Source organism: Pseudomonas helleri, from assembly GCF_001043025.1.
Classification (GTDB): domain Bacteria; phylum Pseudomonadota; class Gammaproteobacteria; order Pseudomonadales; family Pseudomonadaceae; genus Aquipseudomonas; species Aquipseudomonas helleri.
Window position 1 is genome coordinate 1 of sequence record NZ_JYLD01000002.1, and the last position, 57,671, is coordinate 57,671.

Consider the following 57,671-nt stretch of genomic DNA (forward strand, 5'->3'; position numbering starts at 1 on the left):
TCGGTTGGCACGTACTGATTGGTCGTCGTATTCTTTTTCATGGACTCGCCCTCGCTGTCGTTGGCTTCTAATAGAATGCCACCGTGGCGCACAGACGCCTCGGCTTGGGCGAGTCCATGTAATTACAGATGGCAGATTTGTAAAGCAGGCACGTACCTTGCATTTACCCTGAAAAGCCCGCCCGGCCTGGTTCGGCGGCGATTGAATGGGGTAAATATCACATTGAACATTCTCGATCTCGATCACAGCCTGACCGCTCAAGCGCCTATTGCGCAGCGATTGGCCGATGGCCGCGCAACCCGCCTCGATTTACTGGCCCTGGGCCCAAAATTGCGTCTCTGGTCAACCGAGCGCAATTACCAGCGTTTCGTCAAACAGCTGCAGCAACGCCCAAAACCCCGTGCCAACACGCCAGAAATCTTCTTTGTCGGCTCCGGTGACTATCACCATCTCACCCCGGCCCTGCTGGCTGATCTGAGCGAGCCGGTGACGCTGATTCACTTCGATAACCACCCCGACTGGGTCCGCTTTGCGCCCCGCCGCCATTGCGGGTCGTGGGTCAATCGCGCACTGAAGCTGCCGACTATCAAACGCATCGTCACCCTCGGCCCGTGCAGCGATGACCTGGAGAATCCGCAGCTCAAGGGCGGAAACCTCGGGGCCGTACAACGGGGCGACTTGCAGCTCTTCCCCTGGCAACACGCGCCCACCAAAGTCTGGGGGCGGATCGGTGATGCCGCAGGCCATGAACAACGGGAAAACCTCCTGCACTGGCGCAACCTGGCCGATCAGGACTGGCCAACTTTTATCGAACAACTGATTGAGGGCCTGCCGACAGACGCCATTTGGATCACCATCGACAAAGACGTGCTGGCCAGTGAAGACGCGGCCACCAATTGGGACCAGGGCGGCATGCGTTTGAGCCACTTGTTGCACGCCATCCGCGCCCTGGCCGCGAGCAAGCGTGTGCTGGGCATTGATGTGTGCGGCGAGTTTGCCAAAGCCCCGCACAGCAACGTGCTCAAACGCTGGGAGGCCAAGTCCGATCAACCGCCGCCAGAGCGCTGGAGTGACACTGACCTCTTGCGCAACTCAACCACTAACGACGCGCTGATTGCGCTGTTTGAGGAGTTGTTCCCGTGACGCTGATTGTGATTTTGCTGGTGGCGTTTTCTATCGTCCTCGATGTTATCGGCCAATTGTGTTTCAAGGTCGGCCTCGACCGTTTGCCTGAGCTCGAAGGCGGTTTTCGCCTCAATGCGTTTTGGGGCCAGGTGTTTAACGCGCCCCTGCTGTGGGCCGGGATCGGCGCCTATGTCATCGAGTTTTTTGTCTGGCTCGAAGCGCTGTCACGAGCACCGCTGAGCCTGTTGTTCCCCGCCGCTGCGCTGGCGTATTGCGGCGTGGTGTTCGCCGGCAAAGTGTTTTTGGGTGAACACGTCAGCCGTCGGCGCTGGATGGGAACCCTGGTGATCACCCTTGGCGTGATGCTGGTCTGCATCGCCGGAGCGTAAGGAGCTAATGCGTGGAAAAGACTGAACCGATGAACACAACAACCGACGGCTGGCTGCATGGCCGCTTGGGCACCGTGGTGCTGTGGGCGCTGCTGATCATTCTCGAAAGCGGCGGGCAAATCGCTACCAAAGTCGGCGGCGACCAACTAGGCCAGATGGATTTCACCCTGCAATGGTTGCAGGCGGTCATGACCAACCCGGGGGTTTGGGTGGCGATAGCCTGCTATATCGGGGCCTTTTTTGTGTGGATGCTGATTCTGCGGCGCAGCAGCCTGTCGCTGGCCTTCCCGCTGAGTTCGCTGGTGTTTGTGGGGGTTTTACTGGGGTCGTGGCTGGGGCTGGGAGAACACATCAGCCTGCTGCACTGGGCGGGCGTGGCGGTGATTATTGTCGGCATTGCCTTACTTGCCGATGGTGAACCAGAAGATTGACTGTAGTCGCTGCCGAGGCACGAAGGCTGCGATGGGCTGCGATAGGTTGCGACAGGTTGCGAAGCGACCTCCAGACGGCGGTCCTGCGGCCCGCATCGCAGCCTTCGTGCCTAGTCAGCGACTACAGGTGTTTAAAACTTGTAGCTCACCGCTGTTTGTACCGTGCCCTGGTTCACATCGCCTATTTCTTTGACGATGCTGCTGTCGGCCGCCGAGCCGACCAGGCGTATCCAGCTCGCGCTGGCCACCAGCGACCAATGCTGCGCCAGCGGGAATTCAAAGTTCTGGGTCAGGGTGACGTTCTGGAAACCGCCACTGGCGTTGTACCGCGCAATGCCCGACGCCTGGGCCTCACTGGCATTGACCCCAAAGAAGGTCGACATCTGCCGGCCATCGGCAAAGTGCGCTGACAATTGGCTGCTGCCAATAATCCCGAAGCCCAGCGGATAACCCAACTCGCCACCCACCTGGCCCAATACGCCGCCCTGCCCGCCAGCGGCGCCTACCGCCTGGCCCACTTGCACATATAGACGCCAAAAGTCAGCCGGGCTGTATTGCACAAAGCCGCCCAGTTGCGCCATGTCGGACACATCGCGCAAGCCGCGCAGCGAACCGTTGGCATTACGCCCCGGCAAATAGTTGATGAATGGCCCCGCCGTCCAGCCATTGGCGTTGAGCGCGTTCCAGGTCAGGCCGTCGTCGGTATCCAGGCTGAAATCACCCCAATCCACGTCGAAATACGGCAACGGCACTGTCTGGTAGCGGCTGCCGCTCGGGTCGTAGGGCTGATAGCCCACCCCTACGCCTGCTTCACCACTCGGGCCATCGGCCGCGTGCGCACCGGCGCTTAGCAGAGTGAACAGCACAAAAGCAGACAAAGGCGTTTTCATAAAACGGGTTCCATAGAAATTCATGCGCGCATCAATCGCTTTTTTGGCCAATCGACGCAAGCACTGATGTTGTTTGTAGCGAGCTACAAAAATTGTAGCTCCACAACGTCAATTTGCTCGCACCCGCCTCCAAGGCCCGCGCCAGCTGGGCTTTGGCAAGTTGGCACAGTCGATGCAATTGCCTGTTCATGCGCAAACAGCGCCTCTCCTCAACAGGACAATGCAGATGATGCAATGGCATATCGTGTGTGATTTCGACGGGACCATTACCCGCACCGACGTCATCGACAACATTCTTCAACGCTTCGCTGACCCTAGCTGGGAGACGATCGAAGAACAATGGGTGCAAGGTGAAATCGGTTCGCGTGAATGCCTGAGCCGCCAGCTGTCGCTGGTCAAAGCCTCGCCAGCCGAATTGCTGGCTTACTTCGATACGGTGGAGATTGACCCGGACTTCCCGGACTTCGTCGATCACGTCATCGGCCTCGGCGCCACCCTGGAAGTGGTCAGCGACGGCATCGAGCAAGGCATCGCGCGCATCCTGGCACGCAATTACGTGACCCTGCTGCCGATCCTCGCCAATCGCTTGCGTCAGGTTGACCAGAACAGCTGGCGCATTGACTTCCCTTACTCCAGCGACGCCTGCCGCGCCGCCTCGGGCAACTGCAAATGCAAGTCCACGCCCAGCGGCAAGCGCGTGCTGGTGATTGGCGATGGCCGTTCCGACATGTGCGTGGCCTCGTCCGCCGACTTCGTGTTTGCCAAAGACAGCCTGGCCGAGCACTGCGAGCGCAACGGCATCCCGTACGCACGCTTCGACTCTTTCTCTGAACTCCCGGCCTTGCTCGCCAAATTGCCAAGCAACGCCGCTAACGCCCCTCATTATTCTCGTGACCAGCAGGAACTCTTCAATCATGTCTGATATTCGAATCGCTACCGCTGAAGACCAGATTCTTCTGGAAAAAGAAGCCAAGTACTGCTCGTATGGCGATACCGTTCACTACATCGAGCCACCACGTATTTTCAGCCGCTGCGAAGGCTCCTACGTTTGGGACACCGAAGACCAGGCTTACCTCGACCTGCAAATGTGGTACTCGGCGGTTAACTTCGGTTACGCCAACCCACGCCTGAACAACGCGCTGAAACAACAGATCGACACCCTGCCGCAGATCGCCAGCCAATACCTGCACAAAGGCAAGATCGAACTGTCGGAACGCATCGCAGTCGACGCCAAAAACAAGTTCGGCCTCGACGGTCGCGTGCACTTCAACGTCGGCGGTTCGCAGTCCATCGAAGACTCCCTCAAAGTGGTGCGTAACGCCAGCAACGGCAAAAGCCTGATGTTCGCCTTCGAAGGCGGCTACCACGGCCGTACCCTGGGCGCGTCCTCGATCACCTCGAGCTACCGCTACCGTCGCCGCTACGGTCACTTCGGTGAGCGTGCCAACTTCATCCCGTTCCCGTATCACTTCCGCGGCCCTAAAGGCATGACCAAAGAAGAATACGGCAGCCACTGCGTGCAGCAATTCGCCCGTCTGTTCGAAACGGAATACAACGGCGTGTGGGACCCGAAAGTCGGTCAAAGTGAATACGCAGCGTTCTACGTCGAGCCGATCCAGGGCACCGGCGGCTACGTGATTCCGCCGATGAACTTCTATAGCGAACTCAAGCAAGTGCTCGATCAGCACGGCATCTTGATGGTGGTCGACGAAATCCAGATGGGCTTCTGGCGTACCGGCAAGCTGTGGTCGATCGAACACTTTGACGTCAAACCAGACGTGATCGTCTTCGGCAAGGCGCTGACCAACGGCCTCAACCCGCTGGGCGGCATCTGGGCCCGTGAAGAGCTGATCAACCCGAAGGTATTCCCGCCAGGTTCGACTCACTCTACCTTCGCGTCCAACCCGCTGGGCACCGCCGTAGGCCTGGAAATGTTCAAAATGACCAGCGAAGTCGATTACGGCGCGATGGTCATGGCCAAGGGCAAATACTTCCTGGAAGGCCTGCAAGAGCTGCAAAAACGCTACCCGATCATCGGCGATGTCGACGGTCTGGGCCTGGCCCTGCGCTGCGAAATCTGCGGTCCGGACGGCTTCACGCCAGACAAGGCAACCCTGGACTACATGGTTGAAGAAGGCATGAAGGGCGACATCGAAATCGACGGCAAGCGTCTGGGTCTGATTCTGGACGTGGGCGGCTACTACAAAAACGTCATCACCCTGGCACCGTCGCTGGAAATCAGCTACGAAGAAATCGACCTGGGCCTGGCCCTGCTCGACCGCCTGCTGCACCGGGCGATGAAACGGTGAACGCGTCAGAGATCGATCTGGGCGAAGGCGACGCCGGTTTCGTTCTCGGCACAGGTGAGGTCGGGATCCTGTTGATCCACGGCCTCACCGGCACCCCGACGGAACTCCGTCGGGTGGCCCAGGGCCTGGCCAAAGACGGTACGTGCACGGTGTACGTTCCGACCCTGGCCGGGCACTGCGGTGACAACAGCGACCTGCAAGCCACCGGCTGGCAAGACTGGTACGAAGGCGTGCGCAAAACCTTCGCCGGCATTCGCCAACGTCACCAGCAGGTGTTCGTCGGCGGCTTGTCGATGGGCGCCGTAATGTCGATGTACGTGGCCTCCGAGCACCCCGGCCAGGTCGCCGGTTTGCTGATGTATTCCACCACCTTGCGTTACGACGGCTGGAGCATCAACAAGCTGGCATTCCTGACCCCGCTGCTGATGGCGATTCCGGGCGGTGTGCACCTGTGCAGCTTTGAAGAAAAGCCGCCTTACGGCATCAAGAACGAGCGCTTGCGGGCGATTGTCGAGCGCCAGATGAAAGCCGGCGAAAGCAGCAATGCCGGGTTGTTGACGATGGAAGGCGTGACCGTGCGCGAACTGCACCGGATGAACGCTGTGGTGAAGAAACGCATGCCGTCGATCACCACGCCTGCACTAGTGCTGCACTCCATCGAAGACGACATCACCAGCCGCTGGAACGCCGATTACGTGGAGCGCCACTTGGGCGGCCAGGTAACCAAAGTGTTGCTCGACAACTGCTACCACATGATCACCGTCGACCTGCAATACCGCCGAGTGATCGAGTTGAGTGCCGCCTTCGTAAAAAAGAACAGCAACGTGACAACGCAACCGATTGAGTATTTGCAACAAGCCTGACCCCAAGGACGTCTCATGATTACTGCCCACGCCTTTTCATCACTCCAGGCCATCGAGCGCGAGGCCTGGAATGACTGTTTCCCAGGTGCTCTGGAGGATTGGGACTACATCATGGCGGTCGAAAAAGCCGGCATCGAGGGCTTCGAATGGCGTTACCTGACGCTGTTCGAAGGCTCGACCTTGATTGCAGCAGCCACCGCATTCACCACCAGCTATCGGCTTGACACCACGGTTCAAGGCATCGGTAAACGCTTTACCGAGCAATTGAATCGCGTGATGCCCGGGTTGATGCACTTACACCTGTACGCCATCGGTTCGCCGGTGACAGAACAATGCAGCGCGGGCACGGCCAGCCACATTGCCGCCTCCGAACGCCCCGCCCTGCTCGCCCGACTCCTTAAGCTGGCCCACAGCGACGCCGCCCAACTGGGCATCGGCCTGATTGCCGTCAAAGACGTGCCCAGCCACGACAATGACTGGGCGCACAGCTGCAAGGCGGCGGGTTTTCAATCCATGCCCAGCCTACCCAGCGCCATGCTCCCGGTGCCCTATGGCTCGGTCGACAGCTACCTCGGCTCTCTGGGTAAATCGACGCGCAAAGACATGCGCCGCAAGCTGCGGGCGCCAGAACCACGGGTGGAATGGCGCAACAATATCGACGACGTCTTGCCCGAGGTCATGCGCCTGTACGAAGCCACCCTCGAACGCAGTGATTTGCAATTTGAACGCTTACCGCCCGCCTATTTCACCGGTATTCTCGAGCAACTGGGTGACCGGGCGCTGTGCGTGCTGTATTGGGTCGACGAACATCTGGTCGCCTTCAACCTGGTGCTGATTGACGAGCATCGGTTGATCGACAAGTTTTTTGGTCATGACCTCACGCTTAGCCGCGAGTACAACTTGTATTTCAGGAGTTGGGTGGTGAATGTCGACTACTGTATTCGCAACAACATTGCCTTATATGAATGTGGTCAGGCAGGCTATGCCAGCAAGATTCGCCTGGGTTGCACGTTTCAGAACAACACCCTGTTCTTTCGCCATCGCAACCGCTTGATCAATGGCGTGCTCAAACTGGTCAAACTGTTCATCCGCCCTGACCGCCACGACCCTGCTCTGGCTGCCGCGATAAGCGAGACATAATGCCCATCACGCCTGAATCTTCGCGCAAACCCCAGCCCTTCAAGGTCTCGCGCTGGACGGTGCAGCGCAAATTGGTACTGGCTTTTTGGCTGGTCAGCGTCGTACCGACCATGATTGCCGCAGAATTGGCCGCCACCACCCTGTCACAGATTTTCGACAGTAACGTGCGGGTCTGGCTGCAGGAATCGACCAAAATCGTCAAAGACGAAATCAGCGAGATCCTTCAGGACAACGCCCGCGTCGCCAAGTTGTTCCAGCAATACACCCACCCGCCGTCTTCCAACAAAGCCATTCGCCACGACAAACTCACCGCCGACATTGCCGACGCGATGGGCATTGATGTAGTGGCACTGATTCGCAGCAGCGACCATAAAGTGGTGTTCAGCACCGCCAGCGACAACATCGTCGACCAGATCAGCCTGGCCCCCAACGCCGTCTTGCAGACCATCAATGTCGGCGGCGTGCCGACCGGCACCGTGGTGTCGACGTTTCCTACCGTTCAAGACGGCGAGGACTACCAACTGCTGGTGGCGACCTTCATGGACAGCAGCTTCCTGACCAGCGTGGCCGATGTGCATTCCCTCGACCTGCGCCTGTACCTGTCCAATGCCAATGGCTTCGCCGAGATTTTCTCCAGCCAGCATTTTGATGAACACAAACCCATGCTCTCCCACAGCATCGAGAAGACGCTGCGCGAGACCAAGCTCCCCAGCGAGCAATTCACCAGCCGCTACAGCGGTCTGTACTGGCCCATCCTTAACGACAACGGCGAGTTGCAAGGGGTGATCTACAGCGGCCTGCTGCGCCACTCCAGCCTCGTCGGGCTGGTCAATCAGACCAACCTGTTTACGCTGATTTTTCTGCTCGGCTCGCTGCTGTCACTGACCGTCGGCTGGCTGGTGTCAGAACGCCTGACACGCCCGCTACGGGCTTTGTCCGAAGGCGTACGCGCAGTGACGGCGGGGGATTACAACCAGCGCGTCGCAGTGTCGGGACACGATGAACTGGCCGAGTTGAGCAGCACCTTCAACCACATGACTGCGCGCCTGGGCGAGTTACAACACCTCGAAGGCCAATTGCGTCGGCGTGACCGCCTGCATGCCCTGGGCGAAGTGGCCATGGGCCTGGCACACGAAATCCGCAACCCGCTGGGCATCATTAAAACCGCCACCCAGTTGCTGCACCGCCGGGCCGACCTGGGCGAGACCGACAAGCGCCACCTGGAATACGTGGTCAGTGAGGTCACGCGCATCAACGAACTGATCACCGAGTTCCTCGACTTCGCCAAACCCAGCGCCCCGGTGCGCTCGCAGCAACTGGCGCGGCCCTTGGTCGAAGACATTCTGGGCTTCTGCGAGCCCGAGCTGAAAAGCCACAACGTTAAAGCCCAGATCGATGATCAGGCCCCCGGTGCGACCCTGTATGCCGACGCCCGACAGTTGAAGCAGGCGTGCCTGAATTTAATCATCAATGCCATCGACGCCATGCCGGACGGTGGCTACCTGACCTTGCGCATTGCGCAGGATGACAACGGCGATACCGTATTGAGCATTATCGATACGGGCCAAGGCATTGAAGCTGACATGATCGAACGCATTTTCACCCCATTTGTTACCACCAAAGCTTCGGGCACCGGCTTGGGCTTGCCCAAAGTGTTTTCGATCCTGGAAAACCATGACGGCCGTGTTGAATGCCTCAGCGAAAAAGACGCTGGCACCACCTTCAACTTGTATATTCCGGCCCACGGAGGGGATGAGTCATGAGCCATAACGTACTGGTAGTCGACGATGAGCCAAAACTCTGTGACCTGCTCAGCTCGGCGCTGACCCAGAACGATGTTCACGTGTTCACCGCTGGCAACGGCCTGCAAGCCCTGGCCATTCTTGAGCAGGAAGACATTGACCTGGTGATCAGCGACTGGCGCATGCCCGGCATGGACGGCCCACAGTTACTGGCCGAGGTCAAAGTGCGCTACCCGCAATTGCCGGTGATCGTGATGACCGCCTACAGCACGGTGAAAAACGCCGTGCAATCGATGCGTAACGGTGCCTACGACTACATCGCCAAACCCTTCGACATCGACGAGCTCGACATCACTGTCAGCAAAGCCCTTCAATTTCGCGACATCGTGCGTGATAACGCCCGCATGCGCGCCGAACTCGATGAACACCAGCACATAGACAGCCTGGTGGGTGAAAGCCCGAGTTTTCGTCGTGTCCTGCAGGCCATCGACTCGGTACGCGACAGCAGCGCCACCATCTTGCTGACCGGCGAAAGCGGCACCGGCAAAGAAATGGTCGCCCGCGCCATCCACCGACATGGCAGCCGGGCAGACAAGCCCTTTGTCGCGGTCAACTGTGCGGCCATTCCTGAAGGGCTGCTGGAAAGCGAGATGTTTGGCCATCGCAAAGGCGCCTTTACGGGCGCGGTTGCCGATCGCGTCGGGCGCTTTATGCAGGCCGACAAAGGCACGTTGTTTCTCGATGAAGTAGGCGACATGCCGCTGGCCTTGCAGGCCAAGATTTTGCGCGCGTTGCAAGAACGGGTGATTGAGCCCGTAGGCGACCCGCGAGAACGTAAAGTGGACGTGCGGGTGATTGCCGCCACCAACAAAAACCTGCTGGAAGCCGTGGCCAACAAAGAGTTTCGCGAAGACTTGTACTACCGCCTGAACGTCTTCCCCATCCCGCTGCCCGCCTTGCGCGAACGCGTTGAAGACATCGGCCCGCTGGCGCGGCACTTTGCCCACAACCTGGGCGCTACCGCAGGTAAACGAATCACCGGTTTTAGCCCGAGCGCCTTGCAGGCAATGACGCAATACAACTGGCCAGGGAACATTCGCGAACTGCAAAACTGCGTTGAACGCGCCACCATCGTGGCCCAGAGCAGCACCATCGAAGACAGCGATTTACCGCCTTATCTGTTCAGTGCCCAGCCGCTGCAGAACAGCAGTTTGCTGACCCCTGAAGTCTGCGTCCCACCTGATCTGGAAGCCGCCCTGGCCGAGGTTGAAAAGGCCTACATCCTGGCCGCCTTGCAACAGGCCCAAGGCGTTCAGGCGGCGGCCGCACAATTGATCGGGATTTCAGAGCGCAGCTTTTGGTATCGCCTGAAAAAACTCGATATACATGTCGACAAGATTGCCAGGTGATACTCACCTGGCCTCTCGGGGCACGTTTAGCGAATGGTGTAATTGATATGCAAAATAATGTCATTCAAGCTCATTAACATGGCCTGCTGGTTGGGGGTATTGGCCTGCTCAGCAGCGTTCGGAAACATCAGAGAAAACGCCGCGTCTTTCACCGGTATGCCTTCAAACGGCAAATACTTCCCATCGTTGAAATCCAACTGGAACAGGCCGTTGTCATTCAGACCATGGGAAATCGCCATCGCCGTGCAACCGTCCGCTATCGGTTCATTGCCCGAGTAACTCAATAAAGCTTGCACGTCTTGATACGGCCCCAGAAGTGCGGGTAGCGAGACACTCAACGCCTTGAGCAAACGCCTCGCCCCCAGCCTGTCCGGATAATCGTTCGCGATATTCATGTCTTTGAGATCAAAGGTCAGGATCAGCCCCTCATCTTTCAACGTCACAGTCACCTTGGACGGTTCTTCATGACGGCGTGCGAGCGTAGAGGCCTTTTGCGTCAATGCTGTTTGAATGTCTGTAATCAGACTCGGGGACAGCGACAGCAACGAGACCGTTTTGCGCACCTCCAATGCCCGACGATCCCACTGCAGGTATGTGTTCTCCATCTGTTGCAAACTCAGAAGAAGACTCTCCCCGGCCAGCAACCCCTGATACAGATCGTTCCAGTTACCTGGGCGCAGATAGTTGCGCAAATCACTCGTTTCCCAGCGCAGGCTGGCTTGCGCCTGAGTACACAGTGCAGATACCGAGTCGTAAAGCTGGTAGTAAAGCGTGGCCAACCGCGCAGCCTGCCAATTAAACAGAGCTTGACCGGTGAAGCGGGTGGTCATTACTTCCAGTACCGCAGCACTGTAGGCCTGCTCCAGCTCAGTCTGCTGTTGCTGTTTAAGGGTCATGTTTTTTTGTTGGTTCAAGGCCGCGATCTGGTCCGTGAGTTGTTCCACTTCACGCCGCGCCTGATCACGCTGCAAATCCCAGTCTTGACGCCTGCGGCGGTATTGCTCGGATATATCTATTTTCCCGGCGATGCCTTCCATTATGTTGGCCGTAATTCTAAGCGCGTCGCTGGAAGCATCAACGACGCTGCCTAACTTGCCCCATCCCGCCCCGCCCATAGCAAAACCAATACCACCCCCCGCCATGGCCATTGTTGGGAGCGTATTCAATCCTCCACCCACTAGCCGCAATACTCCTGCAGCGCTGTCGATATAGCCTGCGTCGCTGCGCAAGTCCATGGACTGCTGCTCTCGCGAGGAGATATTTTCCTGGTACAGCGCCTCGTAATGCTGCTGACGGGCCAAATGGCTGGCCTGGCTTTTCTTCATCCCCTCCAGGGTCTGGTCGAGCGAGGCCAGATTGGCACGATGTACTTCACGCAAAATGGCCAGCAGCCCGCCCTGCTGAGTTTGCTGCATAACACTTAACGCATCGGCGTCGCGGCGCTCGAGGACACTTTGCAGGTTGGCACCGAACTGGATGACCTGTTGTACGCCAGTACGAGCACGCTCCACTATCACTGGAAAGCGTTGCGGCCACAGCAGTGGTGTAACTTGCGCCTCCTGGCTACCTGCACCGTCCCCCGCCAGCCGTGCCATTTGCAGCGCGCGCGGATCAGTGGGTAACTCGAATAGTTTCAGTGACAGCGGATGCCCGTCGATGGACAGGTTATGGCGCAGGTTGTAAAGCCGCCCTTCAAAACGATCCCAGTAAGCCAGCACGGCGGCATCAACCGGGGCCCGAAACGGCCCGTTGACCACTGTAATCTGCGGCACGGATGCAGGGGCCAGATGCGGTAATTGCTGCTCGACCAATTGTTCCAACTGCAGTAATCGAAGATTGTCAGCACTGCTGGCCTCGTTCAGTGTCGGTGCGTCCCACGCCAGAGCTAACGGCAGCGTCGGGCGCGGGCCGAGCATTTGCAGGGCTTGCACGTACCACATGCGGGCCTCACTGAGGCTGTCGCGGGTTTGCTGGCGATACAACTGGTCGCCGCGCGCGGACAGCAGTTCCAATGTGCGCAGGTAAACGGCCAGCTTGTAGTGCATAGGGTCAGCGGCAGCAATGACATCAGGGTCATCGGTATCAGCTGGGGACGAAGGGTTCCAGGCGGTGTCTTCCTGCAACGGGCGCACATTCCAGTAGCGCGGCTGCGTACCATTCATCTGCAAGTTGCCATCGGCATCGCGATAACCTGCCGGATCGAAGATGCGCTTAAACCAACGCTCGGCCTCATCGAAACGCTGTTCAGACAATAGTCGGTTGGCAATCAACAGTGGGGCATGAAAGAACACTTCCCATGTGTAGAGCCCTACACCCCCAATAAAAGTGAGTGGGCGGGTAATCGTGTTGCCAGCGTAATCCTCTGGATCGATCAAAAGCTGCTGCAGGTCCCATGACAACAGCGCGTCCACGCCATCGAGCATTTTTTGTTCCATTAACGGACCGGCGAGTGTTGTTAAGGTGAACTCCTTATGTTGACCGGGCATGGTGTACAACATTTGAGTACGGCCTGTGTTCAGGCGGGAAGTTGAGATCCACAGGCTCTCATTGGGGACGATGTTGTTGAAGGTTGCCGGGGCACTATCATTCACTCGTGACAACTCAACATCGTACGCCATGGTATTGAGATGCAGCTTTACGCTAAACAACCTGTCTGTCGCAAAATCATCAAATAAAACATCAGTGTGAGCCGCAGCCCTTCCGTTATGACTTCTCCCTTCAAAAAACTTAGAACCGAAAACACTACTATTAGAATAAAAAATCTCAACAGCAAGTTTAACGCCAAACGGATAATTTACCACTACACCCATATCAATTGTCAACTTACCATATACAGACTTTAGAAATACTAAATCAGAAACTTTAAATCCTACCCCTGCATTATCAAAATAATCACGATAAAAATTACTCTCCACTTTATATTCGGTTGCCTCCGTGGCTGCCGTATAACTAATTGGCTGCCGCACCGGGAAGATATGGCTATAGGGTTCATGTATAAGCTCATGTATAAACCCCAAGTTATCCATTACACCTAACGACTCAACCGGTTGTAACGTTTTATTGTAGCGAGCAACATCAAGCCCCTTGGGAACATCAAAAAAAACACCCAACGACGGCGCCACACCTGGCCTGACATCACGCAATTCAACCGCAAAAACGCCGAGGGCGTTATTGGTGAGTGGGTAGTTACGCAACTTCCATTGCCCGCTGGGAAGCAAGGTCGCGACTTGCAGCTCCCGAATATTGATTAGTTGAGTTTCAAGAGCGTCGCCTGTATCGGTAAGTTCGCTCCTGCTCGCATATTCATGCACACACAGCACATGCAGGCGACTATCAAAATATACAATCGACGGTACAGTGTCCGGCAATGGTTGTAATGGCGCATCAATCTTCAGCCATTCTGTCCATGCTCCGGCATTGCGCACTCTAGAGTCTTCACCGTAATCGGTTGCATCCACACGTCGCCAGTAATACTCCCCGGTCGTACCGGGAATGCTGCCGCAAAAATACGCGGCCCCCTGCTTTCCAGCCGGTTCGACCTGATACCCACTGTCATAACGAATATCCAGCACATTGCGCAGGCCGCTCACGTATTGCGTAAACGCCTGTTCAACGCGTTCTTCGGTAACACGGCCCTGATTGATCGCTGACTCCAGCTCCACAAACAACTGGGTTTTGTTGTAGCGCAATTCAGGGTCAATATAGCTGGCGGGGTAATGTAATAACCGCTGTAATCCGGCCCAGTTGGCGTAGCGTTTGTTATAGGCGTTCCAACGGCTGAAATAGCCGTTGTGGCGTGAAGCCTCTTGCATGGCCTGCGCGTCAGTATCAGGCTCCAACTGTTCCTGGCAACGGTGTAAATACAACTGGACACTGGCCACCGCTTCGGCAATACGACTGGTCTTGATAAGACCGGACACTTGCGTATCCAGCAGCAGGTACTCATAAAGATCATCTGCGCTGACAATTTTTTCAGCCAACTCACCAAGACCACGATCAGGAATCACACGCTGGATGTAATACGCCACCAAAGCATCGCGCCGGGATTCGTTCAGGCCAGCTAACAAAGTCTCGTTCATGCTGTTTCTCCCGTGCTAACCATGCGCTGCTGCGATGATCAAGTCGGCAATGTGTTCAAGGGTTGGCTGTAATGTGCCTGAGCCAGTCAATGTCTCAATCAGGGAAAGATTGGTGGGGGATACATTGAGTTTTGTGCTCAATTGCATACGACGCAGCAAGGGCAATAACGCTGTAAAACTGCACGGAATGTGTTCGCCCATCAGCGCCCTGGTTTGTGCCAGTTGCCAACCGTGCAGGTCGCTGAGCAATTGCGCGGCGCCGTCGACCGTTAAATCCGGGTCACCCTCGGCCGCGCGCTTCAGGAATTCACGCGCTTCGGCCACCGGACGAATCAATTGCAGTTGCCAGCGACGATAGCGCGACAACAGCAGCAGAAAACTCAGCGTTAACGTGGGCATCGTGTCTTGGCCTGTCAGCACCGAAGGCCTGACCGGCTCAACGCTGGGCATCAGCAGCGCCAAGTCCTGCTCGCCCAACTGAGCCCAATAGCAGACTTGGGCGAACTGCCTCGCCAAACAGGCGTACTGAACTATTTTGTCAGTACTGAATTTACTGTCTTGGCAAAATGCCTGGATATCAGCCCAAAAATTTAATAGGTCATATTCCAACAAATTTGGGTTCATCATCCCGGCGACGGCGTCGACCCACATCAGCAGGGTCGCTGTGACATTGGGCTTCAAGCCAAACTCTGCTGCGAAATGGCGCGCCAGTTGAGCCTTTATTGACGCGTCCTCTGTAAACCGTCGCTCAGGCGTGACCACTTCACGACCAGTCAGCGTGCTGTAAATATTATCGATAAAGGATTTCAGTTCATGAGTGAGCTGCACCGGATAGCGATTACTTGTCATCGCGACCAATGACGCGGGCTCCAATTGCTCGGCACTCATCCAGTCGACCAGATAACCCGTGCGGATCAAGACACCGAGAGCAACGGCGCCAGGCCTTGGTTGAGCCAGCGCTTTAGCAATAGCATTGGGGCTGCCCATTAAGTCCCAAAGATACAAAGCCTCGAGCACACTCAGACCAAATAATCGTGGAATCGCAACCAGCCGATACAGCGCTGAGATGTGCTCTAACTGCAGCACTGGTAATACCGCCCCGGTAATACCTGGCAAGTAACCCGCCAGCAAAACAAGCGCACCGTCATCAATCTGCAGGCCTTGGCACAGCGCTGCGCGCACCTTCATAGAGGTGGCGTCTGGCGTTTCAGACGTACCACTGAAGGAAATATTGATTTTCCCGATCAAGTCAGCCTGACCAAACAGGGAACGATAAAACGATAACGTGCCCGTGGCATGGAAGGTGTTGATCACACCCAGGCAGGCGGCAAAACCATTCACCGTCATGCCATACCGCTTGCGCAGTGGCATATAGACTGCGAGTGCCTGCAGCGTCTGCGTCAATGGGTGAGCCGTTATATCTTCGTTGGCCTGACTGATCAGCCAGTCCAGTTCTGCGAACGACAATACCTTCAGATGTCGCTGCAGCCGAACCAGGCGATTGAGACGTTCGAAAGCACGGCCATTACGGTTGTACAAACCACTGTTTGAGGGGCTGTTTATTGGCGCAGGCACTTCCTGACCGAGCGCTGCGCCGACGTACCAATAGAAGGGTTTGGCTGCGGCCGGATCACCGTCGTCCCAGCCATTGATATAGCGTGCACCGTAGGTTTGAGGTGGGACAATAATGACCTGCTTACTCACCATGATCGTAATCGGTTCACGTCGTTGTTCAGGGTCACTTTCCAAGAGCAGCGTGGTCTCATCCTCATAATAAGGCCCCGCCCCTAATCCCTCTAAAATAGTGTCTTCAGGCAGTTTAAGGGCCTTTTGAAAATCCGATGCGAAACGCATGCTAGTAATACTAGGGCGACCAAAGTATCTGGCCACACTTGCGTCAGATGTATTGCGCTGTTCAGTCAGTATGTTGACTAACTCCGGGGACATTCCCAACGCATCACGCGCATAAGCAACAGGCATTCTCGTTGCCCAGCTCAACAGTTCAAGATCCCGGTTTAACGCCGCGCCCTCGAAATCCCCCAATACCGACCAAATATCCACGGGGCTATTTTTACGGGCTGCCAGCCCCTGAAAAATTCTTTCGCTGGCATGGTTATAAGGCAGATTCATCGGATAAACCGTCGTACGCAGTAATTCGTCAGCATCACCTTCTACACCGGCATCGAGCACTTCCAGGGTCAGAGCCAGCGTCGAGATTTCTTCATGCAAATTGGCGTCGTTCAGGGTCAGCGAGCCCAGATCAGGGCGCCGATTATCTAACTGCAGGCCATGCGCAACAGGGTGCAGCGGCTTGGCGGCACGATACAGATCAGTCAGATAACTGGCCGGGGAAAACAACGAACCTACCGAGTCAGGGTGAGCAAACTCAGTGCCACTGGCCGGCTCGAACCAATCTTCATAGTTGCCGCCACCACCGAGTGAACGCTGCATCAAGGTACGGTTGTAATGCACACCCAACTTGCTCAAGCCTCGCATGGCAGGCTCGCTCCGCGCGCACAATTGAGCATAGAGCCGCGTCAGAGAGGCCGCCCGGCTTTGCGCTTGCTCATAAAAATCTACTGCTTGGTGATGTTGCAACCCCAGCGCGGGTTGTTGCAGCAAGTGAGCAACAACCTGGGTACGACCACGACGAACCACCTCAAACACGGAAGTAAAACCTAGCCGGGTGAGCTGTTGGTTGAACGCTTGCAACGCGTCACGAGCCACAGCACTGCGTTCCGGAATGGGCGCCGCTTGGACAGTGTCGTTTGTCTTGATTTTTTTAGACTTTTGCGGCGTGCTTGTGGCCTTCTTTCCTTTGTTAGCTGACTTTTTGTCTGTGTCTTTTTTTGTAGTGGGTTTTTCGGACGACTTTTTCCCAACCATCACTAACATTCCCAATTGGCGGCTTAATTAACCCCCGTAGGCTTTACCTCTGCTATTCGTAGAGGTGGCAGCACATAAATCGGAGGCAGGCTCTGCTGAGAGTGATTAAGCAATGCACAAAGGGGCTTGCCTACTGTAAGAAATGACAGTACTGCATACCACTTATCAGAAACCCTGGGGAAGGTGTACGGGCACTAGTGGGGACCCGATCGGCATACCGCTCCACCCCGTCAGTCATGCGTCTTATCGACACCCACGGCAACATGAGACAAACTCAACGCTTTCGTGTTGATCATCAAGTTTACTCATGGAGTCACCGTGCTGGAAATTCGTCACCTCAAAACCCTGCACGCTTTACGCGAGTCCGACAGCCTGGTTGAAGCGGCCGAGCGCTTGCACCTGACTCAATCTGCGCTGTCTCATCAATTCAAAGAATTGGAAGAGCGCATGGGCATGCCGCTCTTTGTGCGCAAGACCAAACCCGTGCGTTTCACCAGCAGCGGGTTGCGTCTGCTGCAACTGGCTGACGCCATGCTGCCATTGCTGCGTGCGGCTGAACGCGATATCACACGGCTGGTGGGCGGCACAGCCGGGCGCTTGCACATGGCGATTGAATGCCACAGTTGCTTCCAGTGGCTGATGCCCACCATCGACCAGTTCCGCGATGCCTGGCCTGAAGTTGAACTCGACCTGGCGTCGGGCTTTGCTTTCGCGCCTCTGCCAGCGTTGGCACGGGGTGATCTGGACCTGGTGGTGACGTCAGACCCGCAAGAAATCGCCGGGCTGACTTACGTGCCGCTGTTTACCTACGAAGCCATGCTGGCGGTGGCCAACCAACATCCGCTGGCCAGCAAACCGTTTATCGTGCCTGAAGACCTGAGCACAGAAATCCTCATCACCTACCCGGTGGAGCGTGACCGCCTCGACATCTTCACCCGCTTCCTGGAGCCTGCGGATATTGAACCGGCACACGTGCGGACTTCTGAACTGACGGTGATGATGATGCAGTTGGTGGCCAGTGGCCGAGGCGTGTGCGGGATGCCGCATTGGGCGCTGCATGAATACAGCTCACGGGGCTATGTGCAGGCCAAGCGCCTGGGTGAGAAAGGCTTGTTCGCCACGCTGTATGCCGCTGTGCGCACCGACATGCTGGATGCGCCCTACATGCGCGACTTCTTGCTGACCGCAAAAGACACGTCGTTCTCGACGCTGGATGGCGTGAGCGCGGTGAAATAAAGCACCGCCACCGCCTGTAGGAGCGAGCTTGCCTCGCGATCTTTTGATCTTGATCTAAGAGCCCCCTCACCACGCCTCTCCCGAAGGAGAGGGAACCGATTGGGGGATGCTGAAGATACTCGCTGTCCTGTTTGATGCGCGACAGCGCGGCGTCGAAGACGCGGCGGCCCCCTCGCTCCTGCCGTTATTCCTCCGGCGTCGTCAGACGCCGCATATGCACGCGGTCGTAATAGTCTTCGCCAACCCGAATCGCGCTGTCTTCCAGCCCCGATTGCTCAAACCCGCAACGCCGATACAGTGCCAGCGCCGCCGTGCTGTTGGCACTCACGGTCAATTCAACCACTTTGATATCAGGTTCTTGTTCGGCCAGCGACAGCACGGCCTGCACCAGTTGCTCGCCCACTCCCTGCTCGCGAAAGGCGTGGGGTACGTACAGGCCAAACAACGTGGCCTTGTGCTGCGCGTCTTCCCAGGGCTCAAATGCCAACCCGACAATGCCCACCAGTTGCGCGTCAATAAAAGCACCAAACAGGGCGCTTAACTCGTCATCCAATTGCCCTTCCCACCAGCTCAGCGGCAATTCCTCACGATCAGCAATACCAGACACAAAGGCCTCAGGGTGCAGCGAGTACGCCTCCAGCATCAACTGGCGATAAGCCTTGGCGTAGGAGGGATCAAGCAGTTCAATAGCCATTACGGTGGGTCCCAATCAAACGGTTTTACGTTGTTCCAACAGCAGCCTGATCGCCAGCCCCGCCAATACAAAACCCATCACAAAACGTTGCGCGATCAGCCACGTGGGGTTGCGCGCAAACCACACGGCGATACCGGAAGCGAACAAAGCGATCAGCAGGTTAACGCTGAAGCTGACCGTGATTTGAGTAAAGCCCAGCACCAGGCTCTGGATAAACACCGAGCCATGCTCAGGGGTGATGAACTGCGGGAATATCGAGAGGTAAAACATCGCCACCTTGGGGTTCAGCACACTGGTCATAAACCCCATCAGCATCAGCTTTGGTGTTGAATCCGGCGCCAAGTCACGCGCTTCGAACGGCGAGCGCGCACCAGGTTTCAAGGCTTGCCAGGCCATCCACAACAGGTACAGCGCGCCTGCCCATTTCAACGCTTCATAAGCCATCGGCACGGCCAGAAAAACGGCTGTCAGCCCCGCTGCCGCAGCAAACATATGCACGAAGAAACCGGCCACTACACCGACCAGAGAAGTGATCCCTGCTTTACGCCCCTGACAGATCGAACGTGAAATCAGGTAAATCATGTTCGGCCCTGGCGTCAGCACCATCAGCAAACAGGCCGCAGCAAAAATCAGCAGATCATGAGCAGGAATCATGGGCAGTCCTTGGGTGTGATATCAGGCCATCGATTGGCGATAAAACGGCAGGATCAAGTCACGTGTCAAGGGTGCCAGAATCAGGTCGCCATCGGTTACCGGATCAATCCAGCGCACCTCCTCAATCTCGGCGGCCGGGCTGACCGGCTCGTCGATGGTGACCTGGAACAACTCGGCCTCCACGGTATATCCCGGCTCGTTGACCGCAGGCGCCGAAAAGTTACCCAGGTATACGGCGTCCGAGGGCTCAATGATCAGGCCAAGCTCCTCGTGCAGCTCACGGGCCAAGGCCTCGGCAGGCTGCTCGCCTGCATCAATCTTGCCGCCAGGTTGCATGAAAGCCTGAGTGCCGCGCTTGCGTACGAGCAAGGTCTGGCCATTGGGCTCGATCAACAAAGCAGCAGCAATACGGATGGTTTTGGACATGAAAAAAGACGCCTTGAACACAAAGGCGGCAAGGATCACACGAGTCTCAAGTCGACCACAACCCGTGCATTATCGAGCGCTGTAGTCAACACACTGGACCGCTCCCTGAATGATTGCAGTGTTGTTTTCGTCAGGCGCAATGGACTACTTTCTCGACTTCTCTTTCAATCTGCGCCCCTTTTGCAATTTCAGCGGTGCGCAGGTCGTAAGCTGTTTGCAGATTCAGCCAAAATTGCGCCGACGTGTCCAAGGCGATAGCCAAGCGCAACGCCACATCTGCGCTAATGCCACGACGCATCAATACAATTTCATTCACTGTCGGTGCAGAAACCCGTAAGGCTCGTGCCAGTGCAGCGGCTGTCAGGCCAAGCGGATCCAGATACTCCTCCTTGAGAATCTCTCCGGGATGTATGGGCCGCATGCCGTTTTTAAACATGATTCACCTCAGTGGTAGTCCACAATTTCGACATTTTCCGCGCCGTTGGGGCCCCAAAAAAAACAGATCCGATACTGACCGTTGATTCGAATACTGTATTGGCCTTCTCTATCCCCATACAGTGGCTCTAACCTGTTTCCAGGTGGCGAGCGCAAATCGGCGAGTTCAAGGGCAGCGTCCAGCATGATCAGTTTTCGCTCAACCACCGAAGCTATTGCGACCCACCGTCGGGTTCGGCCGGTCTCAAAAAAGATTCTGGTGTCTGCGCATCTGAAGCTTTTTATCATAATTTAACGCTTAACGTTATTCGTTAATAATCACTGTACTCTTAATCCCTCAACACCCGATGTACGAAAAGTCGACCAGCGACAGACGGCCCGCATAAATAGCAGCCATAAAAAAGGGCCGCCTCATTATCTGAAGCGGCCCTGAGGTAAATCAGCTGGCCTGATTACGCTTCGGCTTTTTTGCCTGAGCCAAAGGTGGCGAAGCGTTTGTTGAACCCGGCGATCCGACCTTCGGACTGGGTCTTGCGCTGCTGGCCGGTGTATACCGGGTGGGAAGCGCTGGATACGTCAAGGGCCACGTAAGGGTAGGTGTTGCCGTCGCTGTGGGTGTGGCTGCGATCGGTGTCGACCGTGGAGCCAATCAGAAAGAAAACGTCAGCGGCGGTGTCGTGAAACAGTACGGTGCGGTAGTCGGGATGGATACCAGGTCTCATAAAGCCTCCGGGGCGTCTGGGTGTTTTTGATGTGTTATACAGTAACACAAGAAAAACACCCAAACGAGAACCGATTGCAATAAGGTTAGACCCAAGGCTTATCAGGACGCTTCCTGGAAATCCATTTCCGGCGGTTGTTTAGTGAAGCCACGGGTCAGGAAGCCCAGGTAGATACAGCCAATCACCAGCCAGGTCAGGCCCAGGTAGATAGCCAGATGGTCAAGGCTGATCATCAACCACAGGTCTGCCAGCAGGCCGATGGTCGGGAACACCAGAAACAGCACAACTTCACGCAGACCACGGTTTTTGCCGCCGATCCAGTAGTGGAAGATCACCGACAGGTTCACCAGGGTGAACGCCAGGAACGCGCCGAAGTTGATGAACGATGTCGAGGTGGTCACGTCCAGTTTCAGCGCCAGCAAGGCAACCACAGCGCACAGCAGAATGCTGTTCACCGGCGTGCCGTATTTGGCGTGCAGGGTGCCGAAGAACGACTTGGGCAATACACCGTCACGGCCCATCGCAAACAGCAGGCGCGAGCCACTGGCCTGAGCCGACAGGCCCGAGGCAAATTGGCCGACGATCAAACCAATCATGAAGATCGACACAAACAGGTCGCCACCAATATTGCGGGCGATCTCGTAGGCCGCCGAGTCGACGTCCGCGAACTGGAACGATGGGTGAGCGATCTGCACGAAGTACGACACGCCAACAAAGATCAGCCCGCCGATCAAGGTGATCAGCATGATTGCCCGTGGAATGGTGCGACGTGCGTCGCGGGTTTCTTCAGTGAGGGTACTCACCGCATCAAAGCCCAGGAACGAATAGCAGGCGATGGCCGCACCGCTCATGATCAACGGCATTTGCATCTGGCCATTGAAGAACGGTTCGATGGTCCACAACGGCTTGCTGGCGTCACCGCCGATGTAATGCACACACAACGCCACAAACGCGATCAGCACCAGCGCTTGTACCAGCATCAGCAAGGCGTTGACACCGTTGGCCAACTTAAGGCCGACGATGTTGATCAGGCTGGTAATGCCGATAAAGGCCAAGACCCAAATCCACTGCGGCACCGCAGGGAACGCCGAGTGCAGGTACGCAGCGCCGATCAGCCAGATGGCCATGGGCAAGAACAGGTAGTCGAGCAGCACCGCCCAACCGGCGATAAAGCCAAGCTTGGGGCTGATGGCCTTGCGCACGTAGGTGTAAGCGGAACCGGCCACCGGAAAGGCCGAAGCCATACGCCCGTAACTCATGGCGGTGAAGAACATCGCCACCAGGGCAGCCAGGTACGCGGCCGGCACCATGCCGCCGGTGGATTGCGCCAGAATGCCGAACGTGCCGAGCACGATGATCGGTGTCATATAGGCGATGCCAAACAGCACCACCGACCCTAGCGACAGGGTGCGTTGCAAACGAGCCATGGGTGAATCTCCGCGCGATTATTGGTTTTATGGCAGAACTGAAAGTCGGTGAAGCTGTTTTTTTTTATGGTCGAGCATTCCCGCGCACCGCGCAGGAAGGTCGCCTTGGACGCTCCGCGTCCCAATTACGCAGGGATCAACAGCTCCCGTGTCCCGTCAGCGCGCTCGATTACCTCACCCGGTAATTTCAAGCGCTGGTCGTCCAGGTAGCGGTAGTCCTTGCGAGCCGCTTTCAATTGCGCCAGATCCAGCTCTACGCGGAATTGGCCTTCTTCACGCCCTGCTTCAAACAGCAGCGTGCCGAATGGGTCCACCAGGGCGCTACCGCCCGCAAACAGCAGCCCGCCATCGCCCTCTTCCACCCGGTTGACCATCAGCGCGAACGCCTGGTTTTCCTGGGCGCGGGCCATGATTGAGGTGCGGTGCGTCGGACCGTACGGGTCCATGTTGCCGTTGGTGACGATGAGCAGTTCGGTGCCCAGTTGCGCCAGGGCACGGGCGCTCTCCGGGAACTCGATGTCGTAGCAGATCAGCAGGCCGACGCGCACGCCGTTCCACACGCAGGTGCTGTAGCGGTCGCCAGCGTTGAATACGCCACGGTCCGAGGCCCACAGGTGGGTCTTGCGATAACGCAAGGCCACGCCTTCGGGGGTGATCATCAGCGTGGTGTTGTAGAATTTGCCGTCGTCGTTTTCGGCCATACCGATGACCACGGCAATATTGCGCGCTTTGGCGGCCTGAATAATGGCCTGCACAGTCGGGCCGTCGATCGATTCGGCAACCGCTGCTACTGTTTCGGCAGAGGGGAAACCCATCAGGTGCGTTTCCGGGAACACGATCAACTGTGTGTCAGCCGCGCACGCTGCAATGGACGCAAGGGCCCGTTCAAGGTTGTAGGCGGTGCCGTTGTCACGGCCTGCCAATTGAGCAAATTCGACCTTCATGGGTATTCCCGTTCTTTTGTAAGTGTTCTCGTTGGCGCAGTATGCTTAGCCACAACCTGCCAGGGAATCACGCGGCGGGGGTAACCCGATAGGGGTAGATTGATGACCATGTCACTTGAAGACATCGCCTGGCACCGTTCAGTTGGGCAAATGATAGACGCTCTGGACCAGACCAACTTTTGGACTCAACTCGTACGTCTGCTGGAGCACTATGTGCCGTTTGACAGTTGGGTGGTGCTGCTGTTCAGCAGTGAGCACAAACCGCTGGTGTTCGCCGAGTGCCCGGGGCAGGACGGCAGCCCGGACCAGTTGTTTCAGGACTACCTCAACGGTCTGTACCTGCTTGACCCGTTCTATATTGCCAGCCGCGAACACTCGCGCACCGGCCTGCTGCGCCTGGCCGAAGTGGCGCCGGAGCATTTCGAACTCACCGAGTACTACCAGCGCTACTTTCGCCTGAACGTGGTGGCCGATGAAATCCAGTTCAACAGCCACCAGCCCGACGGCCGTACCTTGTGCCTGTCATTGGGCTCGCGTCAGCGTTTTGACCGCGAACAGATCGCCCTGCTGTCGCTGATCCAGCCCTGGGTGCTGAGCCTGCTGCGCCAGCGTCTGCCCTACGAACTCAAGCAAGTGAGTACGCCCGAGCCGCCAGAGCTCAACGACGAATGGGGCACGCACCTGACCGCCCGCGAACTGGACGTAGGCCGCTTGATGCTCAGCGGCTGCTCCAGCAAAGAGATCGCCCGCAAGCTGGATATCTCGGTAGAAACCGTCAAAGTTCACAAGAAGCACATCTACCGAAAGCTGGGCATCAAGTCGCAATCGGAGCTGTTCTCGATCTTTTTGCAGGCTCAAAAGGACCAGAGCGCTCCCCAGACAACCTAAACTCAGGGCTCTTCAGCCCGGCCGCAGAGCCCTTAGTCCTTGTCCGGGCTTTACCGACAGGCGCAGAATGCCTGACCGACCTGAGCGTCAAATCCAAGGAAAACCGTATGAGCCTGTCGTTACTAAGCCGTTACGCCTTCTTTGCCTTCTGTGTCATTTTCACCCTCGCCAGCCTTCCTTTTATGCATCACGAGTGGCTGTGGCCCTTCACTGCGGTGACGTTGGCCCTGAGCCTGCTGGGCATTTTCGATTTGCTCCAGGGCCCCCACGCGGTGCGTCGCAACTACCCGATTCTGGGCAATATTCGTTATCTGGTTGAAGCCATTCGCCCGGAAATCCGTCAGTACCTGTTGGAGTCCGACAGTGACGCGCTGCCCTTTTCACGGGCGCAGCGCTCGTTGGTGTATTCGCGGGCCAAGAATGAAACGGCTGACAAACCGTTCGGCACGCTGATTGATGTGTACGAACCGGGCTTTGAATTTATCGGCCACTCCATGCGCCCCGCGCCATTGACCGACCCCAGTAGCTTTCGCATCACCATCGGCGGCCCGCAGTGCACCCAGCCGTATTCAGCCTCGATTTTTAATATCTCGGCCATGAGCTTTGGCTCGTTGAGCGCCAATGCGATTCGCGCCCTGAACAAAGGCGCCAAACTCGGCAACTTTGCCCATGACACCGGCGAAGGCAGCATCAGCGCTTACCACCGCGAAAACGGCGGCGACCTGACCTGGGAACTGGGCAGCGGCTACTTTGGCTGCCGCACTTCGGATGGCCGCTTCGACCCGGAGCGCTTTGCCGCCCAGGCGCAAACCCCGCAAGTGCGCATGATCGAAATCAAAATGAGCCAAGGCGCCAAGCCAGGCCACGGCGGCATTTTGCCCAAGCACAAGGTCACCCCGGAAATTGCCGAAACCCGTGGCGTGCCAATGGGCGAAGACTGCATCTCGCCGTCACGCCACAGCGCCTTTTCAACGCCCATCGAAATGATGCACTTCATCGCGCAACTGCGTGAGTTGTCGGGCGGCAAACCGGTGGGCTTCAAGTTCTGCCTGGGCCACCCGTGGGAGTTCATGGGGATCTGCAAGGCCATGCTCGAAACCGGCATCTTGCCTGACTTCATCGTGATTGACGGCAAGGAAGGCGGTACCGGCGCCGCCCCCGTAGAGTTCACCGACCACATCGGCGCACCGATGCGCGAAGGCTTGCTGTTTGTGCACAACACCCTGGTCGGCCTCAACTTGCGCGACAAGATCAAGCTCGGGGCCAGCGGCAAAATCGTCAGCGCCTACGATATTGCCAGCGTGCTGGCCATTGGCGCGGACTGGGCCAACTCGGCACGCGGCTTTATGTTCGCGATTGGCTGCATTCAGTCGCAGAGCTGCCACACCAACAAATGCCCGACCGGCGTTGCCACCCAAGACCCGCTTCGCCAGCGCGCCCTGGTGGTGCCCGACAAAGCTCAGCGGGTGTTCCAGTTCCACACCAACACCCTCAAGGCGCTGGCCGAAATGCTTGCGGCGGCGGGCCTTGAGCACCCCGCACAACTGAATGCCAAGCATTTGGTACGACGCATCTCGCGCACAGAAATCAAGCTGTTCTCACAGTTGCACGTATTCCTCAAACCCGGCGAGTTGCTGACCGGAGAGGCCAATGGCGAGTTCTACTCGCGCATGTGGCAAATGGCCCGGGCGGACAGTTTTGAACCTGACGTGATCGCCGCTGCGTGATCATAAGCCTCTTCCCGAACATCATCAGTTTTGATGTTCGGGAAAAGCCCCAACACAACGGCAAAGCAATAAGGCATTACATAGTTAACAACAACACTTGAATACTTGTTTAACTGACCGCCCTCACCATCAGTTATTTAACCTATTAATAGCCACAACATTGTTTCTAGACTGGCATGACTTTCCCTACTGCGGATATTACTCATGTCGACTGTTCCGTTAACCAACACTTCATTAAAACCGCCTGATTTAAAAGACTTGGGCATTCATCACGACCTGATCAAAGCCAAGGCCCAATCAGCAATCAATAACTTTCATGCTTCATTGCTTCCAGCCCTGCACAATCAAGCCTATCCACCCGTGCCCGGTTACAACCTCCTGAGTGCTGAACAGCAACAAGGTCTTCGCGAACATCAGGCACTGTCTCGTACTAACCTGATCAATCTTCGCCAGTACCTGGACGACATCAGCAGTGTCGAGGCCTTTGCCGAACCCCTTTTGCAGGACGCCTTGCTGAAAGCGTTCGGGATTGCCTGTGATGTCAGAAAAAACGTAATCACTCTCACGACGCTCAATACCTACACAAAGGAGATTGAGAGCCGGGCCACGCAGACGCTCTTGCAGGCCGCCCTGCACAACTTTTTGCCTGAGCAGGCCGAAGCAGGCGGCATTCCGTGGGGCTCACATCTCTGGGATTACAAGTCCACGCGCTCCAGCGACCCGGCGCCAAAACTGCTTGAGATTGACCCCGTAGCCTTCGCCCATTTATGCCGGGAACTGGATATCGGCAAACGTTACCAGGAACATCTGGCCGCCATTGTCAGCCCGCCGCAGGCCCGGGACAAACTCGCGATCGCCTCTGTCTTTAGCGCCCATGAGCGCAGCACGCTGTTATTGCAGGCCGATGTGGCCTTGATGAATAAACATATCAAGCCCGAGACCCACGCCACTTTAATGCGCTTTGGTGCGGGAGATGAACGGGCCTTGTATGGCAGCCTGCCCATTACTTGCAACTATATGAAACTGGATGAGGTGCAGTTCTCATCCATGATTCTTTTTCACGGCGACCCGCTTGAACAAGAACAACGCTGTATTGTTTATATCCCCGGCGACCCGATCAGTTGCTTGAAAGAGTACGACAACTTAAGAGCCGCCCACGCCGACTTGATGATTAAATTGCAGGATGCCACTTACCGTGAGTTCTTTATTCACCTGGCCCCTCAATCACAGAAACTTGCACTGACCAAACGTTTTAATAACCGTTTTGCAAAAGGCGGCAGAGACCCGTTGGGCATGACCCAACAGCCTGTCTCCGGCAATCTTTTTGAGCATTTATATACCCGCAAGACCCTGCAAATGATGGCGGATGCGCGGTTCCTCGCGGTGCCGACCGATGACATCAATCGCATCGCCTTACTGGAGCGCCTGGAGCACTACCTGGACGTCAGCCTGAACGTGCTGAACGTTGCCGCATTCTTTGTGCCGGGGCTGGGAGAGGTCATGGCCGTGGTATTTGCAGCGCAGATCATGAACGACGTTTACCACGGCATTGAGGCCTGGGAGCAAGATGACAAGGACCTCGCCTGGGCCTACACCAAAGGCGTGCTGATCAATCTGGCAACTGCCGCGGCCATCGGCAAATTAGCCTCGGATTTCGCCCGCCCGTTGCCGGTAAAACCCGTCCCGCTGATTGAGGAACTGGCGGTCTTTAGCCAAGAAGAGGGCCAAACCAAGCTCTGGAAACCCGATATCACCCCCTTCGAACATGACATCAGCCTGCCCCCGGCGCTTAAACCCGATGCGAAGGGCCTGTATTACCACATGAGCCGCTATTACCTGAAACTGGAAGACAAGCACTACAGCGTCGAAAAGACCGGCAAACAGACGTATCGACTGCTTCATCCAACGGAGCCAACAACCTACGGGCCCGAACTGTCGCATAACAACTATGGTGCCTGGAAACACGCGGCAGAAGAGCTTGCCGACTGGGATGAAAACACCTTGTTCAGGCGCTTGCACCCCACCTTGAGCACTGTTGACAGTGAAACGGTTGAACAGATGCTGCATGCCTGCGGTGTCGACGACGCTGAACTGCGTCAGGTGCACGTCGACCAAAGCCCGCCTCCGGCACTGCTCAATGACAGCATCACACGCTTGGCCATCGACCAGGACCTGCAACGTTTTATCCAGCGGATGCAGGCGGGAGATCAAACGGCCGATCCACAGATTCAGCTCCAACTGCTGGTTGAGGAGGATATGTGGCCTCCCACCAAAGCCCTGCGTTTTATTGATATCCAGGGCAAAACCATCAGCGAGTACGGCAACAACCTGACCAAAAAACTGCCCATCATCCAAGTCCTCGACAGCCAGTTGCGCCGAGGTGAGATGTTGAAAGTCGTGCTCGAATCCCTGGCTCCCGAAGAAGTGACCGCGCTGGTGGGGCTCAGTACTGAGCAGGGTGAGATTGGCAGCAGCTTGACGGAAAAGGCTGAAGCCTTGCACAAACGCCTGACCCGGCGAGCCAGGCAACGGACTGACAAACTCTTTGCGTCGCGCTACACGTCGCCGCCCATGCCCGACTCCCCTGCTGCGCGGCAATTGCTCAAGCGCTTCCCCACCCTCCCCGGCCCGGTCGTCGATGAGCTGTTGGCCTCTGCCACGCAAGCCGAGTTTGAAGTACTCGACAAGCAAATACGGGTGCCCGTGCGCATTGCCCAGGAAGCTAACCTTTACGCTCAGGAGCTGCGCCTGACCCGGGCCTTTGAAGGTCTTTACCTTGAATACCTGAACAATGCCGACACGCAAAAGCTGCTTTTGCACAGCCTTGCGGACATGCCGGGATGGTCGAAAGACGTGCGCATCGAAGTGCGTGACGGCGAGTTTTCAGGCCCGTTGCTCGACCATGTGGGCGCAGCCGATGCACCGATCCGTAAAGTGCTGGTCAAGGAAGGCAGCCAGTATCAAACCTACGACGCCAACCACCTTAGCCTGCATGGCCTGGATGACCTCTATGCCAGCGTGTTGCATGCCCTGCCCGATGCGCAACGCCGAACGTTGGGGTTTCCCCATCCGGCTCAGGGCCCGGCCCTCAAGGCAGCGCTTGCGCAGCGCGCGCCCATGAGCCGCAACGCCCTGCGGGACGTATTGCAAATACCCCGCACCCGAGAACCCTCACCGATGCGACTGGCAAAAGGACGCCCCGTCGATTCATTCCCTCAGCCGGCCGCCGCGCGCTGCGCCCGCACACCGTTCGCCTGCTTCAGATCAACCCCGCGGCGAGTCAGAAGCCTGATAACCGAGTTGTACCCAACCCATACAGCCGAGGCGGTTGAAGAGTTTTTGGGGCTTGAAGACCTCTACAGTCGCGAAGGTTTGCAGCGCCTTGAGGCCTTGAAGACAGAGTTTAGAACGCTGGTCAAAGACCTCGAAAACTGGAAAGCCAAACCGCCGGAACTGGCTCAGGTCAGCCGCCACCATGTACGCCTGGTGAACCCCGTAGATAAACAGCGGGTCATCAACAAGTTGATCAAATGCTGGCAACGAAGAATCACTCAGCCCCTGGCCGGTATTGAAACGTCACTGGGTGAAACGCTGAACATAGAAGGAATCCATCTCGGGACGTTCCCCGAACTCACTGCAGACTTCAGCCATGTCAAACAACTGCAGTTCAAGAACTTTTACCTGCAACCCGATATCAATGGACTTCTGAGGCAGTTCTCCGGTTTGACATCACTCACACTGAACTCAACGCACTTGGTTGAAATACCTTCAAGCATTTTCGACTTGGCCTCATTGACCCATCTGAACCTGGGCGGCAACAGCATTACCCTGTCCGTTGAAGAGGCCGGCAAGCTCAGCGAAATGACCCAACTGAACGTGCTGGACCTTAACAACAACCCACTGGGTGAAGTGCCCGACTTCACCCACATGAATCAATTGCAGCAACTGAACCTTAGAAACACTCGCCTCAGCACATGGCCCTCGGGCATCGAAACGCTGCAGGAACTGACGAATCTTGATCTTCGCGAGAACAACCTGACCGCTTTACCGCAGAGTTATTTCCAGTTGTCTCGGGAACGTTTGCGCAGCACCTATGTTCATGGCAACCCCCTGCCCGCCGCCACGCTTGAAGCAGTGTTGGCTTACCGAGAACAACTGGGTTTGCGCTTTGAAGCGCGCGTGCATGCGCGAGGCGCTGAGCCACATCCGGCAGACGTCTGGCTGGATAACACGCAGCATTCCGAGCAACGCCTGGACCAACTCGAACTCTGGTCAGCCGTGCAGGCCGAGCCCGGCAATCGGGATTTTTTCAGGGTGATTCATGACCTGTCGGAATCACCGGACTTCCGCTTTGCACGCGAACAACTAACCCAACGAGTGTGGCGTGTCATCGCGGCGGCCGCTGAAGACACTTCGCTCAGGCACGAATTTTTTGGCGGCGCGGTTGAGCATCAAACCTGCATTGACCGCGTCCAGACGGTATTCAGCCGATTTGGCTACAAGGTGCTGCTGCATGAGATCGGTCTATTGCAAGGCGTCGCCAAAGAGACCGAACTGCTGAAGTTGATCAAGGGGCGCACACGCCTGCTGCAACTGGATGACATTGCCCAAACCCAAATCGACCTCCAGACCAGCGCCTACAACACAGCCCGCGAGGAAGCTCGGCTCTCAACGGGACAGATCGCAGAACTCAAACCTGATCCGCTCGAAGTGCAATTGATCTATCAGGTCGACCTCGGCGACCGCCTGGAACTGCCTTGGCAGCCTTCGCATATGAAGTTTCGCACCCTGGCGAAAATCACTCCCGCGCAAATTGAAGAGGCCTTTAACCTGGTCATTAACCAGGAAAAAATCCCCGGCTACCTGCCGAAAAAAATGCTCGAGGAAGAGCCCTGGGTGGATTACCTGACTGAGCACTACGGCGCAGAGATTGAGGCTGAGCGTGAGCCGCACATACAGCGCATCAAAGACATCGATCAGTTGCAGGAGCTACAGGAACAATGTGCCGAAAAGCAGGCCGAAGGCGACAGCGATGCCCTTCAAACGCTGACTCATGACTTGAAAGCCCTGGCGCAAAAGCTGGGGGTGGATGAGCAAAAGGTGTTTACCAAAGCGCCAATGCTCGACGAGGATTACTACGCGTTACAACTCAAAGCCCGCGCTGAACTCGACGAAGTGCTGGTCAAACTCACGCAAACCCTCCTGGATAAAAAACAACCGTCGATCATCCTCGACGAATAAAACTGAGCGGTCGTGACAATCAGTAATACCCGCACTTTGCATTTATCGCCCAATAGCCTCACCCTGCGCGCCGCCGATGTGCGGCGTGCAATTTCTGTTACGCGCGTCAGTCTTTATTAACTTCTGTTTGAGAATTTGCCGTGATGATTAACGGACGCGACCACCGCATCGATTTTTTTCGCGGGCTGGCGCTGATCTTTATTTTTTGGGACCACATCCCGCACAACCCGCTGGCTGAACTGACCGTGCGTAATTTCGGTTTCAGTGATGCGGCGGAGATTTTTGTATTTCTGGCCGGTTATGCCGCCGTGCTGGCCTACGGCAAGATTGCCCGGCGTGATGGCTTGTTGATCGCCAGCGTAAAGATCTGGCGCCGCGCCTGGGTGCTGTATGTGGTGCATATCTTCTTGCTTGCCGTGTTGATGGGCATCGTCTTTTTTGCCAACAGCCACGTTGAAACCCGTGATCTGGTGCAAGAAATGGGCTTGCAGTACTTCTTGAGCAACCCGCAGCAGGCGCTCACCGATGAGTTGCTGCTGCGCTTTAAACCCAACCTGATGGACCCGCTGCCGCTGTACATCGTGCTGCTGATTGGCTTGCCGCTGGTCCTGCCGATGCTGCTGCGCAAGGCGCGCTACGTGGTGGGTGTTTCGCTGGCGCTGTACTTGATAGCGCCGTACTGGAACTTCGCCTCACAAGAAGGCGGCGTGTGGTTTTTCAACCCGATTGCCTGGCAGTTCCTGTTTATTCTCGGCGGCGCGCTGGCGCTGTATGGCCAGGACAACCCTGCGGTGGATCATCGACCGTTAAGCCAGCAACCGTTGTTTCTGGGCGCGGTGGTTTACCTGCTGGTCACCGGGTTGGTGGCGGTGTCATGGAAATGGCCGCACCTGCACGACGCAGTCATGCCCGTGGCGTTGGGCGAGTGGGTGTACCCCATCAGCAAGACCAACTTGTCCCCTCTGCGCTTACTGCACTTTCTGGCCTTGGTGTATGTGGTGGCCAAAATCGTGCCCCACGGCGAATGGCTGAACCAGTGGCTCGTCCGGCAAGTCTGCCGCATGGGTCGTTATTCGCTGGAAGTGTTCTGCCTGGGCGTGATCCTCGCCCCGCTGGCAGACATGTTCAATGCGCTGGGCGGCGACGGCTGGGCAGTGCAGGTGTTCAGCGCCCTGATGGGCGTAGGCCTGATGGCCGTGCTGGCCCAGTGGCTGGACTGGAACAAGCGGCTGGGGATGCCGCCTAAGGCATGACGTGTACCTCGCGATCTTTTGGTCTTTAAAAGATCGCGAGGCGTGCTCGCTTTTACAGGCAGCGTTTTAAGCAGACCTTAATGAGCAGAAGAAGCCACTGCGGTCTGATCTTTTGGCGACAGCTTGAACACGTAGAACAACACCGTCAGCAAGATCAGGAACGCCGGGCCTACAAACAGGGCCACGCGGGTTTCTTCAAAGTAGGCCATCAGCCCGACCACCATCAGCAGGAACGCCAGTGCCGCAAACGAGCTGTAAGGGTACAGCCACATGCGGTACTTGAGTGCGGCCGCCTCTTCACGGCTGAGGTTTTTGCGGAAACGCAGTTGCGCCAGCAAGATCATCAACCAGGTCCAGATCGCACCGAAGGTCGCAATCGCCGTCACCCACACAAACACCTTCTCTGGCGCCAGGTAGTTGAGCACCACGCCCAGCAGCAACATGGCAATCGACAGCAGCAGCGCGTTGCGCGGTACGCCGTTTTGCGAGGTGGTGGCGAAGTTGGCCGGGGCCTGACCGTTTTGCGCCAGGCTGTAAAGCATGCGGCCGGTGCTGAAAATGCCGCCATTGCAAGAAGACAACGCCGCGGTGATCACCACAAAGTTAATGATGCCGGCTGCGGTTTTGATGCCCAGGCGCTCGAACGTCATGACGAACGGGCTGCCTTGGGTGCCGATTTCGTTCCACGGGTAGATCGACAGGATGACGAACAGTGCGCCCACGTAGAACAGCAGAATGCGCCAGAACACCGAGCCAATCGCGCTCGGGATGGTCTTTTGCGGGTTGCGAGCTTCACCGGCGGTCAGGCCGATCATTTCGACGCCCAGGTAGGCAAACATCACCATTTGCAGCGACATCAGCACGCCCTGAATCCCGTTCGGCATAAAGCCGCCCTGGGTCCAGAGGTTGGAGATGCCCAGCGCTACGCCGTCATTGCCGAAACCGAAGGCAATGATGCCGATGCCGCCGATCACCATCGCGATGATGGTGACGATCTTGATCAAGGCAAACCAGAACTCGAACTCACCGAACGCCTTAACCGCGATCAGGTTGATCGAACCCATGCTCAGCAGTGCCGCGAGGGCCCAGATCCAGCGCGGTACATCCGGAAACCAGATGCCCATGTACACCGCCACGGCGGTGATTTCGGCAACGCACGTCACCAGCCACAGGAACCAGTAGTTCCAGCCGGTCAAAAAGCCCGCCAATGGGCCGAGGTAGTCTTGCGCATAGCGGCTGAAAGAGCCGGCTACCGGGTTGTGCACGGCCATTTCGCCCAGTGCACGCATGATCACCAGAATGGCCAGGCCACCCAGGATGTAAGACAGCATGATGGCCGGACCGGCCATTTCGATCGCTTTGGCCGAGCCCAGGAACAGGCCTACGCCGATACAGGCGCCAAGCGCCATCAAGCGGATATGGCGTTCGCCCAGTTCGCGTTTGAGCGGGCCGCCCTGCGCGGTTTCACCGTGGGGCTGGTGGTTGCCGACTGGCATAAAAGTACAACCTCATAATTGTTATTGGATGTGCATCACTAGAGCGTTCCAAGAGCCCGGCCGGTTGCCTGACTCCCCTTACAAAGGCCTCTAACCTCGTGGGTCGGACGTTCAAAAGGGAAATGCCCTACTGAGATCGGCGGCGAGTATTGCACAGGGTTGGTGCACAGTCATTCCCCTACCTAGGGCGTATTTACCCTGAGCAAGGGCTCTATCCCGTCACTTTGCGCGACTGTAAAAACCTGTAGCCGCTGCCGAAGGCTGCGATGGGCAGCGTAGCGGCCCCATTTTCATCTGTACCACTCCTCACCAAGATGAGAACAATTACCGTTCGTCAATTCTATTTGCACAATCTTAAGATATATCTTAAGTTGCTTCGCACACACAGAGGACGAAGACAATGAGAGAGCACCACCACCCCCATCACCGTGAACACAATGTCGGTCAAGACGGTTTTGAAAAACGTGCCGGTCAACGCGGCGGCCGAGGCCCGCGGGTATTTGCCCCCGGCGATCTGAAATTACTGCTGCTGGCCCTGGTGGCCGAGCAGCCTTGCCATGGCTACGACCTGATCCGCCAGATCGAAGGCATGTTCGATGGCGCCTACAGCCCGAGCCCGGGCGTGATCTACCCGACCCTGACCTTTCTGGAAGAAAGCGAGCTGATTGAAGGCGACGCCGAGGGCGGGAAAAAACGCTACAGCGTGACCGACGCCGGTCGCCAGTCCCTGCTCGATCAAGCCATTGCGCTGGACGGTGTGCGCATGCGCATCGACGTCAGCAAGCGCTCGCTGCGCGGCCATGACCGGCCTGCCGAAATTCACGAGGCGGTGCACAACCTGCGCCATGCCTTGCAGATGCACCACGGCCGCTGGAACCCGGCAGAAATTGCCCGGGTACGCGACCTGCTCAACAACACCGCCAAAGCCATCGTCGATGGCCCTGTTACTGCCCAGCCTGCGCAGGAGAACGCTGAATGAATACCGCTAATCCCCAAACCATTCACCGCGTCATGCATGAAATCAAACGTCGCAAGTTAGAGGTGCTGCGCGTGGTCGACCTGACCCCGCGCATGCGCCGCATCACGGTGGGCGGCCCCGAGTTGGCCGGTTTTATCAGCCTGGGCAGCGACGACCACGTAAAGCTGTTTTTCCCGCAGACCGCCGAAGAACAAAGCGCTCTGGAGAACGTGGAACTGAGCGGCGGGATCAAAAACAAAGTCATGCCGCCCATGCGCGACTACACCCCGCGCCGCTACGACCTGGACGCGCTTGAGCTGGATCTGGATTTTGTCTTGCACGGCGACGGCCCTGCCTCCACCTGGGCCGCGCAAGCCCAATCGGGCCAGTTCCTGCACATCGGCGGCCCACGCGGCTCGATGATCGTGCCGGATATCTTCGACAGCTACCTGCTGATCGGCGATGAAACCGCCTTGCCGGCCATAGCTCGCCGTCTCGAAGAGCTACCGGCCAATCGCCGCGCGCTGGTGGTGGTTGAGATTGAAAACGCGCAGGAGCAACAGCCGCTGAACAGCGCTGCATCGGTTGAAGTGATTTGGGTGCACCGCGATGCGCCAGCAGAAGACCTGCTGAGCACCGTCGAACACCTGAAGGTTCCAGCAGGCGAGCTGTACACCTGGGTTGCGACTGAAAGCGCACTGTCACGCAAAGTGCGTCGCATTTTGCTCGACACCCACGGCCTCAACGATGAATTCGTTAAAGCCGTCGGTTACTGGCGCCTGGACGACAGCCCGCAAGAGTAATCCCTTACATTCCCTGTGTAGGAGCGAGCTTGCCTCGCGATCTTTTAAACGATCAAAAGATCGCGAGACAAGCTCGCTCCTACAGAGGTTTGGCGGTTGATCGGCCGCGCCAGCGGTCAATCGCCACCATCAGCAGCGCCACCACCACAAACCCCGCCAAAATCCCCAACGCGTTCACAAACGTCTGCGCATACCCCAGTTTGTTGACATCAATAAACGGGTACGGGTACATGCCCAGCGTATGCCCGCGCCACAACAAATAGGCAAAGTACACAATCGGGTACAACGCCCACACCGCGATGTGGCTCAGGCGCAATGTGCCTTTGGGCACGCAAAACCACCAGTACAAGGTGAACAGCACGGGCATGACGTCGTGCAACAGTTCATTGGCCAGCCAGTGCAGCCCCTGCGGTTGCCAAAGGTTGCGCAGCAACAAGCTGTAGGCGGCGCCCACCACGATGATGCTCACAGCAATCCCGCTACTGACCCACGGCTGCAAGAAAAACCTCCGGCCCCTGGAGTCCTGCGCAAGAGCGGCGTAAGTCAGCACAGTGGCGGTCAGGGTATTGGTCAGCACCGTGAAAAAGCTGAAGTAATTGACCAGCCCGCCCAGCACGCTAGCGCCGGATGTCCAGCGGGCAATCAGCACCAGGTCGAGCTGAATCGCCAACCCGCTCCAGCCCAGAATGGCCATTAATGCTAACCAGCGGTGAGTGTGCGCTGCACGCATACGCCGATCAGAGCTCGCGCTTGGTGCGGGCGTATTTCACATAGAGCTTCTCGACCTTCTCACGGGCCCACGGCGTTTTACGCAGAAACGTCAGGCTCGACTTGATGCTCGGATCGCTTTTGAAGCAGCGAATATCAATGCGCTCGGCCAGCCCTTCCCACTCGTAATGCGCCACCAGCGCAATCAGGATCTGTTCCAGCGTGACGCCGTGCAGGGGGTTGTTGTTGGGTTCAGTCATGCCGAGCCTTTTTAAGCAGAAGTAGGAAAGCCGCGCACCTTAGCTCAGGGGCCAGTCATTTGGAACACGGTGAGTTTAGCCGGGCCTGCGCCCTTGCAGAAAAAGTTCCGCTTGGCGCGACCAAATGCGATGTTATATTGTAACGATACAGTCGTTACCCAGAGCGCTCAGCGCCACGCGTTTCATCACCCTTACCAAGGAATCTGCAATGTCCTCCCCTGCTTTGCCACGCTCACTGCGCCGTCTGCGTTTGACGCCGCTCGCCACGGCCCTACTTATCGCCTCCCCCGCCTATGCACTGGAGCTGCAACCCCAAGTCATCACTGGTAACCCGCTGGGCAGCAGCCAATTGGCTTCTCCCACCACGGTATTAGAAGGCGACGACCTGACGCTGCAGCAACAAGGCAGCCTGGGTGAAACCCTCAACAAGCAACCGGGTGTGTCGTCGTCTTACTTCGGACCGGGCGCCAGCCGACCGATCATTCGCGGCCTGGACGGCGACCGGATTCGCATTTTGCGCAATGGCGTGGGCGCGCTGGACGCCTCGTCGCTGTCCTACGACCACGCCGTGCCACTGGACCCGGTCAACGTTGAGCGCATTGAAATCGTCCGTGGCCCGGCCGCCCTGCTCTACGGCGGCAACGCCATCGGTGGCGTGGTCAACACCTTCGACAACCGCATCCCCACCGAAGCCATCAACGGCATTCAGGGTGCAGGCGAATTGCGCTATGGCGGCGCCGACACCACGCGCAGCAGCGCAGGCAAGCTGGAAGCCGGTAACGGCACGTTTGCCCTGCACCTGGACGCCAACGCACGTCAGTTCAATGACCTGAAAATCCCCGGTTACGCCCGCGATCGCCACGCCCCGGAAGGCGAAGATGACAGCGATCAAAAGAAAGGCCGCCTGAGCAATAGCAGTGGCCGACAGGACGGCGGCGCGGTTGGCGGTTCCTACACATGGGATGACGGCTACGCGGGCATCTCTTACAGCAACTACGACTCCAATTACGGTTCCCCTGCCGAAGACGACGTGCGCATCCGCATGAAGCAGGATCACTACGCCTTCGCCTCGGAGATCCGCAACCTGCAAGGCCCGTTCAGCTCGCTCAAACTGAACGCCGGCTACACCGATTACGAACACCGTGAAATCGAAGGCGGCGAAGTCGGCACCACCTTCAAGAACAAAGGCTACGAAGCACGTGTTGAAGCGCGTCATGTGCCGATCGGCCCGCTGAACGGGGTAATTGGCGCGCAGGTCAACCGCAACGAATTCTCGGCCCTCGGCGAAGAGGCCTTCGTACCGCAGACCGACACCACCACCGGCGCGCTGTTTATTCTTGAAGAGCTGCAAGCCACCGAGCGACTCAAACTCAGCCTCGGCGGGCGCCTGGAACACACCGTGGTGGACCCGAATGCCAAGGGCAATGAGCGCTTCGAAGCGGCCGACAACTCCAAGCGCTTCACCGCGGGCAGCCTGTCTTCAGGCGCGGTGTTCACCCTGACACCGATCTGGTCGCTGGCCGCAACGCTGGGCTACACCGAGCGCGCGCCGACTTTCTACGAGCTGTATGCCAACGGCGCCCACGTTGCCACCGGCACTTACGAGTTGGGCAACCCGAACCTGTCAAAAGAAAAAGCCGTGTCCAGCGACCTGGCCCTGCGCTTTGACAATGGCACCCACAACGGCAGCGTTGGCGTGTTCTACAGCCACTTCTCCAACTACATCGGCCTGCTCGGCACGGGCCGCACCCTGAACGACGAAGGCGAGCCAGACGCCAGCGGTATTCCGGAATACACCTACTCCGGCGTGCGCGCACGTTTCGTAGGGTTCGAAGCCAAGGATCACTGGAAGCTTGGCGAAAGCGCCTACGGCAAATTTGCACTGGAACTGTCGGGCGATTACACCCGCGCCACCAACCTCGACACCGGCGAAGCGTTGCCCCGTATTGCGCCGTTGCGCCTGAGCAGTGGTTTGCTGTGGGAACTCAATCGCTGGCAGGCACGGGTCGATGTTGAACACGCCAGCAACCAGGGCCGCGTACCGGACAACGAGTCAGGCACCAACGGCTACACCACCCTGGGTGCCAGCGCCGGTTACAACTTTACGGTAGGTCGCAGCCAGTGGCTGGCCTTCGTCAAAGGCGACAACCTGACCGACCAGACCGTGCGTTATGCCAGCTCGATCCTGCGTGATATCGCCCCGGCACCGGGCCGCAGTGTTGAAGTAGGCCTGCGCACGACGTTCTAAGTCATAACCCTGCCGTTGTAGGAGCGAGCTTGCCTCGCGATCTTTTGATCTTCAAAAGCAAAAGCTCGCGAGGCAAGCTCGCTCCTACAGTTTTTTTCAAATGCCCTTCCCTACCTCATTTCCCTCAAACACCGTCGAACGTGAGGCAAAAAGCCCCTGAGACGAACGGTCGCAGGCGACTGTTACCAAATCCGAAATGATCCATGTCAATTAAAGTGCTGTTTCTAAACGTTTCGTCGCTTTATCATTTCCGCATCAAGGGCTGAAACGTTTCACGCCAGCCCTTACATTCTGAAAGTGTGAGTCCTGCCTGCAAAGACAGCGCTACCCACGTCACCGCCCGACCAAAAAGACCTTCATCTCGACCTATGTCCACATTTCTGACTTTGCGCAAAGACAGCGCGCTATTCCCTATGGCCGGGCAAAAAGCCCTGACCCTGATCGGCGGCATTACTGCCCTGGGTTTCGCCAGCTTCGTTCAGGCCGCACCGGCGTTCGACAGCGATTCAAAATGGATGTTCGGCGATTGGGACGGCTCTCGTACCGCACTGGAAAAGCAAGGCTATAGCTTCTCGCTCGACTACGTGGGCGAAGTCGGCTCCAACCTGCACGGCGGCTACGACCATGACCGCACCGCGCGTTACAGCGATCAGTTCGGCCTGGGCACGCACCTGGATTTGCAAAAAATCCTGGGCTGGCACGACGCTGAATTCCAGCTGACGATTACCCAGCGCGATGGCAACAATATCAGCAATGACCGGATCAACGACCCGCGCGTCGGCGGCTTCACCTCGGCCCAGGAAGTCTGGGGCCGTGGCCAGACCACACGCCTGACGCAGATGTGGTACCAGCAAAAATTCTTCGACCAGAAGCTCGACATCAAGGCCGGTCGCTTCGGTCAGGGCGAAGACTTCAACAGCTTCCCTTGCGACTTCCAGAACCTCGCGTTCTGCGGCTCGCAGGTCGGTAACTGGGCCGGCAGCATCTGGTACAACTGGCCGGTCAGCCAATGGGCGCTGCGCATCAAATACCACCTCACGCCCGAGCTGTATGCACAGGTCGGCGCCTATGAGCAAAACCCGTCCAACCTGGATCGCGGTAACGGTTTCAAGCTCAGCGGCAGCGGTACGCAAGGCGCGGTGTTGCCGGTTGAACTGGTGTGGACACCGACACTTAATGGCCTGCCGGGCGAATACCGCGCGGGTTATTACTACAGCAGCGCCAAAGCCACCGACGTCTACAAAGATGCCAACGGCCAACCAGCAGTCTTGAGCGGCGAAGCCTATCGCAGCAGTTCGAGCAAGCACGGCCTGTGGTTGGGCGTGCAACAGCAACTCACCAGCCGCGCCAGTGATCAATCCCGTGGCTTGAAGGTGTTTGCCAACGCCACCCTGCATGACAAAAAAACCAACGCCATCGACAACTATGTCCAGGCAGGCGTTGTGTACAAAGGCGTATTCGATGCACGCCCCAAAGACGACATCGGCTTTGCCATGGCCCGCGTTCACGTCAACCCGGCCTACCGCAAAAACGCCGAAGCGACCAACCAGGCTCGCGGCGTTTACGACGCCAGCAATCTGGACTACTTGCCACCTCAGCACACTGAGTACAGCGCCGAGTTGTATTACGGCGTGCACGTTACCGACTGGCTGACGGTGCGACCTAATCTGCAATACATCCGCCATCCGGGCGGTGTTTACACCGTGGATAACGCCCTGATCGGCGGTTTGAAAATTCAAAGTTCGTTCTGACGAACGGGCTGCAAGACAGCAGCGGCACACTTGAGGTGTGCCGCTTGCCGCTAAATCCTACCTTCAACGGAGAACCTCACTATGAGCACTGATGGTGCTTTGAGTAGAAGCCGCTTGCTGCCGACATTGCTCGGTATCCTGCTGGTGTTAATGGGCCTGGCCATGTTGGTCGGGGGTATCAAGCTGGTGACACTCGGCGGATCGACGTACTACCTGCTGGCCGGTATCGGCTTCGGGCTGTCGGGCGCCCTGCTGATCGCCGGGCGCCGTGCGGCGCTGGCGTTGTACGCACTGGTTCTGTTCGCCAGCACCGTCTGGGCGCTGATCGAAGTCGGTCTGGACTGGTGGCAACTGGTGCCGCGTCTGGCCCTGTGGTTCGCCATCGGCATCGTTCTGCTGCTGCCATGGTTGCGTCGCCCGCTGTTGCGCGGCCAGTCGGCACCGGTAGCAACCGGCGCGCTGAGCATCGCCGTGGTCCTGGCAGGTGTGGCTGCACTGGCAAGCCAGTTCACCAACCCTGGCGAGATCAAGGGCGAGCTGGGTCGTGACGCCGTTCCGGGCATGGCCAACACCGCACCCGACATGCCTGAAGGTGACTGGCAGTCCTATGGCCGTAGCGGCTATGGCGATCGTTACTCGCCACTGAAACAAATCACCCCGCAAAACGCCCACAGCCTGGTGCCTGCCTGGACCATGCGTACTGGCGACATGCCAGGGCCGAATGACCCGGGTGAAACCACCGCTGAAAACACCCCGCTGAAAGTTAACGGCATGCTCTATGTGTGCACGCCGCATAGCCAGGTGATTGCGCTTGATCCGGACAGCGGCAAGGAAATCTGGCGCTACGATCCGAAGATCAGCACGCAAAATGCTGCCAACTTCAAAGGCTGGGCACACATGACGTGCCGTGGCGTGAGCTATCACGACGAAAACGCCTACGCCAAAGCCAGCACTGAACAAAGCGCTGCCGAGCCGGCTGCAGCCACGTCGAGCAACTCTTGCCCGCGTCGTCTGTTCTTGCCAACCGCCGACACCCGCCTGATCGCCCTCAATGCCGACACCGGTAAAGTCTGCGAAGACTTCGGTGACCACGGCTCGGTCGACCTGCGCCACAACATCGGCAGCTTTGCACCCGGCGGTTACTACTCCACATCGCCACCTGCGGTCACCAAAGACCTGGTAGTGATTGGCGGCCACGTGACCGACAACGTCTCCACTGACGAGCCATCCGGCGTGATCCGTGCGTACGACGTACGTACCGGCAAGCTGGTCTGGAACTGGGACAGCGGCAACCCGGACGACACCACGCCGATTGCTGAAGGCCAAACCTACACCCGCAACTCGCCTAACATGTGGTCGATGTTCGCGGTCGATGAAAACCTCGGCATGCTTTACCTGCCGATGGGCAACCAGATGCCTGACCAATATGGTGGCGACCGTACCGAAGACTCCGAGCGTTACAGCGCTGGCGTGACGGCACTGGACATCACCACCGGTAAGGTTCGCTGGTACCGTCAGTTCACTCACCATGACCTGTGGGACATGGACGTGGGCGGTCAGCCGACCCTTATGGACCTGAAGACTGCTGACGGCGTGAAACCGGCGCTGCTGGCGTCGACCAAGCAAGGCAGCATCTACGTTGTTGACCGTCGTAATGGCGAAGACATCGTGCCGATCCGCGAAATCCCGGCGCCGGGCGGTGCTGTCGCAGGTGACCACACCGCGCCGACCCAACCGCGTTCGGACCTGAACATGATCCCGCCGCAACTGACCGAGCGTGACATGTGGGGCGTGACCCCGTTTGACCAAATGCTCTGCCGGATCAACTTCAAATCCCTGCGCTACGACGGCATGTACACCCCGCCTTCGCTGCAAGGTTCGATCGTTTACCCGGGCAACTTCGGCGTGTTTGACTGGGGCGGCATTTCGGTCGACCCAGTGCGTCAGATCGCGTTCCTGAACCCGAGCTACATGGCGTTCACCTCCAAGCTGGTACCCCAGGCTGACGTAGCGGCCATGGGCCCACGCAAAGGCGAAACCTCGGGCGTGCAACCGAACAAGGGCGCTCCGTACGGCGTGATCCTTGAGCCGCTGTTGTCGCCGGTTGGCCTGCCTTGCCAGGCGCCGTCGTGGGGTTACGTTGCAGCGGTCGACCTGACCAACAACAACGTGATCTGGAAACACAAGAACGGCACCGTGCGTGACAGCTCGCCAGTACCGATCCCGCTGCCAATGGGCGTTCCAAGCCTGGGCGGGACCGTGACCACGGCCGGTGGCGTTGCTTTCCTGAGCGGCACCCTGGACCAATACCTGCGTGCTTACGACGTGAACAACGGTAAAGTCCTGTGGGAAGGTCGCCTGCCAGCAGGCGGTCAAGCCACGCCAATGACCTACGCAGGCAAGGACGGCACCCAATACGTGCTCGTCATGGCCGGTGGTCATGGTGGTCTGGGCACCCAAAAGGGTGACTACATCATGGCGTTCAAACTGGCTAAATAAGCGTTACAGCCAGGTATGAAAAAGGCGGCTATCTCTCGATAGCCGCCTTTTTTATGGCCATTGTAGGAGCGAGCTCGCCTCGCGATCTTTTGATCTTTCAAAGAAGCGTTACGCCGTAGCCCGCAACTCATTCAACCAGCTTTCAAACGCCGCAGCGTCCAGCGGGCGGCTGATCAGGTAGCCTTGCGCCGTGTCGCACTGCCAGCGCTTGAGCAAGTCCAGGCTGTGAGGGTATTCAACGCCTTCGGCCACCACTTTTAGCCCCAGGTTATGGCTCATTTCAATGGTCGAGCGCACGATCACCGCATCTTCACTGGCTTCGTCCAGGTTACGCACAAAGGACTGGTCAATTTTCAGTTCCTGTACCGGCAACCGCTTGAGGTGGGCCAGCGAGGAATAGCCCGTGCCAAAGTCGTCCACCGACAAACTGATCCCGCAATCGCGTAGCCCTCTGAGCACCGCCAGCGAATGCTCGGGGTCGTGCATCACCGCGCTTTCGGTGATCTCGAAAGTCAGTTGCTGCGCTGCCACCTGATACTGCGCCAGCAAGGCCTGCACTTGCGGGGCCAGGCAATCACCGCGCAAATCGTCCGCCGAGATGTTGATCGACAGTTGCAGGTGCAGCCCGCGGTGGTTCCACTCGACCAGTTGCCGAATGCTCGCTTCAATCACCCAGTCGGTCAGCAGTTTCATGCTCCCGGAGCGTTCTGCCAGCGGGATGAACTCTGCCGGTGAGACCACGCCAAACACCGGATGCTGCCAACGCAGCAAAGCTTCGGCCTGGCTCACATGCCCGCTGCGCAGGTCGAGTTTGGGCTGGTACTGAATAAACAGTTCGCCGTCACTGGCGGCATGGCGCAAGTCCCGAATCAACTGAATTTGCCGTTGATGCGCGAGGTCGCGGTCCTGTTGATAGACCTGCAGATAGCCGGTCAAGGCCGCTGCGTCACTGCGCGCAATGGCAGCGCGGGCCATCAGCTCTTCGGCGGTTTGGCCATGGGTTGGATACACCGAGATGCCCATGCGAACATCCAGTTGCACATCATGCCCGTCGAGGTTCAGGGGCTGGCTCAACAATCCATACAAGCGATCCGCCATCTCCACCCCGGCATCGACCTGGGTGTTTTCCAGCAGCAACAAGAATTCGTTGCCGGTGATGCGTGCGGCCGTGCTGCTTTCAGGCAGTGCCTCGATCAGCACATGGGTGGTTTTGAGCATGATCAACTCCAGACCTTCCGGGCCAGAGCTTTCTCTGATCAAGCGGTAATTTTCAATCCCCAGATAAATCAACACCACGCTGCGTCGGGCGGTAATGGCGCTGCCCAGGCGCTCCATGACCAACGCCCGGTTGGGCAGCCCGGTCAATGGATCATGCAATGCGTTGTGCGCCAATTGCTGTTCACGCACAGCAATTCCGTTTTGCATGGCATTGAATGCCCTGGCCAGAAAACCCAGTTCATCGCGGCGTTTAAGCACCACCGGTGTTGAGTAGTCACCCCGCCCGATACGCTGCGCCGCTGCGGCCAGCAGGCTGACCGGGCGCGACACTTCTCGCGCCAGCCACAAGGCGCCCAGCAATGAGGCCAGCAAGGCCGCGAGGGAGATCCATAAAAACTTGCGGTCCAGCGAGGTGAACGCCTGCAGTGTCTGGTCCAGCGGGCTTTGCAGCAAGGCCATGACCTGACCGTTGGCGGGGTCGCCTGAGTTGGCCAGTTGCAGCAGTTGCCCCAAAAAGCGCTTACCGGCGAACTCACTGAAGTGCGTCAAGGGCCCCGGAGGGTTGTCGCGCAAGAACCGCACAAGGCTCTCTTCCATCGCCTCTGGCTGGGTGCTGGCCAGCGCCCCGGAACGCCCGTCTTTCACTCCCAAAAATGACACCTCAAGGTTGCTCAAGGTGCGTAACTCTTGGGCAAATACTTCATCCATCGGCATCGCCGACACCACCCGCATCACGGGCAAAGGCGCCAGCACCACACCTTGCACCATCATGTAGGGGCGCTCGTCGAGTACCCCGATCAGCTTGATCTGTGAGCCGCGCCGCGCCTGGCTCAAGGCTTGGGCATACGGAAAAGTCTGGCCTGGCGGCAGGCTCGCCAGGGTACTGATGATGATCTTGCCCCGCAGGTCGAGCACGAACAAATCACTGTCGCGCAGGCTGGCCTCGAAGGTTTCCAGGGCGTTTTCAATTTCTTGCGGGCGACCATCGATGACGGCTTCACGAAAATCCTGGTCATTGGTCAGCCAGTTAAGGCCGTACTGAATACGCCGCGCACGAAAATCGACAAACCGTTCGAACACCCGGGTGCCGTTTTTCAACTGATTTTCAGCTTGATCGCTGGCCGCCGTGACGGTCGCCGCCTTTACCGCGAAATACACGGCACCGATCACGACCAGCAACAGCAGCGCGAGTACGAAGCTGATATGAGCCTGAAAGCTATTGCGCAATTTCATCGGCGGGCCTCAATCCATTGACGATGTACTGCCTGTGTAACGAATCCCTGAGGCATGCGGGCACTCTCTCGCCAACTTAAAAGTCAAATAACTGACTTTTAGCCCAGCTTTGATAATTTTCCAGCCTCGTCGTCACAAACAAGAAGATCGCCTAATAAATACGGGCCGTCTACCGTCAAGTTGTTGGCGACAAAGGCTTAGCTTTTTTACTGGCATGCAACAACGCAACACGCGCACGGAAAGAAACGGCGCCTTGGCCTATGGTTGGGTGTTAGCTGATTTACGCGGTGAACAAAACTTCACCATTGAAACCTCTGGTTCCGTGCCCCATCTAAAGCACATACCCCATTGCGCAGGTGCCCCATGAGCGACCAGCAAAATTTTAAAGAGAACACCGTCGAGCACGCTGATATAGAACACAACGAAGCTGAATCAACCGCTCACAAGGGCGGGACCGAGCTGGCCTTGCCGGGTCAGAACCTGCCGGACAAGGTGTACATCATCCCGATTCACAATCGGCCGTTCTTCCCGGCACAAGTGCTGCCGGTCATCGTCAACGAAGAACCCTGGGCCGAAACCCTCGACCTGGTCAGCAAGTCGCCTCATCACTCGCTGGCGTTGTTTTTTGTCGACACGCCCACTGATGATCCGCGCCATTTTGATACCACCAGCCTGCCCGAGTACGGCACGCTGGTGAAAGTGCACCACGCCAGTCGCGAAAACGGCAAATTGCAATTTGTGGCACAGGGCCTGAGCCGTGTGCGCATCAGCATGTGGCTCAAACACCACCGCCCGCCGTACCTGGTGGAAGTCGAATACCCGCAGGAAGCCAATCAGCCCACCGACGAAGTCCGGGCTTACGGCATGGCGCTGATCAACGCGATCAAAGAGTTGCTGCCGCTTAACCCGCTGTACAGCGAAGAGCTGAAAAACTACCTCAACCGCTTTAGCCCTAACGACCCTTCGCCCCTCACCGACTTTGCCGCCGCCTTGACCTCGGCCACAGGCAACGAGCTGCAAGAAGTGCTCGATTGCGTGCCCGTCCTCAAGCGCATGGAAAAAGTCTTGCCGATGCTGCGCAAGGAAGTTGAAGTCGCCCGCCTGCAAAATGAAATTTCCGCCGAAGTTAACCTCAAGATCGGTGAACATCAGCGTGAATTTTTCCTTAAAGAGCAGCTCAAGGTCATTCAGCAAGAGCTGGGGCTGACCAAAGATGATCGCAGTGCCGACATCGAGCAATTCAAGCAACGCCTTGAAGGCAAGACTCTGCCCGCCCAGGCCCGCAAGCGCATTGACGAAGAAATCAACAAACTGTCGATTCTTGAGACTGGCTCGCCCGAGTACGCGGTAACCCGCAATTACCTGGATTGGGCCAGCTCAGTGCCGTGGGGCGTGTTCGGCAAGGACAAACTGGACCTCAAGCACGCGCGCAAGGTGCTCGACGCCCACCACGCCGGGCTGGATGACATCAAAGACCGCATCCTCGAGTTCCTCGCCGTGGGCGCTTACAAAGGCTCGGTCAGTGGCTCGATCGTGTTGCTGGTCGGCCCGCCGGGCGTGGGTAAAACCAGTGTCGGCAAGTCGATTGCCGAATCGCTGGGCCGTCCGTTCTATCGCTTCAGCGTCGGCGGCATGCGCGACGAAGCCGAGATCAAGGGCCATCGTCGAACCTACATCGGTGCCCAGCCGGGCAAGCTGGTGCAGGCGCTTAAAGACGTTGAAGTGATGAACCCGGTGATCATGCTCGACGAGATCGACAAGATGGGCCAAAGCTTCCAGGGCGACCCGGCATCAGCGCTGCTGGAAACCCTCGACCCGGAGCAAAACGTCGACTTCCTCGACCATTACCTGGACTTGCGCCTGGACCTGTCGAAAGTGCTGTTTGTGTGCACCGCCAACACGCTGGACTCGATCCCCGGCCCTCTGCTCGACCGCATGGAAGTCATCCGCCTTTCGGGGTACATCACCGAAGAGAAAGTCGCGATTGCCAAGCGTCACCTGTGGCCTAAACAGCTGGAAAAAGCCGGTGTCGATAAAGCACGCCTGAGCATCACTGACAGTGCACTGCGCTTGCTCATTGATGGTTATGCCCGTGAAGCCGGTGTGCGCCAGTTGGAAAAACAACTGGGCAAGCTGGTGCGTAAGGCCGTGGTCAAGTTGCTCGACAACCCGGACGCGGTGATCAAGATCGGCCCTAAAGACCTCGAAGCCTCACTGGGCACCGCAGTGTTCCGCAACGAACAGGTCATCAGTGGCGTCGGCGTGATCACTGGCCTGGCCTGGACCAGCATGGGCGGCGCGACCTTACCCATTGAGGCCACACGCATTCACACGCTCAACCGCGGCTTCAAGCTGACGGGGCAATTGGGCGAGGTAATGAAAGAGTCTGCTGAAATCGCCTACAGCTACATCAGTTCCCACCTGAAGCAGTTTGGCGGCGACCCGCGTTTCTTTGACGAGGCCTTTGTGCACTTGCACGTGCCTGAAGGCGCCACGCCTAAAGACGGCCCAAGTGCCGGGGTCACCATGGCCAGCGCCTTGCTGTCTCTGGCGCGCAATCAGGCGCCGAAAAAAGGCATCGCCATGACCGGCGAACTGACCCTCACCGGCTATGTTCTGCCGATTGGCGGGGTGCGGGAAAAGGTCATTGCGGCCCGTCGGCAGAAAATCCACGAGTTAATCTTGCCCGAGGCGAATCGGGGCAAGTACGAGGAACTGCCGGACTACTTGAAAGAAGGCATGACCGTGCACTTCGCCAAGCGCTTCACCGACGTGGCCAAAGTGCTGTTTTAAACGCTACGTGTACTGCCCTCTGAGTCAAAAAGGCGCAAACCCTTGCACCAGAGGGGCTCGTATATACAGGTTTGGCCACTGGCCAAACCTGTATAACTAAACAACCTGTTATTTGTGACAGTAGACACATCTGTATTTCCCAACGTTAATAGCGTCTCAGCCGACAGGTATTAACGTTGGGTACAGCTATGCCACTTCACCATCCTGCGTACCAAAATCCGGATGCCCTTTGGCGCAACGTTACGGGCCCAAGCGCTTTCAACCCCAGAACTCGCGGTGAACTCAAGGCCGAATTGCTCGACAGGCCGTCGTTTACGGCGCAAGAAATGACCTTCGCCAGCAGCCACAAAAAAATCATCGTGACCGCAGAGTTCGACGAGTTTGGCTCCAAGGCTTATCGCGCCATTGCCCTGACTCTGGACATCAATATCCAGTCGGGTATCTACCTGTTTAAACAGGGAGAACCTGGCCCTGTGCAGGGGATGTCCTACATCGAATACGTTGAAGTTGATGGGCGCGAGATGTACCACTTGAACCAGGCCAATGTCGGCACCTTGCACCTCAGCGTGATCGAGAGTTGCTACAGCGCCCGCCTGTTCACCTTTGAAGGCTCAGACCATAAAGGCGAAGCCCTTGAGATGTGCGGTGATTTCACCATCACCCCACCCCACGCCAGCTTCTGACTTTCCGGCTTGTGGCCGACGACAAATGGCGCAGCCGCCATCATGGGGTATGCTGCGCACTTGTCTTTGTCCGACCGGAGCCTGCAATGTCCCTCGCACGATTAGTCCCGCTGCTCAGCCTCGGTTTGCTGGCCGCCTGTGCGCACCCGCCTGCGCAAAACGTTACTGTTGAAGAACAAAGCGACTGCCCGATTCAACTGCATGTAGGGCAAAACCTCATGCTGTCGCTGCCCAGCAACCCCACCACCGGCTACCGCTGGGCCATCCAGGACTCGGCGGGCGGCGTGCTGCGCAGCCTTGGTCCTGAGGTCTACAACAGCAGCGATGACGGCCAACTGCTCGGCAGTGGCGGGCATTCGACCTGGCGCTTTGAGGCCTTTGCTGCGGGCAACGGCCGCCTGCGCCTGACCTCTCAGCAACCCTGGGAGCCCGAAGCAGAACCGGCGCAAACCTTCGATTGCCCCATCACCGTTAACTGAGCCTGCACGGCTTATCAGACAGACCGCGCATCCCGGCGCCAACTTGGCTAAAATGCGCCCCCGTTTTAACTATCCAGCGCCGGAACTGTCGTGAGCAAAGAAGTCGTGAGCAAAGAACCTGACCGTATTTTCGCCCAGCCCCTGGCCCAGGTCCCGGACTTCGCCTTTAACGAAGACGTGGTGCGGGTGTTCCCGGACATGATCAAGCGCTCGGTGCCGGGTTACCCGACGATTGTCGAAAACCTGGGCGTGCTCGCGGCTCAATTCGCCCAGCCCGACAGCGTGCTGTACGACTTGGGCAGTTCCTTGGGCGCGGTGACCCAGGCTTTGCGCCGCCATGTGCGCACCGATGGCTGCAAAGTCATTGCCGTGGACAACTCCACCGCCATGGTCGAGCGCTGCCGTGAATACCTCAACGCCCAGAACTCGATGTTTCAGGAGTTGCTGCCGGTCGAGGTAATCGAAGGCGACATTCTGGCCCTGGAATTTCAGCCTGCCTCGGTAGTGGCGCTGAACTTCACCCTGCAATTTATCGCCCCTGACCAGCGCCTGGCCTTGCTCAGCCGGATTCGCCAGTCGTTGCTGCCGGGTGGCGCGATGATCCTCTCCGAGAAGCTGCGCTTCAGTGATCCCGAAGAGCATGCGCTGCTGACCGATCTGCACATCGCCTTCAAGCGGGCCAACGGTTACAGCGACCTTGAAATTGCGCAAAAGCGCAGCGCCATCGAAAACGTCATGAAGCCCGACAGCCTCGAAGAACACCGCGAACGCCTGCTGGCGGCCGGGTTCTCGAAAGTCGTGCCGTGGTTCCAGTGTCTTAACTTTGCCTCGTTGATTGCCTTGCCATGATTGATCTTTCCCCCCTCGCCCGCCGTTTGGCCGGGACGCCCTTGGCTGAATGGGCCAACACTCTGCAAGCGCAGCTCGACGTCAAAATGGAGAAAGGTCACGGCGACCTGGAACGCTGGCAAAGTGCGCTGGACGCCTTGCCCAACGTGCTGCCGACCGAGATCGACCTGCTCAATGGCCTGACCCTGGACACCGACTGCGACGACGCCACGCGCGCGCAAATGCGCCAGGCGCTGCTCGGCCTGTCACCGTGGCGCAAAGGCCCGTTTGACTTGTTCGGCGTGCATGTCGACACCGAGTGGCATTCAGACTGGAAATGGTCACGCGTGGCGCCGCACATCGACCTTAAGGGCAAGCGCATCCTTGATGTCGGCTGCGGCAATGGTTACTACATGTGGCGCATGCTCGGCGCAGGCGCCCACAGCGTGATCGGCGTCGACCCCAACTGGCTGTTCTTCTGCCAGTTCCAGGCCGTTCAACGCTTTTTGCAGCAAGAGGCCGCCTGGCACCTGCCCTTCCCGTTCGAAGACCTGCCGGCCAACCTGGAAGGCTTCGACACGGTGTTTTCCATGGGCGTGTTCTACCACCGCCGCTCCCCCATCGAGCATTTGCTGGCGTTGAAAGACTGCCTGGTCAAAGGGGGCGAACTGGTGCTGGAAACCCTGGTGATTGAAGGCGATGTGAACCAGGTGCTGGTGCCCGAAGACCGCTACGCGCAGATGCGCAACGTGTGGTTCCTGCCCTCGATCCCCGCCCTGGAACGCTGGCTGCGCCGTGCCGGTTTCAGCGACGTGCATTGCGTCGACGTAAGCATCACCACCGTTGAAGAACAACGTGCGACTGAATGGATGAAATACCAGTCGCTGAGCGACTACCTGGACCCGAACGACCACAGCAAAACCATTGAAGGCCTACCCGCGCCGATGCGCGCCGTGATCGTCGCTAAAAAATAAAACCATCCCCCCCCTGTGGGAGCGGGCTTGCTCGCGATATGAACACCTCGGTACATCATGTATATCGAGGTGATCTCATCGCGAGCAAGCCCGCTCCCACAGCAAGCTCGCTCCTACAAGGGTCTGCGGGTTATTTCGCCCGGCGGGCCTTGAAGAATTCGCTGAGGATGGCGCCGCATTCGTCGGCCAGCACCCCGCCTTCAAACAGCACCCGGTGGTTCAAAAAGCCCTGGGTAAAAAATTGCCCCTGGCTTTGCACAATCCCGGCCTTGGGCTCCAGCGCACCGAACACCACCCGCGACACCCGCGAATGCACGATCAAGCCTGCGCACATGCTGCACGGCTCGAGCGTCACGTACAGCGTGCTGCCGGGCAGCCGGTAGTTGCTGGCCGCCGTGGCCGCGGCGCGGATGGCGACCATTTCAGCATGGGCGCTGGGGTCGCTGCCGCTGATGGGGCAGTTGAAACCACGGCCGATGATTTCACCGTTTTGCACCAGCACCGCGCCCACCGGCACTTCACCCAAGGCCGCGCCTTGCGCCGCCAGCGCCAGCGCTTCACGCATAAAGTCTTGATCGCGGCTGCGGTCGATAATCTGGGGTTGACGCCCTTGTCGCATCAGGAAACCTCAATTGCGGCCATGAGGCCGGTTTCCATGTGGTCAATCACATGGCAGTGGAACATCCACACGCCGGGATTATCGGCCACCAGGGCCACGCGGGCACGCTCGTTTTTGCCCAACAGGTACGTGTCGGTGAAATACGGCGTGATTTTTTTGCGATTGGACGCCAGCACCTTGAAGCTCATGCCGTGCAGGTGGATTGGATGCTGGTACTGGGTCATGTTCTTGAATTCAAACACGTAGCTCTGGCCCAGCTTGAGCTTGGCAATCGGCCGGTCAGCGCAGGTTTTGTCTTTGATGTCCCAGGCTACGCCGTTGATCTGCCACAGGCTCGGCGGCTGATCCGTGCCCAGGTTCTCGGACACGGAACCGACCCATTCAAAGTTGAAATTGATCTTCTCGGCCTTGTCGACATCAGGCTCGGCAATCGGATTGGCCGGCAAGGCGGGCGGCCATTGTGCAGGTGCATCGTTATTGGCCACCGACAACAGCGTGCCCAAACGCACCGGACCATCGCGCAACGACAGTTCTTCACCCGCAGCCGGGGCCTTGATCGCCAGGCAAATACGCATGCCGGGGCCCAGCCAATACTCTTTGCCCAGCGGGCGCGGCTCGATGGGGTTGCCATCCAGCGCATAGATCTGCGCCTCGACGCCGGGAATATTCAGGCGATAGGTCAGGGTGTTGTCGAGGTTGAGAATTCGCACGCGGGTGATTTGCCCGGCAGGCAATTCAATGGTCGGCACATGGCTGCCATTAATCGTCGACAAACGCCCCGCCGTACCGCCACGCGCCGCCTCACGGGTGATGCTGAAAGGCAAAAAGTTGCCTTCTTCATCGACGTGCCAGTTTTTAATGCTCAGCGTGCGCTCGTGCTTGAAGCCCGTAGGCTCGCGCTCTTCGACAATCAGCGGGCCGACCAGGCCTCGGCCCAGTTCTTCGCTGCTGTTGACGTGGGGGTGATACCAATAGCTGCCCGCATCGGGCACCCGGAACTTGTAATCGAAGTATTCGCCAGGCAGCACCGGCAATTGCGAGACGTACGGCACGCCGTCCATTTCCAGAGGCAGGCGGATGCCGTGCCAATGGATCGTGGTCGCAACCGGCAGATGGTTGATAAACCGCACCCGCAGCCATTCACCCTGGCGCACCCGTAGCTCAGTGCCCGGCGCCGAAGGGCCAAAAGCCCAGGCCTCGGTCTGATGACCGGGCACCAGCTCAACGTCCAGCGGCGCGGCAATCAGCTCGTAATCGTGACCGGCCTGCTCATCGGCCATCTTGCCCAACCAGTAACGCGAAGCGCCCCCTGCGCCAACACCCACCACGACCAGGCCGGCTAAACCACCGAGTATTTGTCGACGGGTAAAGGACATGGACTTAACTACCTCTCGTATCCGGCGCGGGCTCAGCGCCCGCAAAAGGCGAATACGATACACCTGCAACTGCGAAACAGTAAGGGTGGGGTGACGACGGACTGCAAAAGCCCCTCACCCTTGCCCTCTCCCAAGGGAGAGGGAACCGACTGGGGGATATTGCAGAGATGCAGCAACGTGAAATGACTCCATTGAATCCATAATCGACTCGATTTCTCAGGTCGATGCATCTTGTGGAACAACTCGGTCAGTCCCCTCTCCCTCCGGGAGAGGGTTAGGGAGAGGGCAGTTTTCAGTCGTAAACGCCCACCAAATGCACCACACCGCCCGCCAGGGTCATCATCCCCGGCACACCCGCCAGTCGCAGAGCGTGAGGGTCAACACGTGACGTATCGTTTAGCTCCACGCGGATGCGGGTCAACGCCACGCGCTGCTCGGACTTGAGGTTGCCGGCGCCGCCAAGGGCCGCGACCACCGCGCTCGCCAGCGTCGACACATTGGGGGCGGGCTCATCCGCCACCAGGTCCGGGGTCAGTGCTTTCCAAAAAGCCTGCTGCAATTTTGCAAACATGTTCAGTTCTCCAGCACCAATGAATGAGCAACGTTAGCCGCGTGTGACGGCTGCAAGGCGGCACGCACCTGCTCTGCACTTTCCAGCTCCAGCACCTGCTGCGCCAACACTTGGCAGTCCTTGAATTCCAGCTCACGAACCCGCGCTTTAATAGTCGGGATCAACGGCACGCTCACCGATAACTCGTCCACACCCAAGCCAACCAGTAGCGGCACCGCCAATGACTCGGACGCCAGCGCGCCGCACACGCCCACCCACTTGCCGTGGGCATGCGCGGCCTTGACGGTCGTGGCGATCAGGCGCAGTACCGCCGGGTGAAAACTGTCGGCCTGGCTGGCCAGACGCGGGTGATCGCGGTCCATCGCCAAGGTGTATTGGGTCAGGTCATTGGTGCCAATCGAGAAGAAGTCGACTTCAGGGGCGAACACGTCAGCCATCAGCGCGGCCGCCGGAACTTCAATCATGATCCCAAGCTTGGGCAACCGGGTAATACCCAGGCGTTGCGCTTGCTCCTCCAGCAACTGGCGGGCGAGGCGCAACTCGGACACTTGGGTGACCATCGGCAGCATGATGTGCAGGCGGGTCAGGTCGGCACTGGCCAGGATCGCGCTGAACTGCTCACGCAGCAGTTCAGGACGCTCCAGACACAGGCGAACCCCGCGCATGCCTAAAAACGGGTTGGCCTCAGGTTCCATCGGCACGTAGGTCAAGGGTTTGTCACCGCCCACATCCAGCGTGCGCACCACCAGGTTGTAGTCAGGGCCAACCGCGCGGGCAATGGCGCTGTAGGTCGCGACCTGTTCGTCGTGGCTCGGCGCGCTGCTGCGCTCCAGGTACAAGAACTCGGAACGCAACAAGCCCACGCCTTCACCGCCCAGGCTCATGCCCTGCTCGGCCTCGGCCAGCGAGGCGATGTTGGCAGACACTTCGATATGCCGACCATCGCGGGTATCCGCCCGCAACGCCGCGTGCGCCAGATCCAGCGCCTGGCGCAGACGCTGCTGCTCGCGCTTGGCCGTCAGCGCTGCCACCGCTGCTTCGCTGGGGCGCACATGCAACTCGCCCTGCTCGGCATCCAGCAACACCGGCGTGCCGCTGGCCAAGCTCAGGACGTGCGCAGGCAAGCCACACATGGCCGGCAAGCCCAAGGCCCGCGCCAGAATCGCCACATGGCTGGTGGCGCCGCCGCCCACGGTGGCAAACCCCACCACCTTGGTTGTATCGAGCCCGGCGGTTTGTGAAGGGCTGAGTTGCTCTGCGATCAAGATGGCGTTGTCGGGCAGCGCCTGAACCGTGTCCTCGACCCGCAGAATCAACTTGAGCACGCGCTGCCCGACATCTGCGAGGTCTTGCGCCCGCTCCGCCAGAAACGCATTGCCCAGATTGCGGAAGACTTTTTCGTTGGCTTCAACCGCAGCGGCCCACGAAAACGCCGCGCTTTTGCCCGACGCCAACAGCGGGTAGGCCTGCTCCAGCAAGCTTGGGTCTTGCAGCAGTTCACGGTGGGCACTGAAGATTTGCCCCTGCGGGCCTTGGCTGAACTCGCGACCCAAGGTGTCCAGTGCGGTATCCGCTTCGAGCAGGGCGCGTTGCAACTGCGCCCGCTCAAAGGCTTCACCCGCCCCTGCTTCCGGGTAGTCGAGGGTCTGCGCGGCGACTTGCACCACCTGCCCAAACACCGCCCCGGAAGACGCGCAGACACCGCGCAACAAGGTGTCATCCACCCGCACCGGTTCAGGTGCCGGTGCGTACGTAGTTTCAGTGGCAACTTGGGCAACGGGCGTCACCGCCTCGCCGCAACCGGCCACCAGCAGATCTGAGAGCACACGAATCGCTTGCTCGGCATCCTCGCCAGTGGCGCTGACCTGCACCACATCGCCGTGGCTGGTTTGCAAGGTCATGATCGCGACCAACGATTTGGCGTTGATGCGCTGCTCGTGTTTGTGCAGCTCGATGGTGGCCGCAAAACCCTTGGCCGCCTGGGCAAACACCGCCGCAGGGCGGGCGTGCAGGCCGTTCGGGTTGGGCAGCACAATGGCCAGCGAAAACAGCGTGTCACCCTGGCTCGGCGCCTGCTGCGTCGAGGCTTGCGCGGCCGCGCCCACACGCAGCAGCGGCTGGCCAGCCTCGACCAGCACTTCGCTGCCCGACACGTCGGTAATGCTTTCACCGCTGACCACCAGCATCAGGGTGAGCAAGCTGCGTGCATTTTGCGCGACGTAGTCGGCATCAAATTCGATCAACGCCTGCCCGGCTACGACCTGCTGGCCTTCCTCAACCAGGCAGGTGAAGCCTTGGCCGCCAAGGTTTACCGTGTCCAGGCCGATGTGCAGCAGCACTTGCACCCCGCTTGCATCAGTAATGCTGACCGCGTGCCCGGTGTGCTGCAGGTTGCTGATCACACCGGCCAGCGGCGCACAGAGCACCTGCGACGTCGGGTCGATGCACAGGCCGTCGCCCATCAAACGGCTGGAGAACACCGGGTCAGGCACGTGCTCAAGCGGCATCAGGACACCCGATAACGGCGCCAGCAGTTCCAGTTGTTGGGTTGTAACCATGACTTCACCTGCAGTTGATTCGGTTAAATGCCGATGGAGCGCGAGCCCCGCAGCGTCGCTTATTTCCACCAGTACTCGATTTGTACACCGGCGTTGGAACCATGCCGCGCCGAGCCAAAGGCGCCGCTGTCAGACAATGCAGAGCCTGCATCAAACTCATTGGCCGCACGTTGCGCGGCGGCGTTCCAGCTCGCGTAGGTGTAATACAAGCGGATTTCCGGGCGAGCCCAGAAGCTTGGACCATTGGGCGACCAGGTCGGCGCAAAGGTGAACTTGCTCAGCTTGCGCGTACCGTCTGGGGCACGCACCTGGTCATGCCCAAACTCGGTCACCAGCTTGAACTGCTCGGTGATCGCGTAGGTCGGTCGCACGCCCAGCGAGAGCCACTCCTGATTGCCGCCATCCGGGCGGAAGTCCTTTTGATACACGGCCTCGACCTGCCCGCCAAAACGCGGGGTCACTTGCCAGTCAAAAAATTCGACGATCCGGTAACGCTTGCTGCTGTTATCCAGCCGGGTATCGCCGGTGTAGCCCAGCCCCGTGCCGGAGCCTTCGCCGTATTGCAGGGCCAGTTTGTTTTTGCCGCCCAGAAACTCGCTCTGGACGTGCTGCGCGGTGATCGCCCAGCCACTGTGCGCGTCGGTGCGCTGGGGTTTTTCCAGATAGCTGAGGCCGAATTCCAGTTGCCCGCCGGGGTTGGTGTTGA

The 57,671-nt window shown here is 58.1% G+C and carries 44 protein-coding genes (1 of these 44 running past the window's edge); 24 read left to right on the forward strand and 20 right to left on the reverse strand.

The annotated features are described in order from the left end of the window. Nucleotides 1-222: 222 nt before the first annotated feature. From TU84_RS02730 to TU84_RS02740, 3 genes are read left to right on the forward strand one after another with little or no spacing between them, the layout of a single operon-like run. Nucleotides 223-1,143: an arginase family protein gene (locus TU84_RS02730; RefSeq protein ID WP_048366985.1), complete on the forward strand. Its 921-nt coding sequence runs from the start codon at nt 223-225 to the stop codon at nt 1,141-1,143. Continuing rightward, complete coding sequence (locus TU84_RS02735) at nt 1,140-1,514, forward strand: DMT family transporter (protein WP_048366986.1); 375 nt, start codon at nt 1,140-1,142, stop codon at nt 1,512-1,514. Before TU84_RS02730 ends, TU84_RS02735 begins: the two co-directional genes overlap by 4 nt. A gap of 29 nt (nt 1,515-1,543) precedes the next feature. Next, nucleotides 1,544-1,945, forward strand: a complete 402-nt coding sequence (locus TU84_RS02740; RefSeq protein ID WP_048367775.1) for an EamA family transporter — start codon at nt 1,544-1,546, stop codon at nt 1,943-1,945. Nucleotides 1,946-2,076: 131 nt separating this feature from the next. Here TU84_RS02740 and TU84_RS02745 read toward each other — a convergent pair whose 3' ends face one another. Beyond that, nucleotides 2,077-2,835: a MipA/OmpV family protein gene (locus TU84_RS02745; protein ID WP_048366987.1), complete on the reverse strand. Its 759-nt coding sequence runs from the start codon at nt 2,833-2,835 to the stop codon at nt 2,077-2,079. 226 nt (nt 2,836-3,061) lie between these two features. On the opposite strand from TU84_RS02745, the gene TU84_RS02750 reads away from it, so the two are divergent. From TU84_RS02750 to TU84_RS02775, 6 genes are read left to right on the forward strand one after another with little or no spacing between them, the layout of a single operon-like run. Continuing rightward, nucleotides 3,062-3,757 (forward strand): MtnX-like HAD-IB family phosphatase, encoded by a 696-nt coding sequence (locus TU84_RS02750; protein WP_048366988.1) that lies wholly within the window; start codon nt 3,062-3,064, stop codon nt 3,755-3,757. Further along, a complete protein-coding gene (locus tag TU84_RS02755) occupies nt 3,750-5,144 on the forward strand; it encodes an aspartate aminotransferase family protein (protein WP_048366989.1) in 1,395 nt (464 codons plus the stop codon). Before TU84_RS02750 ends, TU84_RS02755 begins: the two co-directional genes overlap by 8 nt. Continuing rightward, the gene (locus tag TU84_RS02760) at nt 5,141-6,007 is read left to right on the forward strand and encodes an alpha/beta hydrolase (RefSeq protein ID WP_048366990.1); all 867 of its coding nucleotides are present in this window, start codon (nt 5,141-5,143) and stop codon (nt 6,005-6,007) included. The genes TU84_RS02755 and TU84_RS02760 overlap by 4 nt, the downstream gene beginning before the upstream one ends. Before the next feature lie 15 nt (nt 6,008-6,022). Further along, on the forward strand, nt 6,023-7,147 hold the full coding sequence (locus TU84_RS02765; protein WP_048366991.1) for a GNAT family N-acetyltransferase: 1,125 nt from the start codon (nt 6,023-6,025) through the stop codon (nt 7,145-7,147). Beyond that, entirely contained in the window at nt 7,147-8,910 is a 1,764-nt protein-coding gene (locus tag TU84_RS02770) for a sensor histidine kinase (RefSeq protein WP_048366992.1), read from the forward strand. The genes TU84_RS02765 and TU84_RS02770 overlap by 1 nt, the downstream gene beginning before the upstream one ends. Continuing rightward, nucleotides 8,907-10,298, forward strand: coding sequence for a sigma-54-dependent transcriptional regulator (locus TU84_RS02775; RefSeq protein WP_048366993.1), 1,392 nt, complete (start codon nt 8,907-8,909; stop codon nt 10,296-10,298). The genes TU84_RS02770 and TU84_RS02775 overlap by 4 nt, the downstream gene beginning before the upstream one ends. 26 nt (nt 10,299-10,324) lie before the next feature. On the opposite strand, the gene TU84_RS25200 is transcribed toward TU84_RS02775, so the two are convergent. Both TU84_RS25200 and TU84_RS02785 read right to left on the reverse strand, forming a co-directional pair. Continuing rightward, a complete protein-coding gene (locus tag TU84_RS25200; protein WP_053225181.1) occupies nt 10,325-14,377 on the reverse strand; it encodes a Tc toxin subunit A-related protein in 4,053 nt (1,350 codons plus the stop codon). Between the two features lie 15 nt (nt 14,378-14,392). Then, complete coding sequence (locus tag TU84_RS02785) at nt 14,393-17,263, reverse strand: Tc toxin subunit A (protein WP_048366994.1); 2,871 nt, start codon at nt 17,261-17,263, stop codon at nt 14,393-14,395. A 318-nt stretch (nt 17,264-17,581) separates the two neighbouring features. On the opposite strand from TU84_RS02785, the gene metR reads away from it, so the two are divergent. Then, entirely contained in the window at nt 17,582-18,499 is a 918-nt protein-coding gene (metR, locus tag TU84_RS02790; RefSeq protein ID WP_048366996.1) for a transcriptional regulator MetR, read from the forward strand. 184 nt (nt 18,500-18,683) lie between these two features. On the opposite strand, the gene TU84_RS02795 is transcribed toward metR, so the two are convergent. The 8 genes from TU84_RS02795 to TU84_RS02830 form a co-directional block, all read right to left on the reverse strand. Beyond that, the gene (locus TU84_RS02795) at nt 18,684-19,193 is read right to left on the reverse strand and encodes a GNAT family N-acetyltransferase (protein WP_048366998.1); all 510 of its coding nucleotides are present in this window, start codon (nt 19,191-19,193) and stop codon (nt 18,684-18,686) included. 15 nt (nt 19,194-19,208) lie between these two features. Beyond that, the gene (locus TU84_RS02800) at nt 19,209-19,847 is read right to left on the reverse strand and encodes a LysE family translocator (RefSeq protein ID WP_048367000.1); all 639 of its coding nucleotides are present in this window, start codon (nt 19,845-19,847) and stop codon (nt 19,209-19,211) included. A gap of 21 nt (nt 19,848-19,868) precedes the next feature. Beyond that, nucleotides 19,869-20,273, reverse strand: a complete 405-nt coding sequence (locus TU84_RS02805) for an NUDIX hydrolase (protein ID WP_048367778.1) — start codon at nt 20,271-20,273, stop codon at nt 19,869-19,871. A gap of 130 nt (nt 20,274-20,403) precedes the next feature. Then, entirely contained in the window at nt 20,404-20,709 is a 306-nt protein-coding gene (locus TU84_RS02810) for a HigA family addiction module antitoxin (RefSeq protein WP_048367001.1), read from the reverse strand. An 8-nt stretch (nt 20,710-20,717) separates the two neighbouring features. After that, nucleotides 20,718-20,996, reverse strand: a complete 279-nt coding sequence (locus TU84_RS02815) for a type II toxin-antitoxin system RelE/ParE family toxin (protein WP_048367003.1) — start codon at nt 20,994-20,996, stop codon at nt 20,718-20,720. 164 nt (nt 20,997-21,160) lie between these two features. Further along, nucleotides 21,161-21,430 (reverse strand): type B 50S ribosomal protein L31, encoded by a 270-nt coding sequence (locus TU84_RS02820; RefSeq protein ID WP_048367004.1) that lies wholly within the window; start codon nt 21,428-21,430, stop codon nt 21,161-21,163. A gap of 101 nt (nt 21,431-21,531) precedes the next feature. After that, entirely contained in the window at nt 21,532-22,857 is a 1,326-nt protein-coding gene (locus TU84_RS02825; RefSeq protein ID WP_048367005.1) for an APC family permease, read from the reverse strand. A 125-nt stretch (nt 22,858-22,982) separates the two neighbouring features. Continuing rightward, on the reverse strand, nt 22,983-23,801 hold the full coding sequence (locus TU84_RS02830; protein ID WP_048367006.1) for a carbon-nitrogen hydrolase family protein: 819 nt from the start codon (nt 23,799-23,801) through the stop codon (nt 22,983-22,985). 102 nt (nt 23,802-23,903) lie between these two features. Between TU84_RS02830 and TU84_RS02835 the strand changes: the two genes are divergently transcribed. The 4 genes from TU84_RS02835 to TU84_RS02850 all read left to right on the forward strand — a co-directional run bounded on the left by TU84_RS02835 (nt 23,904) and on the right by TU84_RS02850 (nt 32,910). Then, nucleotides 23,904-24,689 carry a helix-turn-helix transcriptional regulator gene (locus TU84_RS02835; protein WP_048367008.1) on the forward strand — a complete coding sequence of 262 codons (786 nt, stop codon included), beginning with the start codon at nt 23,904-23,906 and terminating at the stop codon, nt 24,687-24,689. A gap of 107 nt (nt 24,690-24,796) precedes the next feature. Continuing rightward, nucleotides 24,797-26,416 (forward strand): FMN-binding glutamate synthase family protein, encoded by a 1,620-nt coding sequence (locus tag TU84_RS02840; RefSeq protein ID WP_048367010.1) that lies wholly within the window; start codon nt 24,797-24,799, stop codon nt 26,414-26,416. A gap of 204 nt (nt 26,417-26,620) precedes the next feature. Further along, on the forward strand, nt 26,621-31,657 hold the full coding sequence (locus TU84_RS02845; protein WP_048367012.1) for a dermonecrotic toxin domain-containing protein: 5,037 nt from the start codon (nt 26,621-26,623) through the stop codon (nt 31,655-31,657). 143 nt (nt 31,658-31,800) lie between these two features. Beyond that, nucleotides 31,801-32,910 carry an OpgC family protein gene (locus TU84_RS02850; RefSeq protein WP_153433040.1) on the forward strand — a complete coding sequence of 370 codons (1,110 nt, stop codon included), beginning with the start codon at nt 31,801-31,803 and terminating at the stop codon, nt 32,908-32,910. A gap of 77 nt (nt 32,911-32,987) precedes the next feature. On the opposite strand, the gene TU84_RS02855 is transcribed toward TU84_RS02850, so the two are convergent. Further along, nucleotides 32,988-34,406, reverse strand: a complete 1,419-nt coding sequence (locus TU84_RS02855) for an amino acid permease (protein WP_048367014.1) — start codon at nt 34,404-34,406, stop codon at nt 32,988-32,990. 400 nt (nt 34,407-34,806) lie between these two features. Here TU84_RS02855 and TU84_RS02860 point away from each other — a divergent pair, with 400 nt between their 5' ends. Together TU84_RS02860 and TU84_RS02865 are read left to right on the forward strand one after the other, a co-directional pair. Beyond that, the gene (locus TU84_RS02860; protein WP_048367015.1) at nt 34,807-35,385 is read left to right on the forward strand and encodes a PadR family transcriptional regulator; all 579 of its coding nucleotides are present in this window, start codon (nt 34,807-34,809) and stop codon (nt 35,383-35,385) included. Further along, nucleotides 35,382-36,167 carry a siderophore-interacting protein gene (locus tag TU84_RS02865; protein WP_048367016.1) on the forward strand — a complete coding sequence of 262 codons (786 nt, stop codon included), beginning with the start codon at nt 35,382-35,384 and terminating at the stop codon, nt 36,165-36,167. Before TU84_RS02860 ends, TU84_RS02865 begins: the two co-directional genes overlap by 4 nt. Nucleotides 36,168-36,246: 79 nt before the next feature. On the opposite strand, the gene TU84_RS02870 is transcribed toward TU84_RS02865, so the two are convergent. Both TU84_RS02870 and TU84_RS02875 read right to left on the reverse strand, forming a co-directional pair. Further along, on the reverse strand, nt 36,247-36,897 hold the full coding sequence (locus TU84_RS02870; protein WP_048367017.1) for a Pr6Pr family membrane protein: 651 nt from the start codon (nt 36,895-36,897) through the stop codon (nt 36,247-36,249). A gap of 7 nt (nt 36,898-36,904) precedes the next feature. Beyond that, nucleotides 36,905-37,135, reverse strand: coding sequence for a VF530 family protein (locus tag TU84_RS02875; protein WP_048367018.1), 231 nt, complete (start codon nt 37,133-37,135; stop codon nt 36,905-36,907). Nucleotides 37,136-37,343: 208 nt separating this feature from the next. Here TU84_RS02875 and TU84_RS02880 point away from each other — a divergent pair, with 208 nt between their 5' ends. From TU84_RS02880 to TU84_RS02890, 3 genes are all read left to right on the forward strand, one after another. Then, entirely contained in the window at nt 37,344-39,383 is a 2,040-nt protein-coding gene (locus TU84_RS02880; protein ID WP_048367019.1) for a TonB-dependent receptor, read from the forward strand. 368 nt (nt 39,384-39,751) lie between these two features. Further along, nucleotides 39,752-41,134 carry a carbohydrate porin gene (locus tag TU84_RS02885; protein WP_048367020.1) on the forward strand — a complete coding sequence of 461 codons (1,383 nt, stop codon included), beginning with the start codon at nt 39,752-39,754 and terminating at the stop codon, nt 41,132-41,134. 81 nt (nt 41,135-41,215) lie between these two features. Beyond that, a complete protein-coding gene (locus tag TU84_RS02890) occupies nt 41,216-43,633 on the forward strand; it encodes a glucose/quinate/shikimate family membrane-bound PQQ-dependent dehydrogenase (RefSeq protein ID WP_048367021.1) in 2,418 nt (805 codons plus the stop codon). 108 nt (nt 43,634-43,741) lie between these two features. On the opposite strand, the gene TU84_RS02895 is transcribed toward TU84_RS02890, so the two are convergent. Next, the gene (locus tag TU84_RS02895) at nt 43,742-46,084 is read right to left on the reverse strand and encodes a putative bifunctional diguanylate cyclase/phosphodiesterase (protein WP_048367022.1); all 2,343 of its coding nucleotides are present in this window, start codon (nt 46,082-46,084) and stop codon (nt 43,742-43,744) included. A 363-nt stretch (nt 46,085-46,447) separates the two neighbouring features. On the opposite strand from TU84_RS02895, the gene lon reads away from it, so the two are divergent. From lon to cmoB, 5 genes are all read left to right on the forward strand, one after another. After that, a complete protein-coding gene (lon, locus tag TU84_RS02900) occupies nt 46,448-48,877 on the forward strand; it encodes an endopeptidase La (RefSeq protein WP_048367023.1) in 2,430 nt (809 codons plus the stop codon). Nucleotides 48,878-49,065: 188 nt separating this feature from the next. Beyond that, a complete protein-coding gene (locus TU84_RS02905; RefSeq protein WP_048367024.1) occupies nt 49,066-49,560 on the forward strand; it encodes a hypothetical protein in 495 nt (164 codons plus the stop codon). An 86-nt stretch (nt 49,561-49,646) separates the two neighbouring features. After that, on the forward strand, nt 49,647-50,039 hold the full coding sequence (locus tag TU84_RS02910) for a protease inhibitor I42 family protein (protein WP_048367025.1): 393 nt from the start codon (nt 49,647-49,649) through the stop codon (nt 50,037-50,039). 105 nt (nt 50,040-50,144) lie between these two features. After that, nucleotides 50,145-50,888, forward strand: a complete 744-nt coding sequence (cmoA, locus tag TU84_RS02915) for a carboxy-S-adenosyl-L-methionine synthase CmoA (RefSeq protein ID WP_048367780.1) — start codon at nt 50,145-50,147, stop codon at nt 50,886-50,888. After that, nucleotides 50,885-51,841 (forward strand): tRNA 5-methoxyuridine(34)/uridine 5-oxyacetic acid(34) synthase CmoB, encoded by a 957-nt coding sequence (cmoB, locus tag TU84_RS02920; protein WP_048367026.1) that lies wholly within the window; start codon nt 50,885-50,887, stop codon nt 51,839-51,841. Before cmoA ends, cmoB begins: the two co-directional genes overlap by 4 nt. A gap of 130 nt (nt 51,842-51,971) precedes the next feature. Here cmoB and tadA read toward each other — a convergent pair whose 3' ends face one another. From tadA to TU84_RS02945, 5 genes are all read right to left on the reverse strand, one after another. Next, on the reverse strand, nt 51,972-52,460 hold the full coding sequence (tadA, locus tag TU84_RS02925) for a tRNA adenosine(34) deaminase TadA (RefSeq protein WP_048367027.1): 489 nt from the start codon (nt 52,458-52,460) through the stop codon (nt 51,972-51,974). Continuing rightward, nucleotides 52,460-53,836, reverse strand: a complete 1,377-nt coding sequence (locus TU84_RS02930; RefSeq protein ID WP_048367028.1) for a multicopper oxidase family protein — start codon at nt 53,834-53,836, stop codon at nt 52,460-52,462. The genes tadA and TU84_RS02930 overlap by 1 nt, the downstream gene beginning before the upstream one ends. A gap of 292 nt (nt 53,837-54,128) precedes the next feature. Further along, entirely contained in the window at nt 54,129-54,407 is a 279-nt protein-coding gene (locus tag TU84_RS02935; RefSeq protein WP_048367029.1) for a PTS transporter subunit EIIB, read from the reverse strand. 2 nt (nt 54,408-54,409) lie between these two features. Beyond that, nucleotides 54,410-56,965 carry a phosphoenolpyruvate--protein phosphotransferase gene (ptsP, locus tag TU84_RS02940; RefSeq protein WP_048367030.1) on the reverse strand — a complete coding sequence of 852 codons (2,556 nt, stop codon included), beginning with the start codon at nt 56,963-56,965 and terminating at the stop codon, nt 54,410-54,412. 59 nt (nt 56,966-57,024) lie between these two features. Beyond that, nucleotides 57,025-57,671, reverse strand: the 3' portion of a protein-coding gene (locus TU84_RS02945; RefSeq protein ID WP_048367031.1) for a maltoporin. Its footprint extends 577 nt past the window's final position; only the last 647 of its 1,224 coding nucleotides appear in the window; the start codon falls outside the window, past its right edge — the gene reads right to left on this strand; it ends in the stop codon at nt 57,025-57,027.

What these genes read in the sequence shown, in the direction of transcription:
- TU84_RS02740 (WP_048367775.1), top strand. Translation starts at nt 1,544, where the DNA reads ATGAACACAACAACCGACGGCTGGCTGCATGGCCGCTTGGGCACCGTG.
- TU84_RS02745 (WP_048366987.1), bottom strand. Translation starts at nt 2,835, where the DNA reads ATGAAAACGCCTTTGTCTGCTTTTGTGCTGTTCACTCTGCTAAGCGCC.
- TU84_RS02750 (WP_048366988.1), top strand. Translation starts at nt 3,062, where the DNA reads ATGATGCAATGGCATATCGTGTGTGATTTCGACGGGACCATTACCCGC.
- TU84_RS02755 (WP_048366989.1), top strand. Translation starts at nt 3,750, where the DNA reads ATGTCTGATATTCGAATCGCTACCGCTGAAGACCAGATTCTTCTGGAA.
- TU84_RS02765 (WP_048366991.1), top strand. Translation starts at nt 6,023, where the DNA reads ATGATTACTGCCCACGCCTTTTCATCACTCCAGGCCATCGAGCGCGAG.
- TU84_RS02770 (WP_048366992.1), top strand. Translation starts at nt 7,147, where the DNA reads ATGCCCATCACGCCTGAATCTTCGCGCAAACCCCAGCCCTTCAAGGTC.
- TU84_RS02775 (WP_048366993.1), top strand. Translation starts at nt 8,907, where the DNA reads ATGAGCCATAACGTACTGGTAGTCGACGATGAGCCAAAACTCTGTGAC.
- TU84_RS25200 (WP_053225181.1), bottom strand. Translation starts at nt 14,377, where the DNA reads ATGAACGAGACTTTGTTAGCTGGCCTGAACGAATCCCGGCGCGATGCT.
- TU84_RS02785 (WP_048366994.1), bottom strand. Translation starts at nt 17,263, where the DNA reads ATGGTTGGGAAAAAGTCGTCCGAAAAACCCACTACAAAAAAAGACACA.
- TU84_RS02795 (WP_048366998.1), bottom strand. Translation starts at nt 19,193, where the DNA reads ATGGCTATTGAACTGCTTGATCCCTCCTACGCCAAGGCTTATCGCCAG.
- TU84_RS02800 (WP_048367000.1), bottom strand. Translation starts at nt 19,847, where the DNA reads ATGATTCCTGCTCATGATCTGCTGATTTTTGCTGCGGCCTGTTTGCTG.
- TU84_RS02805 (WP_048367778.1), bottom strand. Translation starts at nt 20,273, where the DNA reads ATGTCCAAAACCATCCGTATTGCTGCTGCTTTGTTGATCGAGCCCAAT.
- TU84_RS02810 (WP_048367001.1), bottom strand. Translation starts at nt 20,709, where the DNA reads ATGTTTAAAAACGGCATGCGGCCCATACATCCCGGAGAGATTCTCAAG.
- TU84_RS02815 (WP_048367003.1), bottom strand. Translation starts at nt 20,996, where the DNA reads ATGATAAAAAGCTTCAGATGCGCAGACACCAGAATCTTTTTTGAGACC.
- TU84_RS02820 (WP_048367004.1), bottom strand. Translation starts at nt 21,430, where the DNA reads ATGAGACCTGGTATCCATCCCGACTACCGCACCGTACTGTTTCACGAC.
- TU84_RS02825 (WP_048367005.1), bottom strand. Translation starts at nt 22,857, where the DNA reads ATGGCTCGTTTGCAACGCACCCTGTCGCTAGGGTCGGTGGTGCTGTTT.
- TU84_RS02830 (WP_048367006.1), bottom strand. Translation starts at nt 23,801, where the DNA reads ATGAAGGTCGAATTTGCTCAATTGGCAGGCCGTGACAACGGCACCGCC.
- TU84_RS02835 (WP_048367008.1), top strand. Translation starts at nt 23,904, where the DNA reads ATGACCATGTCACTTGAAGACATCGCCTGGCACCGTTCAGTTGGGCAA.
- TU84_RS02840 (WP_048367010.1), top strand. Translation starts at nt 24,797, where the DNA reads ATGAGCCTGTCGTTACTAAGCCGTTACGCCTTCTTTGCCTTCTGTGTC.
- TU84_RS02845 (WP_048367012.1), top strand. Translation starts at nt 26,621, where the DNA reads ATGTCGACTGTTCCGTTAACCAACACTTCATTAAAACCGCCTGATTTA.
- TU84_RS02850 (WP_153433040.1), top strand. Translation starts at nt 31,801, where the DNA reads ATGATTAACGGACGCGACCACCGCATCGATTTTTTTCGCGGGCTGGCG.
- TU84_RS02855 (WP_048367014.1), bottom strand. Translation starts at nt 34,406, where the DNA reads ATGCCAGTCGGCAACCACCAGCCCCACGGTGAAACCGCGCAGGGCGGC.
- TU84_RS02860 (WP_048367015.1), top strand. Translation starts at nt 34,807, where the DNA reads ATGAGAGAGCACCACCACCCCCATCACCGTGAACACAATGTCGGTCAA.
- TU84_RS02865 (WP_048367016.1), top strand. Translation starts at nt 35,382, where the DNA reads ATGAATACCGCTAATCCCCAAACCATTCACCGCGTCATGCATGAAATC.
- TU84_RS02870 (WP_048367017.1), bottom strand. Translation starts at nt 36,897, where the DNA reads ATGCGTGCAGCGCACACTCACCGCTGGTTAGCATTAATGGCCATTCTG.
- TU84_RS02875 (WP_048367018.1), bottom strand. Translation starts at nt 37,135, where the DNA reads ATGACTGAACCCAACAACAACCCCCTGCACGGCGTCACGCTGGAACAG.
- TU84_RS02880 (WP_048367019.1), top strand. Translation starts at nt 37,344, where the DNA reads ATGTCCTCCCCTGCTTTGCCACGCTCACTGCGCCGTCTGCGTTTGACG.
- TU84_RS02885 (WP_048367020.1), top strand. Translation starts at nt 39,752, where the DNA reads ATGTCCACATTTCTGACTTTGCGCAAAGACAGCGCGCTATTCCCTATG.
- TU84_RS02890 (WP_048367021.1), top strand. Translation starts at nt 41,216, where the DNA reads ATGAGCACTGATGGTGCTTTGAGTAGAAGCCGCTTGCTGCCGACATTG.
- TU84_RS02895 (WP_048367022.1), bottom strand. Translation starts at nt 46,084, where the DNA reads ATGAAATTGCGCAATAGCTTTCAGGCTCATATCAGCTTCGTACTCGCG.
- lon (WP_048367023.1), top strand. Translation starts at nt 46,448, where the DNA reads ATGAGCGACCAGCAAAATTTTAAAGAGAACACCGTCGAGCACGCTGAT.
- TU84_RS02905 (WP_048367024.1), top strand. Translation starts at nt 49,066, where the DNA reads ATGCCACTTCACCATCCTGCGTACCAAAATCCGGATGCCCTTTGGCGC.
- TU84_RS02910 (WP_048367025.1), top strand. Translation starts at nt 49,647, where the DNA reads ATGTCCCTCGCACGATTAGTCCCGCTGCTCAGCCTCGGTTTGCTGGCC.
- cmoB (WP_048367026.1), top strand. Translation starts at nt 50,885, where the DNA reads ATGATTGATCTTTCCCCCCTCGCCCGCCGTTTGGCCGGGACGCCCTTG.
- tadA (WP_048367027.1), bottom strand. Translation starts at nt 52,460, where the DNA reads ATGCGACAAGGGCGTCAACCCCAGATTATCGACCGCAGCCGCGATCAA.
- TU84_RS02930 (WP_048367028.1), bottom strand. Translation starts at nt 53,836, where the DNA reads ATGTCCTTTACCCGTCGACAAATACTCGGTGGTTTAGCCGGCCTGGTC.
- TU84_RS02935 (WP_048367029.1), bottom strand. Translation starts at nt 54,407, where the DNA reads ATGTTTGCAAAATTGCAGCAGGCTTTTTGGAAAGCACTGACCCCGGAC.
- ptsP (WP_048367030.1), bottom strand. Translation starts at nt 56,965, where the DNA reads ATGGTTACAACCCAACAACTGGAACTGCTGGCGCCGTTATCGGGTGTC.